54 protein-coding genes and 4 pseudogenes (1 of these 58 only partly in view) are annotated in these 54,341 nt (G+C 37.9%); 26 read left to right on the forward strand and 32 right to left on the reverse strand.

Features of this window, described 5'->3' with window-relative positions; genetic code table 11:
• From ACIY14_RS01425 to ACIY14_RS01435, 3 genes are all read right to left on the reverse strand, one after another.
• Positions 1 to 270: the 5' portion of a thrombospondin type 3 repeat-containing protein gene (locus ACIY14_RS01425; RefSeq protein WP_000387509.1), read on the reverse strand. Its footprint begins 141 nt before the window's first position; only the first 270 of its 411 coding nucleotides appear in the window; the start codon lies at positions 268 to 270; the stop codon falls past the left edge of the window.
• A gap of 430 nt (positions 271 to 700) precedes the next feature.
• The gene (locus ACIY14_RS01430) at positions 701 to 2,017 is read right to left on the reverse strand and encodes a beta-carotene 15,15'-monooxygenase (RefSeq protein ID WP_409001271.1); all 1,317 of its coding nucleotides are present in this window, start codon (positions 2,015 to 2,017) and stop codon (positions 701 to 703) included.
• A 17-nt stretch (positions 2,018 to 2,034) separates the two neighbouring features.
• Entirely contained in the window at positions 2,035 to 2,766 is a 732-nt protein-coding gene (locus tag ACIY14_RS01435) for an ABC transporter ATP-binding protein (protein ID WP_050215980.1), read from the reverse strand.
• A 438-nt stretch (positions 2,767 to 3,204) separates the two neighbouring features.
• Here ACIY14_RS01435 and ACIY14_RS01440 point away from each other — a divergent pair, with 438 nt between their 5' ends.
• The 18 genes and pseudogenes from ACIY14_RS01440 (at position 3,205) to ACIY14_RS01525 (ending at position 18,522) form a co-directional block, all read left to right on the forward strand.
• Positions 3,205 to 3,519 carry a YdcP family protein gene (locus ACIY14_RS01440; protein ID WP_000420682.1) on the forward strand — a complete coding sequence of 105 codons (315 nt, stop codon included), beginning with the start codon at positions 3,205 to 3,207 and terminating at the stop codon, positions 3,517 to 3,519.
• 15 nt (positions 3,520 to 3,534) lie between these two features.
• The gene (locus ACIY14_RS01445; RefSeq protein WP_000985015.1) at positions 3,535 to 3,921 is read left to right on the forward strand and encodes a YdcP family protein; all 387 of its coding nucleotides are present in this window, start codon (positions 3,535 to 3,537) and stop codon (positions 3,919 to 3,921) included.
• Positions 3,922 to 3,949: 28 nt separating this feature from the next.
• Positions 3,950 to 5,335 carry an FtsK/SpoIIIE domain-containing protein gene (locus ACIY14_RS01450; RefSeq protein WP_049551382.1) on the forward strand — a complete coding sequence of 462 codons (1,386 nt, stop codon included), beginning with the start codon at positions 3,950 to 3,952 and terminating at the stop codon, positions 5,333 to 5,335.
• A 2-nt stretch (positions 5,336 to 5,337) separates the two neighbouring features.
• Positions 5,338 to 5,490 carry a hypothetical protein gene (locus ACIY14_RS01455; RefSeq protein ID WP_000879507.1) on the forward strand — a complete coding sequence of 51 codons (153 nt, stop codon included), beginning with the start codon at positions 5,338 to 5,340 and terminating at the stop codon, positions 5,488 to 5,490.
• A 22-nt stretch (positions 5,491 to 5,512) separates the two neighbouring features.
• Positions 5,513 to 6,718 carry a MobT family relaxase gene (gene mobT, locus ACIY14_RS01460; RefSeq protein WP_409001272.1) on the forward strand — a complete coding sequence of 402 codons (1,206 nt, stop codon included), beginning with the start codon at positions 5,513 to 5,515 and terminating at the stop codon, positions 6,716 to 6,718.
• 42 nt (positions 6,719 to 6,760) lie between these two features.
• Positions 6,761 to 6,982, forward strand: coding sequence for a hypothetical protein (locus tag ACIY14_RS01465; RefSeq protein WP_001009056.1), 222 nt, complete (start codon positions 6,761 to 6,763; stop codon positions 6,980 to 6,982).
• Between the two features lie 116 nt (positions 6,983 to 7,098).
• Complete coding sequence (locus ACIY14_RS01470) at positions 7,099 to 7,596, forward strand: antirestriction protein ArdA (protein ID WP_000342539.1); 498 nt, start codon at positions 7,099 to 7,101, stop codon at positions 7,594 to 7,596.
• A gap of 88 nt (positions 7,597 to 7,684) precedes the next feature.
• On the forward strand, positions 7,685 to 8,077 hold the full coding sequence (locus ACIY14_RS01475) for a conjugal transfer protein (protein WP_000723888.1): 393 nt from the start codon (positions 7,685 to 7,687) through the stop codon (positions 8,075 to 8,077).
• Entirely contained in the window at positions 8,061 to 10,508 is a 2,448-nt protein-coding gene (locus tag ACIY14_RS01480) for an ATP-binding protein (protein WP_000331160.1), read from the forward strand. Before ACIY14_RS01475 ends, ACIY14_RS01480 begins: the two co-directional genes overlap by 17 nt.
• Positions 10,509 to 10,510: 2 nt before the next feature.
• Positions 10,511 to 12,688, forward strand: a pseudogene (locus ACIY14_RS01485) (CD3337/EF1877 family mobilome membrane protein).
• Positions 12,685 to 13,686, forward strand: coding sequence for a lysozyme family protein (locus ACIY14_RS01490; RefSeq protein ID WP_000769868.1), 1,002 nt, complete (start codon positions 12,685 to 12,687; stop codon positions 13,684 to 13,686). Before ACIY14_RS01485 ends, ACIY14_RS01490 begins: the two are co-directional and overlap by 4 nt.
• Entirely contained in the window at positions 13,683 to 14,618 is a 936-nt protein-coding gene (locus tag ACIY14_RS01495) for a conjugal transfer protein (protein ID WP_409001273.1), read from the forward strand. Before ACIY14_RS01490 ends, ACIY14_RS01495 begins: the two co-directional genes overlap by 4 nt.
• A gap of 313 nt (positions 14,619 to 14,931) precedes the next feature.
• Positions 14,932 to 14,979, forward strand: a pseudogene (locus tag ACIY14_RS01500) (hypothetical protein); the annotation flags it as partial.
• A 15-nt stretch (positions 14,980 to 14,994) separates the two neighbouring features.
• Positions 14,995 to 16,914 (forward strand): tetracycline resistance ribosomal protection protein Tet(M), encoded by a 1,920-nt coding sequence (gene tet(M), locus ACIY14_RS01505; RefSeq protein WP_409001274.1) that lies wholly within the window; start codon positions 14,995 to 14,997, stop codon positions 16,912 to 16,914.
• 363 nt (positions 16,915 to 17,277) lie between these two features.
• Positions 17,278 to 17,523: a hypothetical protein gene (locus ACIY14_RS01510; RefSeq protein WP_001813542.1), complete on the forward strand. Its 246-nt coding sequence runs from the start codon at positions 17,278 to 17,280 to the stop codon at positions 17,521 to 17,523.
• The gene (locus ACIY14_RS01515; RefSeq protein WP_000806926.1) at positions 17,520 to 17,855 is read left to right on the forward strand and encodes a hypothetical protein; all 336 of its coding nucleotides are present in this window, start codon (positions 17,520 to 17,522) and stop codon (positions 17,853 to 17,855) included. Before ACIY14_RS01510 ends, ACIY14_RS01515 begins: the two co-directional genes overlap by 4 nt.
• 12 nt (positions 17,856 to 17,867) lie before the next feature.
• The gene (locus ACIY14_RS01520; protein WP_000567222.1) at positions 17,868 to 18,236 is read left to right on the forward strand and encodes a hypothetical protein; all 369 of its coding nucleotides are present in this window, start codon (positions 17,868 to 17,870) and stop codon (positions 18,234 to 18,236) included.
• On the forward strand, positions 18,223 to 18,522 hold the full coding sequence (locus ACIY14_RS01525; protein WP_001072467.1) for a DUF5960 family protein: 300 nt from the start codon (positions 18,223 to 18,225) through the stop codon (positions 18,520 to 18,522). The genes ACIY14_RS01520 and ACIY14_RS01525 overlap by 14 nt, the downstream gene beginning before the upstream one ends.
• Positions 18,523 to 18,639: 117 nt before the next feature.
• Here the strand turns inward: ACIY14_RS01525 and msr(D) are convergent, their stop codons facing one another.
• The 3 genes from msr(D) to ACIY14_RS01540 form a co-directional block, all read right to left on the reverse strand.
• A complete protein-coding gene (msr(D), locus tag ACIY14_RS01530) occupies positions 18,640 to 20,103 on the reverse strand; it encodes an ABC-F type ribosomal protection protein Msr(D) (RefSeq protein ID WP_000420313.1) in 1,464 nt (487 codons plus the stop codon).
• A gap of 119 nt (positions 20,104 to 20,222) precedes the next feature.
• Positions 20,223 to 21,440 (reverse strand): macrolide efflux MFS transporter Mef(A), encoded by a 1,218-nt coding sequence (gene mef(A) / locus ACIY14_RS01535; protein ID WP_000417519.1) that lies wholly within the window; start codon positions 21,438 to 21,440, stop codon positions 20,223 to 20,225.
• 385 nt (positions 21,441 to 21,825) lie between these two features.
• Positions 21,826 to 21,996 carry a hypothetical protein gene (locus ACIY14_RS01540; protein WP_000873143.1) on the reverse strand — a complete coding sequence of 57 codons (171 nt, stop codon included), beginning with the start codon at positions 21,994 to 21,996 and terminating at the stop codon, positions 21,826 to 21,828.
• 521 nt (positions 21,997 to 22,517) lie between these two features.
• Between ACIY14_RS01540 and ACIY14_RS01545 the strand changes: the two genes are divergently transcribed.
• On the forward strand, positions 22,518 to 22,709 hold the full coding sequence (locus ACIY14_RS01545; RefSeq protein WP_001860868.1) for a cysteine-rich KTR domain-containing protein: 192 nt from the start codon (positions 22,518 to 22,520) through the stop codon (positions 22,707 to 22,709).
• A 59-nt stretch (positions 22,710 to 22,768) separates the two neighbouring features.
• Here the strand turns inward: ACIY14_RS01545 and ACIY14_RS01550 are convergent, their stop codons facing one another.
• Positions 22,769 to 23,122, reverse strand: a complete 354-nt coding sequence (locus ACIY14_RS01550; RefSeq protein ID WP_001227347.1) for a helix-turn-helix transcriptional regulator — start codon at positions 23,120 to 23,122, stop codon at positions 22,769 to 22,771.
• A 504-nt stretch (positions 23,123 to 23,626) separates the two neighbouring features.
• Here ACIY14_RS01550 and ACIY14_RS01555 point away from each other — a divergent pair.
• Positions 23,627 to 24,049 (forward strand): sigma-70 family RNA polymerase sigma factor, encoded by a 423-nt coding sequence (locus tag ACIY14_RS01555; protein ID WP_000804885.1) that lies wholly within the window; start codon positions 23,627 to 23,629, stop codon positions 24,047 to 24,049.
• Positions 24,046 to 24,276 carry a helix-turn-helix domain-containing protein gene (locus ACIY14_RS01560; protein ID WP_000857133.1) on the forward strand — a complete coding sequence of 77 codons (231 nt, stop codon included), beginning with the start codon at positions 24,046 to 24,048 and terminating at the stop codon, positions 24,274 to 24,276. The genes ACIY14_RS01555 and ACIY14_RS01560 overlap by 4 nt, the downstream gene beginning before the upstream one ends.
• A 225-nt stretch (positions 24,277 to 24,501) precedes the next feature.
• Here ACIY14_RS01560 and ACIY14_RS01565 read toward each other — a convergent pair whose 3' ends face one another.
• Positions 24,502 to 24,753 carry a hypothetical protein gene (locus tag ACIY14_RS01565; protein WP_001845478.1) on the reverse strand — a complete coding sequence of 84 codons (252 nt, stop codon included), beginning with the start codon at positions 24,751 to 24,753 and terminating at the stop codon, positions 24,502 to 24,504.
• On the opposite strand from ACIY14_RS01565, the gene ACIY14_RS01570 reads away from it, so the two are divergent.
• Positions 24,737 to 24,940 carry an excisionase gene (locus ACIY14_RS01570; RefSeq protein WP_000814511.1) on the forward strand — a complete coding sequence of 68 codons (204 nt, stop codon included), beginning with the start codon at positions 24,737 to 24,739 and terminating at the stop codon, positions 24,938 to 24,940. The genes ACIY14_RS01565 and ACIY14_RS01570 overlap by 17 nt on opposite strands.
• Before the next feature lie 81 nt (positions 24,941 to 25,021).
• Positions 25,022 to 26,239: a tyrosine-type recombinase/integrase gene (locus tag ACIY14_RS01575; RefSeq protein WP_001291561.1), complete on the forward strand. Its 1,218-nt coding sequence runs from the start codon at positions 25,022 to 25,024 to the stop codon at positions 26,237 to 26,239.
• Positions 26,240 to 27,075: 836 nt separating this feature from the next.
• Here ACIY14_RS01575 and ACIY14_RS01580 read toward each other — a convergent pair.
• The 18 genes from ACIY14_RS01580 to ACIY14_RS01665 form a co-directional block, all read right to left on the reverse strand.
• A complete protein-coding gene (locus ACIY14_RS01580) occupies positions 27,076 to 27,204 on the reverse strand; it encodes a hypothetical protein (RefSeq protein ID WP_256363417.1) in 129 nt (42 codons plus the stop codon).
• Positions 27,205 to 27,255: 51 nt separating this feature from the next.
• Complete coding sequence (locus tag ACIY14_RS01585; protein ID WP_000653457.1) at positions 27,256 to 30,069, reverse strand: phage tail tip lysozyme; 2,814 nt, start codon at positions 30,067 to 30,069, stop codon at positions 27,256 to 27,258.
• Positions 30,070 to 30,080: 11 nt separating this feature from the next.
• Positions 30,081 to 32,393 (reverse strand): VirB4-like conjugal transfer ATPase, CD1110 family, encoded by a 2,313-nt coding sequence (locus tag ACIY14_RS01590; RefSeq protein WP_409001275.1) that lies wholly within the window; start codon positions 32,391 to 32,393, stop codon positions 30,081 to 30,083.
• Positions 32,386 to 32,745 (reverse strand): PrgI family protein, encoded by a 360-nt coding sequence (locus tag ACIY14_RS01595; protein WP_001097591.1) that lies wholly within the window; start codon positions 32,743 to 32,745, stop codon positions 32,386 to 32,388. The genes ACIY14_RS01590 and ACIY14_RS01595 overlap by 8 nt, the downstream gene beginning before the upstream one ends.
• Positions 32,746 to 32,798: 53 nt before the next feature.
• Positions 32,799 to 33,653, reverse strand: a complete 855-nt coding sequence (locus ACIY14_RS01600) for a conjugal transfer protein TrbL (protein WP_001054257.1) — start codon at positions 33,651 to 33,653, stop codon at positions 32,799 to 32,801.
• A gap of 16 nt (positions 33,654 to 33,669) precedes the next feature.
• On the reverse strand, positions 33,670 to 33,912 hold the full coding sequence (locus ACIY14_RS01605; RefSeq protein WP_000627865.1) for a hypothetical protein: 243 nt from the start codon (positions 33,910 to 33,912) through the stop codon (positions 33,670 to 33,672).
• A gap of 20 nt (positions 33,913 to 33,932) precedes the next feature.
• On the reverse strand, positions 33,933 to 35,810 hold the full coding sequence (locus ACIY14_RS01610) for a VirD4-like conjugal transfer protein, CD1115 family (RefSeq protein WP_009014197.1): 1,878 nt from the start codon (positions 35,808 to 35,810) through the stop codon (positions 33,933 to 33,935).
• Complete coding sequence (locus ACIY14_RS01615) at positions 35,810 to 36,298, reverse strand: hypothetical protein (RefSeq protein ID WP_000093677.1); 489 nt, start codon at positions 36,296 to 36,298, stop codon at positions 35,810 to 35,812. The genes ACIY14_RS01610 and ACIY14_RS01615 overlap by 1 nt, the downstream gene beginning before the upstream one ends.
• Positions 36,288 to 36,587 carry a hypothetical protein gene (locus ACIY14_RS01620; protein WP_000869757.1) on the reverse strand — a complete coding sequence of 100 codons (300 nt, stop codon included), beginning with the start codon at positions 36,585 to 36,587 and terminating at the stop codon, positions 36,288 to 36,290. The genes ACIY14_RS01615 and ACIY14_RS01620 overlap by 11 nt, the downstream gene beginning before the upstream one ends.
• A 282-nt stretch (positions 36,588 to 36,869) precedes the next feature.
• Positions 36,870 to 37,706: a nucleotidyl transferase AbiEii/AbiGii toxin family protein gene (locus ACIY14_RS01625; RefSeq protein ID WP_016398732.1), complete on the reverse strand. Its 837-nt coding sequence runs from the start codon at positions 37,704 to 37,706 to the stop codon at positions 36,870 to 36,872.
• A complete protein-coding gene (locus tag ACIY14_RS01630) occupies positions 37,706 to 38,296 on the reverse strand; it encodes a type IV toxin-antitoxin system AbiEi family antitoxin domain-containing protein (RefSeq protein ID WP_000227923.1) in 591 nt (196 codons plus the stop codon). Before ACIY14_RS01630 ends, ACIY14_RS01625 begins: the two co-directional genes overlap by 1 nt.
• 127 nt (positions 38,297 to 38,423) lie before the next feature.
• Positions 38,424 to 39,011 (reverse strand): CPBP family intramembrane glutamic endopeptidase, encoded by a 588-nt coding sequence (locus ACIY14_RS01635; RefSeq protein WP_409001276.1) that lies wholly within the window; start codon positions 39,009 to 39,011, stop codon positions 38,424 to 38,426.
• 2 nt (positions 39,012 to 39,013) lie between these two features.
• Complete coding sequence (locus tag ACIY14_RS01640) at positions 39,014 to 39,247, reverse strand: hypothetical protein (RefSeq protein WP_000840776.1); 234 nt, start codon at positions 39,245 to 39,247, stop codon at positions 39,014 to 39,016.
• Positions 39,248 to 39,259: 12 nt separating this feature from the next.
• The gene (locus ACIY14_RS01645; RefSeq protein ID WP_000566541.1) at positions 39,260 to 39,640 is read right to left on the reverse strand and encodes a hypothetical protein; all 381 of its coding nucleotides are present in this window, start codon (positions 39,638 to 39,640) and stop codon (positions 39,260 to 39,262) included.
• Positions 39,633 to 40,082, reverse strand: coding sequence for a hypothetical protein (locus ACIY14_RS01650; protein WP_000645881.1), 450 nt, complete (start codon positions 40,080 to 40,082; stop codon positions 39,633 to 39,635). Before ACIY14_RS01650 ends, ACIY14_RS01645 begins: the two co-directional genes overlap by 8 nt.
• Positions 40,066 to 41,424, reverse strand: coding sequence for a DNA (cytosine-5-)-methyltransferase (gene dcm, locus ACIY14_RS01655; protein WP_409001277.1), 1,359 nt, complete (start codon positions 41,422 to 41,424; stop codon positions 40,066 to 40,068). Before dcm ends, ACIY14_RS01650 begins: the two co-directional genes overlap by 17 nt.
• A 98-nt stretch (positions 41,425 to 41,522) precedes the next feature.
• Positions 41,523 to 42,302 carry a replication initiator protein A gene (locus ACIY14_RS01660; RefSeq protein ID WP_000822769.1) on the reverse strand — a complete coding sequence of 260 codons (780 nt, stop codon included), beginning with the start codon at positions 42,300 to 42,302 and terminating at the stop codon, positions 41,523 to 41,525.
• Positions 42,299 to 42,472, reverse strand: coding sequence for a hypothetical protein (locus ACIY14_RS01665; protein ID WP_000159603.1), 174 nt, complete (start codon positions 42,470 to 42,472; stop codon positions 42,299 to 42,301). Before ACIY14_RS01665 ends, ACIY14_RS01660 begins: the two co-directional genes overlap by 4 nt.
• A gap of 469 nt (positions 42,473 to 42,941) precedes the next feature.
• On the opposite strand from ACIY14_RS01665, the gene mazE reads away from it, so the two are divergent.
• Both mazE and ACIY14_RS01675 read left to right on the forward strand, forming a co-directional pair.
• Entirely contained in the window at positions 42,942 to 43,157 is a 216-nt protein-coding gene (gene mazE / locus ACIY14_RS01670) for a type II toxin-antitoxin system PemI/MazE family antitoxin (protein ID WP_084932522.1), read from the forward strand.
• Positions 43,141 to 43,497, forward strand: a complete 357-nt coding sequence (locus ACIY14_RS01675) for a type II toxin-antitoxin system PemK/MazF family toxin (protein WP_125399490.1) — start codon at positions 43,141 to 43,143, stop codon at positions 43,495 to 43,497. Before mazE ends, ACIY14_RS01675 begins: the two co-directional genes overlap by 17 nt.
• A gap of 33 nt (positions 43,498 to 43,530) precedes the next feature.
• Here ACIY14_RS01675 and ACIY14_RS01680 read toward each other — a convergent pair.
• The 5 genes and pseudogenes from ACIY14_RS01680 to ACIY14_RS01700 all read right to left on the reverse strand — a co-directional run bounded on the left by ACIY14_RS01680 (position 43,531) and on the right by ACIY14_RS01700 (position 52,728).
• Positions 43,531 to 44,709, reverse strand: a pseudogene (locus tag ACIY14_RS01680) (hypothetical protein).
• Positions 44,710 to 44,726: 17 nt separating this feature from the next.
• Positions 44,727 to 48,380 (reverse strand): helicase-exonuclease AddAB subunit AddA, encoded by a 3,654-nt coding sequence (addA, locus tag ACIY14_RS01685; RefSeq protein WP_409001278.1) that lies wholly within the window; start codon positions 48,378 to 48,380, stop codon positions 44,727 to 44,729.
• The gene (gene rexB, locus ACIY14_RS01690) at positions 48,377 to 51,652 is read right to left on the reverse strand and encodes an ATP-dependent nuclease subunit B (RefSeq protein ID WP_409001279.1); all 3,276 of its coding nucleotides are present in this window, start codon (positions 51,650 to 51,652) and stop codon (positions 48,377 to 48,379) included. Before rexB ends, addA begins: the two co-directional genes overlap by 4 nt.
• A 129-nt stretch (positions 51,653 to 51,781) precedes the next feature.
• Positions 51,782 to 52,453: a lysostaphin resistance A-like protein gene (locus ACIY14_RS01695; RefSeq protein WP_409001280.1), complete on the reverse strand. Its 672-nt coding sequence runs from the start codon at positions 52,451 to 52,453 to the stop codon at positions 51,782 to 51,784.
• Between the two features lie 95 nt (positions 52,454 to 52,548).
• A pseudogene (locus tag ACIY14_RS01700) lies at positions 52,549 to 52,728 on the reverse strand (hypothetical protein).
• Between the two features lie 276 nt (positions 52,729 to 53,004).
• Between ACIY14_RS01700 and ACIY14_RS01705 the strand changes: the two are divergent.
• The gene (locus ACIY14_RS01705) at positions 53,005 to 53,814 is read left to right on the forward strand and encodes a Cof-type HAD-IIB family hydrolase (protein ID WP_409001281.1); all 810 of its coding nucleotides are present in this window, start codon (positions 53,005 to 53,007) and stop codon (positions 53,812 to 53,814) included.
• Between the two features lie 50 nt (positions 53,815 to 53,864).
• Here the strand turns inward: ACIY14_RS01705 and ACIY14_RS01710 are convergent.
• Positions 53,865 to 54,341: IS3 family transposase (locus ACIY14_RS01710; RefSeq protein ID WP_409001073.1), on the reverse strand; the 477-nt coding region annotated here is incomplete at its 5' end.

Here is a 54,341-nt window from a genome sequence, read left to right on the forward strand (position 1 = left end):
CAGAGCCTGTATAAATTCCTTGTAGTGACTCTCCATCATATCTGAAATCTTTTGTTTCATTTCCATAAATACTGATGACGATTCAGTTATACTTGTTTGGTCTATGTCTTGTAAATCCTTTTCTAAGGGATTGGTTCCTTCTTCTATTTCCACTAAATCTGAACGTCCATCACCATCAGAATCTGCGCTAAGAGGATTGGTTCCTAGCGCCAATTCTTGAGCATCAGTTAATCCATCTTGATCCGAATCACGTTGATAAATGGCTTCCATATACTTCCTTCTTTCCTAGTTAATCTTTTTTCACTCCAATCCTACCAAATATTCCTTGAAATAAGTATCACAACAAAAAAGAGAACGAGTCAAAACTACGTTCTCCTGAAAATGATAAAACATTACTATTAAAATAGATTACATGTAAAACTCTAATCAGGCAGAGCCTGCTAACTCATGACAGAAAAAGATGTTTAGCCTATAATGAAGGTGAACAATACCAATCCGTGATCTTTAATAGGGTTTTTCCTAGCCTGTATGTAAAACTGCATGAACAAGAGTCATGAGATAACTCGAATATGCCTTGAGCATGAAAATATCTTACTAGTAGCCCCTTGTTCTATTGTTCAAATAGTTAACAGGAGGTTTTTATAATGGAAGTCATGATTGAAACGTGTCTGTATTCTTTTGAATCAGTAACTATTCCAATTTATCTATCTCGAAATATATAAAATTCCTTTGTAATACTATAAAAAATAACTAACAAAGAAATAACTATAAGACTCGGTTGCCAAAAACCCGATATATCTACTACACTTTGGCCTAAAAGTTGGCCAATAAAGCTAACTAAAATTAAAATAATTAAATTGAAAATTACTGATACTAATAAAATTAACACCGAATGTATTATTGCCTCGCCTATACGTATTTTAAAAAGTTGTGATCTTGACACTCCCAGTGTCTTTAACTGTTTAATGTCTTCAATATCTTTATTAGAAGATAAAATTGTAAGAGAAATAGAACTAGTAATAATCAGAATAATTGGAGCAGACAGATAAGCAATAAAGGAAGCTCTTGCTTCGAGTACACCGTTTGCTTTATTCATGAATGAATACATATTTTGGGTGTAAAGAATAAACCCAGAAATGAGAGTTACTCCCATGCTCATTGAAGTTTGTATACTTTTTAAATAACTAGGATTGGATAGTAGATTCCAAAAGCCTGTATTGATTACATAATTTTCAGTTGGAAATATCCTCATTAAAAATTTTATTAGAAACACTTGAATTGATGGAGATAGTGATTGAATAATAAGGATTTGAATAATTAATAAAAATAATATTATGCTTGACTGTGTTGAAATTATTTCTTTATTTCTGCTAAAACTTGCTGAAACAATCAAACCTATACATAGTAACCATAGGATTAAACGAACAGAGATGTTAACAAAACCAGTTACTGTAACTTTTCTTTTTTTCTTTTTTGGTTTTAATATTGATGATATTTTAAGTATACGGCTTGAATAAAAGTAAGCCCCTATCCCGACAATTGTTGGGACTATGAAAACACTCAATAAAATTGATTGAATGTTGGCTGTAATAACTAAATCAGGTAACTCATCTCTTCCTAATAAATTTTGTAAAAATTTGTAGTAACTATCTGTCACAAAAAATGAAAGTATTGTACCAATACTACTAACAATCACTGCCATTAAATAAAACTGTCCAGATACTAGTAAAGATAGTTGAGTTCTGCTTGCGCCTAGGGTAGCCCATAATTGGTAATCCTTTTTAAAGATATCTATTAGCAGCCTTATATTATTTGAAATAAGGAAAAATAAAGTAGTCCCTCCAAAAATTATTAGCATTTGAAAAAGTTGTGAAGCGTTAATATTAGCAGTATTTATTGAACTAGCAATACCAAATAAAGATGTTCCAACAATCAGGCTAGATACAAATAGTAATGGTATTGTTCCTAACCATTGTCTTTTTGAGTACTGAAATTGGTAAATGATTAATTTTAGCATAATAAAACCTCCTCAAATTAATCTTTACTACTTTCAAGTGCTTGGTAGAGCTCATCAGCTGAAGGTTTAATAATTTGTTGAGATATTTTTCCGTCTTTTAAAATGAGTGCTCTGTCAGTTTTTGAAGCCAACTCAATATCATGAGTGACCATAAACACACATTTTCCTTGACTCGCTAAATTACGAAGTGTTTCAAAAATAAGTTTTCTTGAGACGCTGTCCAGAGCTCCTGTTGGCTCATCAGCAAAAATAATTTTACTATCAGCTATTATTGCACGAGTAATAGCCACTTTTTGCTGTTCTCCACCTGATAAGGTAGCAACTAATGATGATAGTTCTGCTTTAAAATTCAAACTATCCAACATTTTTTTTACTTTATTGCTATCAACACTCTTTCCTGAGAGTCTCAGAGGAAGTGTAACATTTTCTAGTACAGGTAGAGCGGGTACCAGATTATAGTTTTGAAAAATAATTGCAATATCTTGCCTTCTAAATTTAGCAAGCTTCCCTTCTTTTAAGGTATATGGATTTATACCATTGATAACAACTTCGCCACTTGTTGGTTCAGATAAACTTGATAAGCAACTTAGCAAAGTAGACTTTCCAGAACCACTGACACCAAGTATTGATATAAATTCCCCATAATTGACAGATAAAGAAACATCTTTCAAAATAGAGACAGTTTTGTCTTGCCCTAACAAAAATTCTTTTGAAAGGTTTGAGACTTTAACAGCTACATTATTAACCATAATAAATCCTCCTGATTCCAGTGTCATCTTTAATTTAATTATACAATATTGGATTTCTATTAATATTAAGTAAGTAACTTATGAAACGTATTTTTTATGGATAAAAATAGCATAAAAATCTAGTTATCCGCATAAAAACTGGACTTATCACACTTTATCAAGGTCAAAACCACTCAATTTACTACTAATTTACTACTTATGAATGAGCTTTGATACGACGATTTATCCTTGAAAAGTGAAGATATAAAGATACTTCCAATAAAATTTGAATATTTAATAGGTAGACACTTCAAAAAATGAGGTGTCTATTTTTTTACCCGATTTTGAAAGGAAGTGAACTTATGAAAACAAAAAATCAAGAATCAAAAGGTCGTTCCCCACTCTTTAAGACCATCAAACATTCATTCAGCCAATAAAAAAGAAAGGATAGGTAAAAATATGGAACTTAAATTTGTGATTCCCAACATGGAAAAAACATTCGGCAATTTAGAATTTGCTGGCGAGGATAAAGTCGTTCAGCGAAGAATCAACGGACGGCTAACTGTCTTATCAAGAAGCTATAATCTCTATTCTGATGTTCAAAGAGCAGATGATATTGTGGTGGTGCTTCCTGCTGAAGCTGGCGAAAAACATTTCGGCTTTGAGGAACGTGTGAAGTTAGTCAATCCACGTATTACCGCAGAGGGCTACAAAATCGGCACTCGTGGTTTTACAAATTACCTTTTACATGCTGACGACATGATAAAAGAATAAAGAAAGAGAGGAAAAATGATGAGATTAGCAAATGGCATTGTATTAGATAAAGACACGACTTTTGGAGAATTGAAATTCTCTGCTCTACGTCGTGAAGTGAGAATCCAAAATGAAGACGGGTCGGTTTCAGATGAAATCAAGGAACGTACCTATGACTTAAAATCCAAAGGACAAGGACGCATGATTCAAGTAAGTATTCCTGCCAGCGTGCCTTTGAAAGAGTTTGATTATAACGCACGGGTGGAACTTATCAATCCCATTGCGGACACCGTTGCTACTGCCACCTATCAAGGAGCAGATGTTGACTGGTATATCAAGGCAGACGATATTGTGCTGACAAAGGATTCTAGTTCATTCAAAGCTCAACCACAAGCAAAGAAAGAACCGACACAAGACAAATAGTCGCTAGGTAGAAAGGAGACTTTTTCGCATGAAACAGCGTGGTAAAAGGATTCGCCCATCTGGTAAAGATTTAGTCTTTCATTTTACGATAGCGTCACTCCTGCCTGTTTTCCTGCTGGTTGTCGGACTGTTTCATGTGAAGACAATCCAGCAGATCAACTGGCAGGATTTTAACCTATCACAAGCAGATAAGATTGACATTCCCTATTTAATTATCAGTTTCAGTGTCGCAATTCTTATCTGCTTGCTGGTAGCGTTTGTATTCAAACGGGTTCGCTATGATACGGTTAAACAACTTTACCACCGTCAAAAACTGGCAAAGATGATACTTGAAAACAAGTGGTATGAATCTGAACAGGTCAAAACAGAGGGTTTCTTTAAAGATAGTGCTGGTCGTACAAAGGAAAAGATAACCTACTTCCCTAAAATGTATTATCGACTTAAAAATGGCTTGATACAGATACGGGTGGAAATCACGCTGGGAAAATATCAAGACCAACTCTTACACTTGGAAAAGAAATTAGAGAGTGGCTTGTACTGTGAGCTGACGGATAAAGAGTTAAAGGATTCCTATGTGGAATATACTTTGCTCTATGACACCATAGCCAGTCGTATTTCTATTGATGAAGTAGAAGCTAAAGATGGTAAACTTCGCTTAATGAAAAACGTATGGTGGGAATATGATAAGCTCCCTCATATGTTGATTGCTGGTGGTACAGGTGGCGGTAAAACTTACTTTATACTGACACTGATTGAAGCCTTGCTTCATACAGATTCAAAACTGTATATTCTTGACCCGAAAAATGCTGACCTTGCGGACTTAGGTTCTGTGATGGCAAATGTCTACTATAGAAAAGAAGACTTGCTTTCTTGCATTGAAACATTCTATGAAGAAATGATGAAACGTAGTGAGGAAATGAAGCAGATGAAGAACTATAAGACTGGCAAAAATTATGCTTACTTAGGTCTCCCGGCACACTTCTTAATCTTTGATGAATACGTCGCTTTCATGGAAATGCTGGGAACAAAAGAAAACACCGCAGTTATGAATAAGCTGAAACAGATTGTCATGTTAGGTCGTCAAGCTGGCTTCTTTCTAATACTGGCTTGTCAACGTCCAGACGCAAAATATTTAGGCGACGGAATCCGTGATCAGTTTAATTTCAGAGTGGCTTTAGGTCGTATGTCTGAAATGGGCTATGGCATGATGTTTGGCAGTGACGTACAAAAGGATTTCTTCTTAAAGCGAATCAAAGGTCGTGGCTATGTTGATGTAGGAACAAGTGTCATATCAGAGTTTTATACTCCCCTTATACCAAAAGGATATGATTTCTTGGAGGAAATTAAAAAGTTATCCAACAGCAGACAGTCCACGCAGGCGACGTGCGAAGCGGAAGTCGCAGGTGTGGACTGATCTTGCTGGCTGGTGTGGCAATAGCCACGCCAGCACTTAACCCCCCGTATCTAACAGGGGGGTACAAATCGACAGGAAACAGTCAAAAAAACATTAGAAAATCCTTTGGTTACAAGGGATTTACAAAATTTCAGCGTATGTCAAATGGGCTTTAAAAGTTGACATACGCCTTTTTGATTGGAGGGATTTTTACTGAATGAACAAACTTGGTTACAGCATTTAAAAGAAAAACGCTTGGCTTATGGACTATCTCAAAACCGTTTAGCTGTTGCGACTGGTATTACAAGGCAGTATCTAAGCGATATTGAAACAGGAAAAGTCAAGCCATCAGAGGATTTACAGCAGTCCCTTTGGGAAGCTCTGGAACGCTTCAATCCCGACGCTCCCCTTGAAATGCTGTTTGATTATGTAAGGATTCGCTTTCCGACAACAGACGTACAGCAGGTGGTCGAAAACATCTTACAACTGAAACTGTCCTATTTTCTTCATGAGGACTATGGTTTCTATTCTTATTCAGAGCATTATGCTTTAGGCGACATATTCGTCCTTTGCTCCCATGAACTGGACAAAGGAGTTCTGGTGGAATTGAAAGGTCGTGGGTGCAGACAATTTGAAAGCTATCTTCTGGCACAACAAAGAAGCTGGTATGAGTTCTTTATGGACGTTTTGGTGGCTGGCGGTGTGATGAAACGCCTTGACCTTGCCATTAACGATAAGACAGGGATTTTGAATATCCCTGTACTCACTGAAAAGTGCCAACAGGAAGAATGTATCTCCGTCTTCCGCAGTTTTAAAAGCTATCGCAGTGGCGAACTGGTACGCAAAGAGGAAAAGGAATGTATGGGAAACACCCTCTATATCGGTTCATTACAAAGTGAAGTTTATTTCTGTATCTATGAAAAGGACTACGAGCAGTACAAGAAAAATGATATTCCCATTGAAGACGCAGAAGTAAAAAACCGTTTTGAGATTCGATTGAAAAATGAGCGTGCCTATTATGCAGTCCGTGATTTACTCGTCTATGACAATCCAGAGCATACCGCCTTTAAAATTATCAATCGGTATATCCGTTTTGTAGATAAAGACGATTCCAAACCTCGTTCTGATTGGAAACTGAATGAAGAATGGGCTTGGTTTATTGGGAACAATCGTGAACGATTAAAACTAACCACAAAACCAGAGCCTTACTCCTTCCAAAGGACGCTGAACCGGCTATCTCATCAAGTTGCCCCGACCTTAAAGGTTGCGATTAAACTTGATGAAATCAACCAGACGCAGGTTGTAAAAGACATTCTCGACCATGCGAAACTGACAGACCGACACAAGCAGATTTTGAAGCAACAGTCAGTAAAAGAACAGGACGTGATAACAACAAAAAAATAACTCAAATACAAATTCATTGAATATAGAGAGGAGAACATTTTTATGAATTTTGGACAAAACCTTTATAACTGGTTTCTATCAAACGCTCAATCACTGGTGCTTTTAGCAATCGTTGTGATTGGCTTGTATCTTGGCTTCAAGCGTGAGTTTAGCAAACTGATTGGCTTTTTAATTATTGCGATTATTGCGGTTGGCTTAGTCTTCAACGCTGCTGGAGTAAAAGACATTTTACTAGAGCTATTCAATCGCATTATTGGTGCTTAAATAAAACCGTTCTTTTGTGGAATATAAGTGGTTTTCTTATGTTCCGCAAAGGAATGGTACACCAAACGAAGTGCGGTAGGGATTTTTGAATCTCTACAAAGAAAGGACGTGAATATATGGACGATATGCAAGTCTATATTGCGAATTTAGGCAAATACAATGAGGGCGAATTGGTCGGTGCGTGGTTTACCTTTCCCATTGACTTTGAGGAAGTCAAAGAGAAAATCGGCTTGAATGATGAATATGAGGAATACGCCATTCATGACTACGAGTTACCCTTTACGGTTGACGAATACACTTCCATTGGCGAACTCAATCGACTATGGGAAATGGTATCGGAATTACCCGAAGAATTACAATCGGAGCTATCTGCTCTGCTCACTCATTTTTCAAGCATTGAAGAACTAAGCGAACATCAAGAGGATATTATCATTCATTCCGATTGTGATGATATGTATGACGTGGCACGCTACTACATTGAAGAAACGGGTGCTTTAGGCGAAGTACCAGCTAGTCTTCAAAACTATATTGATTATCAAGCCTATGGTCGGGATTTAGACCTTTCAGGAACGTTTATCTCAACCAATCATGGGATTTTTGAAATCGTCTATTAAATCTGTCGGTACATTACTACTGGCAGATTTTCTATTTTACGGGGTGGCTCAATCAGCTACCCCTATTTTTTATGAAAGGATTGATTACATGAAGAAAATACGAAGCTATACCAGTATCTGGTCTGTGGAAAAGGTACTGTATTCTATCAATGATTTTAGACTTCCGTTTCCCATAACCTTTACGCAAATGACATGGTTTGTCGTGTCACTCTTTGCAGTGATGATACTTGGCAACTTGCCCCCTCTTTCCATGATAGAGGGAGCATTTCTCAAATACTTTGGGATTCCTGTGGCTTTCACATGGTTTATGTCTACAAAAACTTTTGATGGTAAAAAGCCTTATGGATTTTTGAAGTCTGTCATTGCTTATGCACTGCGACCAAAGCTGACCTATGCAGGAAAAAAAGTAACGCTTGGCAGAAACCAGCCACAAGAAGCCATTACAGCAGTTAGGAGTGAATTTTATGGCATATCCAATTAAATACATTGAAAACAATCTCGTCTGGAATAAAGACGGGGAATGTTATGCTTACTATGAGCTTGTTCCTTACAATTACTCATTTCTAAGTCCAGAACAGAAAATACAAGTGCATGATTCTTTCAGACAGCTTATCGCACAAAATCGTGATGGCAAAATTCATGCTTTACAAATCAGTACAGAATCCAGCATACGTTCTGCACAAGAGCGTTCCAAAAATGAAGTCACTGGCAAGCTCAAAGCGGTTGCCTATGACAAAATCGACCAACAGACAGACGCTTTAATATCCATGATTGGCGAAAATCAAGTGAACTACCGTTTCTTTATCGGCTTTAAGTTGCTTCTCAACGATCAGGAGTTTTCTATGAAAAGTCTTACCGTTGAAGCAAAAAATGCTTTGTCTGATTTTGTCTATGATGTGAACCATAAGCTGATGGGCGATTTTGTTAGTATGAGTAATGATGAAATCCTGCGTTTTCAGAAGATGGAAAAGCTCTTAGAAAATAAAATCTCTCGTCGTTTCAAAATCCGCAGGTTAGATAAGGACGACTTCGGCTATCTGATTGAACACCTTTACGGACAGACAGGCACTGCCTATGAAGAGTATGAGTACCATCTATCAAAGAAAAAGCTGGATAATGAAACGCTGATTAAATACTATGACTTGATTAAGCCTACTCGCTGTTTGGTGGAAGAAAAACAGCGATATTTGAAAATCCAGCAGGAAGATGAAACCGTCTATGTAGCTTACTTTACCATTAACAGCATTGTCGGAGAACTGGACTTCCCGTCCTCTGAAATCTTCTACTACCAGCAACAGCAATTTACATTCCCGATTGATACGTCAATGAATGTGGAAATTGTAGCGAATCGTAAAGCCCTATCTACTGTCCGCAATAAAAAGAAAGAACTGAAAGACTTGGATAACCACGCTTGGCAAAGTGATAATGAAACCAGCTCCAATGTGGCGGAAGCTCTGGAAAGTGTGAATGAGCTGGAAACCAATTTAGACCAAAGCAAGGAATCTATGTACAAGCTGTCTTATGTGGTAAGGGTATCAGCAAATGATCTTGACGAACTCAAACGTCGTTGTAATGAAGTGAAAGATTTTTATGACGATTTAAGCGTAAAACTGGTACGACCATTTGGGGATATGCTCGGCTTACATGAAGAATTTTTACCTGCCAGCAAGCGTTATATGAATGATTATATTCAATACGTGACCTCTGATTTCCTCGCTGGTTTAGGTTTTGGTGCTACTCAAATGCTGGGGGAAAATGAGGGGATTTATGTTGGCTACAGCTTAGATACTGGACGCAATGTCTATCTGAAACCTGCTCTTGCCAGTCAAGGGGTTAAGGGTTCAGTAACCAATGCGTTAGCGTCGGCTTTTGTTGGTTCGCTGGGTGGTGGTAAATCCTTTGCGAATAACCTTATCGTCTATTATGCGGTGCTTTATGGGGCACAAGCAGTGATTGTAGACCCAAAAGCAGAACGTGGCAGATGGAAAGAAACCTTGCCAGAGATTTCCCATGAAATCAATATCGTCACTCTGACTTCTGATGAGAAAAACAAAGGCTTACTTGACCCTTATGTGATTATGAAAAATCCCAAAGATTCTGAATCACTGGCTATTGATATTCTGACATTCCTTACGGGGATTTCCTCTCGTGATGGGGAACGCTTCCCAATCCTTAGAAAAGCCATTCGTGCAGTAACCAATAGTGAAGTACGAGGGTTGATGAAAGTGATTGAGGAATTACGGGTTGAGAATACGCCACTAAGTACCAGTATAGCCGACCATATCGAAAGTTTTACAGACTATGACTTTGCACATTTATTATTCAGTAATGGTTATGTGGAGCAGTCTATCAGCTTAGAAAAACAACTGAACATTATACAGGTTGCGGACTTGGTACTTCCCGACAAGGAAACTTCCTTTGAGGAATATACCACTATGGAGCTTTTATCCGTTGCTATGCTGATTGTCATTAGTACCTTTGCTTTAGACTTTATCCATACAGACCGAAGCATTTTCAAGATTGTAGATTTAGACGAAGCATGGAGCTTTTTACAGGTAGCACAAGGAAAAACACTATCTATGAAGCTGGTTCGGGCTGGTCGTGCTATGAACGCTGGGGTATATTTCGTGACCCAAAATACAGACGACCTCTTAGATGAAAAACTGAAAAATAACCTCGGCTTAAAATTTGCATTTCGTTCCACTGACCTTAACGAGATTAAAAAGACCTTAGCCTTTTTTGGTGTAGACCCAGAGGACGAAAACAATCAGAAGCGATTGCGTGATTTGGAAAACGGGCAATGCCTTATCAGTGATTTATATGGTCGTGTCGGTGTGATACAGTTCCACCCTGTATTTGAAGAACTGCTCCATGCCTTTGATACCAGACCACCTGTGCGAAAAGAGGTGTAAATGTGAAACCATCAATAGTAAACAGAATAAAATCAAACTGGACGCTGAAACGTCTAGGTAAAGTGGCAATGACAGTGGCTTTCACACTTGTGATTGCCATTTTTCTTTTAGCCATGCTGGGAACGGTGGTTCAAGCTGCGGGCTTGGTAGATGATACGGTCAATGTGGCAAATGAATACAGCCGATACCCACTTGAAAACTATCAACTGGATTTTTATGTGGATAATAGCTGGGGCTGGCTTCCGTGGAACTGGTCGGACGGGATTGGAAAACAGGTCATGTATGGACTATATGCCATTACCAATTTTATTTGGACAATCAGTTTGTATGTTTCCAATGCGACAGGTTACTTAGTACAGGAAGCCTATTCCTTAGACTTCATTTCCGCTACAGCAGATTCCATTGGTAAGAATATGCAGACCTTAGCTGGTGTGAGTGCAAACGGATTTTCAACAGAGGGTTTCTATGTTGGATTCCTCTTACTCTTGATTTTGGTTCTTGGGGTTTATGTTGCCTATACGGGACTGATAAAGAGAGAAACCACAAAGGCAATTCATGCCATTATGAATTTTGTGCTGGTGTTTATCCTATCGGCTTCCTTTATTGCCTACGCTCCCGACTACATTAAAAAAATCAATGACTTTTCATCAGACATCAGTAATGCCAGTTTATCACTTGGCACGAAGATTGTCATGCCCCATTCCGATAGTCAAGGCAAGGACAGCGTGGACTTAATCAGAGATAGCCTGTTTTCCATACAGGTTCAGCAACCGTGGCTACTGCTTCAATACAACAGTTCAGACATTGAAAGTATCGGTATTGACCGTGTGGAAAGCCTGCTCTCCACCAGCCCAGATTCCAACAATGGCGAAGACAGAGAAAAAATTGTTGCGGAAGAAATTGAAGACAGAAGCAATACCAATCTAACCATTACAAAGACCATTAACCGTTTAGGTACAGTCTTCTTCCTATTTGTCTTCAATATTGGGATTTCCATATTTGTATTCCTATTAACAGGAATCATGATTTTCTCGTAGGTACTTTTTATCATCTATGCTATGTTTCTGCCTGTGAGCTTTATTTTAAGCATGATTCCATCATTTGATGGTATGTCAAAACGAGCCATAACAAAGCTCTTTAATACCATTTTGACACGAGCTGGAATCACATTGATTATTACGACAGCATTTAGTATTTCAACCATGCTCTATACCTTATCGGCTGGTTATCCGTTCTTTTTGATTGCTTTTCTACAGATTGTGACCTTTGCAGGAATCTACTTCAAGCTGGGCGATTTAATGAGTATGTTTTCTCTACAGAGTAACGATTCTCAAAGTGTGGGAAGTCGTGTGATGAGAAAACCTCGTATGCTTATGCACGCTCACATGCACCGTCTACAGCGGAAACTTGGACGTTCCATGACTACTCTAGGGGCTGGGTCTGCCATTGTTACAGGTAAAAAAGGACAGTCGGGTTCGGGGAGTTCTGCAAGGACACAAGCAGATCACTCCCGACCAGACGGAAAGGAAAAATCAACACTTGGAAAACGTATCGGTCAAACCATCGGTACAGTAGCTGATACCAAAGACAGAATGGTAGACACTGCTAGTGGTTTGAAAGAACAGGTTAAAGATTTGCCGACCAATGCAAGATATGCAGTATATCAAGGAAAATCCAAAGTAAAAGAGAATGTCCGTGATTTAACCAGTAGTATTTCTCAAACCAAAGCGGACAGAGCCAGTGGACGCAAGGAACAGCAGGAACAAAGGCGAAAAACCATTGCGAAGCGTCGCTCTGAAATGGAACAGGTCAAACAGAAAAAACAGCCTGCTTCTTCTGTTCATGAAAGACCGACTACAAGACAAGAACAATATCATGATGAACAGACCTCAAAACAGTCTAATATTCAGACTTCATATAAGGAATCTCAACAAGCCAAACAAGAGCGTCCAGCAGTTAAGTCCGATTTTTCAAGTCCAAAAGTGGAACGCCAAGGCAATACCGTTCAAGAAAAAACCGTTCAAAAGCCAGCAACTTCAACCACTACAGCAGATAGAACTTCACAACGTCCAATCACAAAAGAACGTCCGTCTACTGTTCAAAGAGTACCACTACAAAATACAAGAAGTAGACCACCAATCAAAACCGCCACCATTAAGAAAGTCGGTAAGAAACCATGAAGTTGAAAACTTTAGTGATTGGTGGTTCTGGATTATTCTTGATGGTCTTCTCACTGCTTCTGTTTGTTGCCATTTTATTTTCAGATGAACAGGACAGCGGAATTTCCAATATTCATTATGGAGGTGTGAATGTTTCCGCAGAAGTGCTGGCTCATAAGCCTATGGTAGAAAAATATGCCAAAGAATATGGCGTTGAAGAATATGTCAACATACTTCTTGCGATTATACAGGTGGAATCGGGCGGTACTGCGGAAGATGTTATGCAGTCCTCGGAATCCCTCGGTCTTCCACCTAATTCATTGAGTACAGAAGAATCCATTAAGCAAGGTGTGAAGTATTTCAGTGAATTATTAGCCAGTAGCGAAAGGCTCAGTGTAGATTTAGAATCGGTTATCCAGTCCTACAATTATGGTGGTGGTTTCTTAGGGTATGTGGCTAATCGTGGAAATAAATATACCTTTGAACTGGCTCAAAGTTTCTCAAAAGAGTATTCAGGTGGCGAAAAAGTGTCTTACCCCAATCCCATAGCCATACCTATCAATGGGGGCTGGCGATACAACTATGGCAATATGTTTTATGTGCAACTGGTAACGCAGTATCTTGTCACAACAGAGTTTGATGATGATACGGTACAAGCCATCATGGACGAAGCACTGAAATATGAGGGCTGGCGATACGTTTACGGTGGAGCTTCCCCGACTACTTCTTTTGATTGTAGCGGACTGACACAATGGACGTATGGAAAAGCTGGAATTAACTTACCACGAACCGCACAACAGCAATATGATGTGACCCAGCATATCCCACTATCGGAAGCACAAGCTGGCGATTTGGTTTTCTTTCATTCTACCTATAACGCTGGCTCTTATATTACTCATGTTGGGATATATCTTGGCAATAACCGTATGTTTCATGCAGGCGACCCAATCGGTTATGCCGACTTAACAAGCCCCTACTGGCAACAGCATTTAGTGGGAGCAGGACGAATCAAACAATGAGAAAGGAAGATTTAATGATGAAATTTAGAAAAAATCAGAATAAAGAAAAACAGATACCAAAGGAAAAGAAACCTCGTGTCTACTATAAGGTCAATCCTCATAAAAAGGTTGTGATTGCCTTGTGGGTACTTTTAGGGCTTAGTTTCAGCTTTGCGATATTCAAGCACTTTACAGCTATAGATACTCATACTATTCACGAAACAACTATCATAGAAAAGGAATACGTTGATACTCATCATGTAGAAAATTTTGTAGAGAACTTTGCGAAAGTCTACTATTCATGGGAGCAATCCGATAAGTCCATTGATAATCGCATAGAAAACCTGAAAGCATATCTGACAGAGGAACTTCAAGCTCTGAATGTCGATACAGTTCGTAAAGATATTCCTGTATCGTCTTCTGTAAAAGGATTTCAGATATGGACGGTAGAGCCAACTGGCGACAATGAGTTTAATGTAACCTACAGTGTAGACCAACTCATTACAGAGGGGGAAAATACAAAGACCGTCCACTCTGCTTATATAGTGAGTGTCTATGTAGACAGTACTGGAAATATGGTCCTCATTAAGAATCCGACCATTACTAGCATACCAAAGAAATCAGACTATAAACCAAAAGCTATTGAAAGTGAGGGGACGGTTGATTCCATTACAACCAATGAAATCAATGAGTTTTTAACGACGTTCTTCAAGCTCTATCCTACAGCGACAGCCAGTGAACTTTCCTACTATGTGAATGACGGGATATTAAAACCAATCGGAAAAGAGTACATCTTTCAAGAACTGGTAAATCCTATTTACAATCGTAAGGATAATCAAGTCACGGTATCGCTGACAGTGGAGTATATCGACCAGCAGACCAAAGCAACGCAGGTATCTCAATTTGATTTGGTACTTGAAAAGAACGGGAGTAATTGGAAGATTATAGAATAACAAATATTGGTACATTATTACAGCTATTTTGTAATCACGTACTCTCTTTGATAAAAAATTGGAGATTCCTTTACAAATATGCTCTTACGTGCTATAATTTAAGTATCTATTTAAAAGGAGTTAATAAATATGCGGCAAGGTATTCTTAAATAAACTGTCAATTTGATAGTGGGAACAAATAATTGGATGTCCTTTTTTAGGAGGGCTTAGTTTTTTGTACCCAGTTTAAGAATACCTTTATCATGTGATTCTAAAGTATCCGGAGAATATCTGTATGCTTTGTATGCCTATGGTTATGCATAAAAATCCCAGTGATAAAAGTATTTATCACTGGGATTTTTATGCCCTTTTGGGTTTTTGAATGGAGGAAAATCACATGAAAATTATTAATATTGGAGTTTTAGCTCATGTTGATGCAGGAAAAACTACCTTAACAGAAAGCTTATTATATAACAGTGGAGCGATTACAGAATTAGGAAGCGTGGACAAAGGTACAACGAGGACGGATAATACGCTTTTAGAACGTCAGAGAGGAATTACAATTCAGACAGGAATAACCTCTTTTCAGTGGGAAAATACGAAGGTGAACATCATAGACACGCCAGGACATATGGATTTCTTAGCAGAAGTATATCGTTCATTATCAGTTTTAGATGGGGCAATTCTACTGATTTCTGCAAAAGATGGCGTACAAGCACAAACTCGTATATTATTTCATGCACTTAGGAAAATGGGGATTCCCACAATCTTTTTTATCAATAAGATTGACCAAAATGGAATTGATTTATCAACGGTTTATCAGGATATTAAAGAGAAACTTTCTGCCGAAATTGTAATCAAACAGAAGGTAGAACTGTATCCTAATATGTGTGTGACGAACTTTACCGAATCTGAACAATGGGATACGGTAATAGAAGGAAATGATGACCTTTTAGAGAAATATATGTCCGGTAAATCATTAGAAGCATTGGAACTCGAACAAGAGGAAAGCATAAGATTTCAGAATTGTTCTCTGTTCCCTGTTTATCACGGAAGTGCAAAAAACAATATAGGGATTGATAACCTTATAGAAGTGATTACGAATAAATTTTATTCATCAACACATCGAGGTCAGTCTGAACTTTGCGGAAAAGTTTTCAAAATTGAGTATTCGGAAAAAAGACAGCGTCTTGCATATATACGTCTTTATAGTGGCGTACTGCATTTGCGAGATTCGGTTAGAATATCGGAAAAGGAAAAAATAAAAATTACAGAAATGTATACTTCAATAAATGGTGAATTATGTAAAATTGATAAGGCTTATTCCGGGGAAATTGTTATTTTGCAGAATGAGTTTTTGAAGTTAAATAGTGTTCTTGGAGATACAAAGCTATTGCCACAGAGAAAAAAGATTGAAAATCCGCACCCTCTACTACAAACAACTGTTGAACCGAGTAAACCTGAACAGAGAGAAATGTTGCTTGATGCCCTTTTGGAAATCTCCGACAGTGATCCGCTTCTACGATATTATGTGGATTCTGCGACACATGAAATTATACTTTCTTTCTTAGGGAAAGTACAAATGGAAGTGATTAGTGCACTGTTGCAAGAAAAGTATCATGTGGAGATAGAACTAAAAGAGCCTACAGTCATTTATATGGAGAGACCGTTAAAAAATGCAGAATATACCATTCACATCGAAGTGCCGCCAAATCCTTTCTGGGCTTCCATTGGTTTATCTGTATCACCGCTTCCGTTGGGAAGTGGAATGCAGTATGAGAGCTCGGTTTCTCTTGGATACTTAAATCAATCATTTCAAAATGCAGTTATGGAAGGGATACGCTATGGCTGTGAACAAGGATTGTATGGTTGGAATGTGACGGACTGTAAAATCTGTTTTAAGTATGGCTTATACTATAGCCCTGTTAGTACCCCAGCAGATTTTCGGATGCTTGCTCCTATTGTATTGGAACAAGTCTTAAAAAAAGCTGGAACAGAATTGTTAGAGCCATATCTTAGTTTTAAAATTTATGCGCCACAGGAATATCTTTCACGAGCATACACCGATGCTCCTAAATATTGTGCGAACATCGTAGACACTCAATTGAAAAATAATGAGGTCATTCTTAGTGGAGAAATCCCTGCTCGGTGTATTCAAGAATATCGTAGTGATTTAACTTTCTTTACAAATGGACGTAGTGTTTGTTTAACAGAGTTAAAAGGGTACCATGTTACTACCGGTGAACCTGTTTGCCAGCCCCGTCGTCCAAATAGTCGGATAGATAAAGTACGATATATGTTCAATAAAATAACTTAGTGTATTTTATGTTGTTATATAAATATGGTTTCTTGTTAAATAAGATGAAATATTTTTTAATAAAGATTTGAATTAAAGTGTAAAGGAGGAGATAGTTATTATAAACTACAAGTGGATATTGTGTGCTGAGAGCTTTCTTCTATACTAATAGACGAAAGGGTGTGAAAATGATTTTTAAATGATACTGTGGAACGGAACAGTAGCCCTAGTATTGACTACTGTCGTTTCTATTCATATTGGCTATTCTAGGACTGAGATGAAAAAATCTATAAATGCTCAGAATAAAATTGAACCCGCAAATCTCCCCAAAACAATGGTGAGTCATGTACTTGTATTATTCCGAAAAAATACACCTCTGGTGCAGTGAGACAAATTGGTGTATCTTATAGTGGCTTCGTAGATGAAAGCTATACTCTACTATCACTCTTTGATGATGTAGAACAAATTGAAAAAGATAATAGACTTCAGACAGCTATTGATGTTGTCAGAGAACAGTTTGGTTTTTTAGCCATACAAAAAGGAACCGTCCTAACTGAAGGTTCCAGAAATATTGAACGCAGTAAACTTATCGGTGGTCATTCCGCGGGTGGATTGGAGGGATTAAAATGAAACAAGAAAAAAATACAGTACAATTTTCAGAAATCCGTAGCAAAGGATGTAATGATATTGAAATGCTTGAAAGATTTTTACATGGAATCGTTGAAACAGCAACTTCAAAACTTCGTCAGAGAAAACTCAAAACAACTGAAATATCGATACGACTAGTACATGCTAAATCTGAAAACCGATTACCATTGGAATTTACATTTAGCATTAAGCCAACAAGCTCATCTGTGATAATCTATACTGAGGTAATCAATCGCTTTAAAGAATGTTACACAGGTGGGGGAATTCAAGGTTTTACGATTCAATTTGATAAAAATACCCTTGCCTCTGCATAGAAAGGATTTGATATGATTGACCGTTCATATTTACCATTTCAATCAGCAAGAGAGTACCAGGATACAAAGATGCAAAAATGGATGGGCTTTTTCCTATCTGAACATGCATCAGCACTCTCTGATGATACAAACAAAGTAACGTACATGTCTGACTTATCACTAGAGAAGAAATTATTACTCCTCAGTCAAGTATACGCCGGGCAGCTACGCACACGCATTCAAGTGATTGAAAAAAACAAGCGTGTTTCCTACACTGGAACAATACCAAGTCTGACCAAAGATTTCATTTTGATAAAAACTACAACAGGTCACATCAATTTGAAATTAAAAGACATTATTAGTATTGAACTTGTCGAGGAGGTGCTCTATGAATCAGCTTGAGTTTCAGCGTAATCACCTACAAATGGACTATTATAGCGAGAGCTACCAAGATTTTGAACGTGACTTCTACCGCTACTCTAACATGAATATTCCATTGACCTTCCTAACTGATGATATCCTAAAAACAATGGCGACTTCACGTAAGAATTACTTTGTCCTCAATAAGGAAAAGTCCAGAGATAACCGCGATCACTTCTTCATATTTGAAGTAAGTACCGTAGATGAGAATCCGCTAATCTATCATTATACATATAAGAAAACTACAATATATTTAGCAGAAAAATAGGAGCAGTTCAATTGACTGTTCCTATTTTTAATATTCATAAAATCTAAAGTCTTTATACTCTTTAACAATGGAGTCGCCAACCAGAACAGACTATACTGACCAGCGACTACCTTAAATTTAATGTTTCAGATTTATTTTCTTATCTCTAATTTCATAAACTACATCTGCTACATTTTCGAGTAATCGTTTATCGTGGGTGATAAACACGATAGTTCCGGTGTACTCCTTCATTAGTATTTCCAAAGCCTCTAAACTTGGTATGTCAAGGAAGTTACTGGGTTCATCCATTATTAGGATGTTATATCTACCCATGAGCATTTTAGCAAGCAACAATTTTATAATTTCTCCACCGCTTAAAACAGATAAACTTTTTCCAATATCGTTCTGTTTGAACCCCATAGATGCTAGCACTGAACGAATTTCTGATATATTGTAGTCACAATCCTTCTGCATAAACTCCATAACATTCTGATTACTGTTGTACTTGTAACCATTCTGTGCAAAGTAACCTATTTTTGCCTTAGGCGAAATAGAAATTCCTTCTTCATGGTTTAAGATCATTTGGATTAAAGTTGTTTTTCCGATTCCATTACCACCAGTTAACGCCACTTTTGCTCCTAACGGAATTTGAAAAGATGCATTTTCAAACAGAGCCTTATCCCCAAATACTTTATTAATTTCTGCACCGACTATAGGGTATGGATTATGGAGCTCCAATGCTTTACTTTGCCTGAAACGAATTCTGCGAATGCCTTCCGGAGCTTCTACTTTTCCTAAGGCCGCAATCCTGTGCTCTAGGGTTTTAGCAGCATTATACATCTTTTTTTCCTTACTTCCTATTGATTTTTGATGAGCTAAACGCCCTCCGTCTTCAGTACTTTTTTTCTTTGAAGAACCTTTTGCCTTCTGTTCTATTTTACGAGCCTGTTTTCGCTTTTCCTCCGCAGCCCTTTCCAATCGGGCACGTTCCGCAATAAATTGTTCGTATTCTGCAGCTTGGCTCTTACGTTCTTCCTCTTTCTGACGAAGATAATCAGAATAGTTTCCCCAATACTCAGTGATTTTGCCATCTTTCAGTTCCCATATTTTATCTACTATTTCATCAAGAAAATAGCGGTCATGGCTAATAACTAACAGTGCACCTGTAAAATATTTTAGCTGTCCTATTAGAAAATCAATTCCTTCACGGTCTAAATGGCTCGTAGGTTCATCCGCTAAAATACCATGAACCTGTGCCGATAAGGCCTGTGCTATTTTAAGCCTTGTTTCTTCACCACCGCTCATAGTCTGTATATTTAATTGCTCAACACCTAGCTTGCCTACAAGTGCAAAATCTTTTTCCTCCTGCAGAGTTACTTCGTCCAACTGGGGAATATAGGCAAGTTCACCCAGACGATTCATTTTACATCCTGGGGGAGTTAATTCTCCTAAAAGTACCCTGAGTAAAGTGCTTTTTCCAGCACCATTTGCTCCTACTAAACCAATACGGTCATAATCATATACTTCTAATTCATTTATATCTAAAACATCGCGTCCTTTGAATTCCACACGAATGTCTTTTGCTTTTAATATTAATTCCATAACATTTCCTCCTGTCTATAATCGCATGCTTTCATTTGCTTGTATGCAGGGAAAACCCTGCGATTTTAGCAGGAAGAGTTACATGAAAATAAGATACATAAATATTCCTCCAATATTGTTTATTTTAAATCTAATTTTCTAACCTCAGTTATCATTTGGCAAACTATAGCAATGCCAATAATTAAAATACCTGATAGTAAAAACCAATGATTTACACCGATTTTATCAGCAAAGAATCCAGAAAGAATTAACCCAATTGGCATAGCAAGTGACATGATACTTCCGATCAAAGAAAATACACGTCCTAAATATTCAGGCTTAATTTTCTCCTGAAAAAGAGCTGTTTGCACACCGCTATAAAATGGCACCGAAAGCCCCATTATTGCACAGCAAACTACGAATATTACAAATCCATTTGGAGGAAGTATTCCCGAAACGGCTAAACTGGTCCCCATTATAAAAAATGAACTTGTTATTAGTAATACATGCTTTTCGAAGCCCCCTAATCTTCCTAATAATAAGCCTCCTGCTAGCATCCCAAATGCAAAGGAAATTTCCGTAATAGAAATATGCACAGGCGTTCCATTAAAGTGTTCCATGCTTATTAAAGGAAATAGTGCATTGATTGGCATATAAACAAAAGTATATAGTGTTCCTAAGAGTAATAAGGCAAACAATCCTTTGTTTTGTCTCAGAACCACAACTCCTTCTTTCATCTCCCTTATGAAATTTGGTTCTAAACTTTGCACTTGATTACCCAGCTTAGGTATACGTACAATTGCTACCGTAATAGATGCAATCACAGCACCCAATACGTCGATGGCAATAATAGCATTTAAATCCCAAACGGAGTATAAGAGTGCTGCAACTGCCGGACTAACAATATAGCTTATAGACTGCAAAGACTGACTATAGCCTGCGCATTTCGTTAGCTGTTCTTCTGGTACTAAAAGTGGTGTAACCGCATTGAGTGCTGGGGTATGAAAAGCTGTTCCAATGCTACGGATAAACAATACTATCATAATCATCCAGACAGGTAGCTCCATACAGAATGCAACAATAGCAAGCACTGCACCAGCTGCTGCGATAATTAAATCGGCACCAATCATTATCTTCTTCCTATCATGACGATCCACTAGCACACCAATGGCAGGTCCCAAAATCGCATAGGGTAAAAAACCTACTAATGAAGCCATAGACAAGACCATCGCAGATCCTGTTTTTTCTGTAAGGTAAAAAATAATCGCCATTTGCAGGATGGCACTAGTGATTAATGATACTGCTTGCCCTGCCCATATTGCATAAAATTTTCGTTTCCAATTGTTGTATTTTTCCATTTATATTATCTCCTGCATATTATTTTGCTTGAATTTCTATTTTGAATAGCATTCTAGGCAATAAAAAATGCAGGCCAAACCCCACAATGTGGCTTTTGGTCTGCATACATACAATTTGGAAACATTCATATTAAAGACATAGTTAAATAAAGGTATAGTTAAATAACCAATATCCTCACCGTAACTAATGAATGCTCAATATCGTATAAATAAGCACAACAAAAAAGCCTATCATCGGGTATAGATTCTGCTTTTTTTATTGCCAGCTTATCTTAAACGCATTGAGGCTGTCATAGTTTCGGTTCCTCCTACATCTTTGTTTATATCAATTTATAGTATAACACAACAAGATGATATGTTCAATATAAAAGTTATGGAATGAGACTCATACTTCCAATTCGATGCCAGATTTAAAGGATATGACGAAGTTTTCTTCATAGACTGTAACGCTCTGGATTATCTTCCTTAGTAGCAAGCGATTAGCTTTCACAAAATCTTCTGTTTGTAGTTTTAAAAATTCATCAGGATTTTCTAACTCAACCTCAAAATATTTCATTTTACATTCCCTCATTTCATTTATTGATAAATTGAGTTTGCAAAAAAGAGTGGACAATTTTTGTCTACTCTTAACCTTTAAAATAGTTTTTTTTAATCGATTTGAAGTTGCCTAAATTATTACTTATTCGGTAAAATGAAGTATTGCTTTCAACAGATTTCCTTCAACTACACTTCACTTGATTCAAACAAGGTGGGTACATTTCTATTCCCACAAACTCCTTGTCAATGGAAACAAACACGTACCCACAGGGTAAATGGAAATAGAAACTGATAATTTCTAGCTATCACTTCTACTCATTCCAAAAATTTTCTCACTCTGATACTTACCCACCATAAAGCAAAAAGCCTTGCAATCAAGGCTTTCATTATCCCTTTCGTTCAAAGGTTTCTAAGCTTTTACGAGCAGAGCGACACACTCAGCGGTTCGCTATCTCCGTTCTGTCTGCGTGCTAGCACTTGTCAATCACGGACAGCTATCGCATGGGCGGAAGTAAATGCTAATCTTCGTCGTTTTACTCCTTGACTAGCAAACTTACCGCCTCAACATGTCCTGTATGTGGAAATAAAACACGATTAAAGATAAGGGAAGATACTGAATTAAAAAAATTCCCCCTCTATTGTCCGAAATGCAGACAAGAAAATTTAATTGAAATAAAGCAGTTCAAAGTAACTGTGATTACAGAGCCAGACGCAAAGACGCAGAGCCGATAAAATGAGATTAATACAATCTCATTTTATCGGCTCTTTCCGTTATGTATGGATTCTTTTAATTAGTCTTCGATGTTTCTTGCTTCGTTGATACCGCTGGCTAAAGATTCCATTAAGGATAGTTCTTTGTCTGTAAAGCTATCCATGTATTTCTCTATCTGTAATCGTCGGGTGCTTTTTACCAAGTTATTAGCAGGTAAGAAAAATTCATCAACGGAAACATGAAGTAACGATACAAGGTCATAAAGAACTTGTATGCTGGGGTGTTGCCCTTTATTTTCAATATTAGTTAAGTACCGTGGGTCAATTTCAATCAATGCTCCCACTTGTTCACGAGTTAAACCTCGTTTCAATCGAGCTTCTTTAATGGCTAAACCAAAGGCTCTAAAATCATATTTATCTTCTTTTTTACGCATAGTAGACCACCTCTATACATTTTATTGTTCCTACTGAATTAAAAACAGGTATAGAAAAACGTGTTATATGGTTTATAGGTTTATATTTAATAAAAAGCACTACTAAACGCCAATAAAAAAAACCGTTATATGGTAGTGCTATTTACGCTGTTAAAATATTGTATATTACTTCCAAATGGCGGTTTGTTGGAGGTCAACGTCGCCATGAAGTACATCATATACAATAAATTTCCTTACATTGGGTTCTTGTCAAAAAAAGTCGTCTATCTGCAATAGATAAGTACGTCCACCAATGTGGTTTTATAAATCATATAGATAGAATAACAGAAGCATGTAAACAGAGAAATAAATCTGTTTATATGCTTTTTTGGCTATTCAGAACTTTTTTACAAAGTTTATTTATCAGTAATGCAACAAATCCCCCTTTCACATTGGGACTAAGAGTGAAAGGAGATAAACGAGCAAGGCTCACTTCCTTTCCTAGACAGAAAGGGGGTGAGAAACATGAAACCATCTTCTTTTCAGACCACAATAGAAAATCAGTTTGACTATATCTGTAAACGTGCTATGGAAGACGAGCGAAAGAATTATATGCTTTATCTTTCAAGGATTGCAAAGCGTGAGGTGTCCTTTTCGGATGTTGGCGATTATCTTGTTAGCCAGTTTGCGACAACAGATAACTATTCAACTGACTTTCAGATTTTTACACTCAATGGGTTATCAGTAGGCGTTGAAAATGATTTGTTGAGTGAAGCATTACGTGAGTTGCCAGACAAGAAACGTGAAATTCTACTGCTGTTTTACTTTATGGACATGAGCGATTCAGAAATTGCAGACCTGTTGAAATTGAACCGTTCTACTGTCTATCGGCATAGAACCAGTGGACTAGCCTTAATTAAAAAGTTTATGGAGGAATTTGAAGAATGAAAACACAATATCCTATGATTCCCTTTCCTCTCATTGTAAAGGCAACAGATGGCGATACCGAAGCGATTAACCAGATTCTACATCATTACAGAGGGTACATAACGAAGCGTTCCCTACGACTTATGAAAGATGAATATGGCAATCAAAGTATGGTCGTTGATGAAGTCTTACGTGGAAGAATGGAAACCAGACTGATTACAAAGATTTTGTCATTTGAAATTAAGTAATATCCTCTCTCCTTTCGTGGAAGCGTGCTAAACCATTCCACGCTTCCCGAACAGGGAGGTTTGTTATTCCACCAAAGCATATTGAGCTTTCAATGTGTTTTGATAGGCTAACGAGCCATTGTTCTTTGAAAACTGAATAAAAGTAATCGAATACGTTTCGATAAGAAAAGAGCCAACGGAACTAACCGCCATGACCTATCTTATAAAGATAGCGAGCGATTCATGTTAGTGATCCGAGAAGCAATCTTTAGCAGGATTGCCTGCAACGACATTCTTATCGTGATAATGATACTCCCATACAGTCAATAGTCCGAGCGTGATAAAACCGTCGCAGGCAATGAGTATGGCTACATGAGAACCATGCAGGGGTGGAACTCCCGTGAGCTTTGCTAAAGCTGTTCGATTGCTGGTAAAACAACTTTTATGAAATCCAAATAAGTGATTTGGAAAGGAGGATTTTATGAAGCAGACTGACATTCCTATTTGGGAACGTTATACCCTAACCATTGAAGAAGCGTCAAAATATTTTCGTATTGGCGAAAACAAGCTACGACGCTTGGCAGAGGAAAATAAAAATGCAAATTGGCTGATTATGAATGGCAATCGTATTCAGATTAAACGAAAACAATTTGAAAAAATTATAGATACATTGGACGCAATCTAGCGTCGCCAAAGGGTCTTGTATATGATAAAATAGTATTAAGTCGTATCAAGGCTCTTTCCATAAAGGAAAGGAGCAAATGCCATGTCAGAAAAAAGACGTGACAATAAAGGTCGAATCTTAAAGACTGGAGAGAGCCAACGAAAAGACGGAAGATACTTATACAAATATATAGATTCATTTGGAGAACCGCAATTTGTTTACTCGTGGAAACTTGTGGCTACAGACCGAGTACCAGCAGGAAAGCGTGATTGTATCTCACTTAGAGAGAAAATCGCAGAGTTACAGAAAGACATTCATGATGGTATTGATGTTGTAGGAAAGAAAATGACACTCTGCCAGCTTTACGCAAAACAGAACGCTCAAAGACCAAAGGTTAGAAAAAACACTGAAACTGGACGCAAATATCTTATGGATATTTTGAAGAAAGACAAGTTAGGTGTAAGAAGTATTGACAGTATTAAGCCATCAGACGCTAAAGAATGGGCTATTAGAATGAGTGAAAATGGTTATGCTTATCAAACCATCAATAACTACAAACGTTCTTTAAAGGCTTCATTCTATATTGCTATACAAGATGATTGTGTTCGGAAGAATCCATTTGACTTTCAACTGAAAGCAGTTCTTGATGATGATACTGTCCCTAAGACCGTACTAACAGAAGAACAGGAAGAAAAACTGTTAGCCTTTGCAAAAGCTGATAAAACCTACAGCAAAAATTATGATGAAATTCTGATACTCTTAAAAACAGGTCTTCGTATTTCAGAGTTTGGTGGTTTGACACTTCCAGATTTAGATTTTGAGAATCGTCTTGTCAATATAGACCATCAGCTATTGAGAGATACTGAAATTGGGTACTACATTGAAACACCAAAGACCAAAAGTGGCGAACGTCAAGTTCCTATGGTTGAAGAAGCCTATCAAGCATTTAAGCGAGTGTTAGCGAATCGAAAGAATGATAAGCGTGTTGAGATTGATGGATATAGTGATTTCCTCTTTCTTAATAGAAAGAACTATCCAAAAGTGGCAAGTGATTACAACGGCATGATGAAAGGTCTTGTTAAGAAATACAATAAGTATAACGAGGATAAATTGCCACACATCACTCCACATAGTTTGCGACATACATTCTGTACCAACTATGCAAATGCAGGAATGAATCCAAAGGCATTACAGTACATTATGGGACATGCTAATATAGCCATGACGCTGAACTATTACGCACATGCAACATTCGATTCTGCAATGGCAGAAATGAAACGCTTGAATAAAGAGAAGCAACAGGAGCGTCTTGTTGCTTAGTAGTACAAATGAATTTACTACTTATTTACCACTTCTGACAGCTAAGACATGAGGAAATATGCAAAGAAACGTGAAGTATCTTCCTACAGTAAAAATACTCGAAAGCACATAGAATAAGGCTTTACGAGCATTTAAGAAAATATAAAAAGATAATTAGAAATTTATACTTTGTTTACTGTTAAAATTTCTATTTCCTCTGAATCTCGAATAAAGGTCTTCAGCGAACTAAGAATTTTTTTCTATTACCTTAATAGTATCATAAATGAGGCTTGATTGAAAGCGTAAACATAGCTTTGATAAGTGATACAACTATTCTATACAAAATTTAAACATAAAACTTAGGTATACTTAATAAATGAGAATTTAAGTTAGCTATAACGAAGATAGTAGCATATGTAAAACTCTAAGCAGGCAGAGCCTGCTAACTCATGACAGAAAAAGATGTTTAGCCTATAGTGCTGTCATTAAAAAATCCTCACACATCACGCAAGGAAATCGCTAAATAAAACAGGCTTTGACCATGTCGGGATTAATTGCAGCACATTCCAAGGATCCAGCTTTTTCTTTTTTTTATAATCGAATTTCCCAAAGAGTAAGCAAGATGAAGGCCGTCATTGCTTATGCTCATAAGATTCTCAGAATCATTTACAAACTACTTTCCGCCAAGCATACTTATCAAAAAGAGAAGGGGCTAGGACTGAGGAAACAGTTCTAACGCCAAAACTAAAAAATTTCAATTACACGCTAGTACAGGAATTGATTTTTTACGCTTTCTTACTGTTTTTCCAAATAAAAAAGATGACTTACTGAACCTGTAAGCCACCTAATCAGTCGGTTTATTCTGGTGTCTGCCACCGCTTGGCCCGTACGTCCAAGATTGCTATCGGATTTTGTTCTGGTGTCCGCCACCGCTTGGCCCTTATGTCCAAGATTACTATCAGATTGACCATGAGCCGACCACTCATTTATAGACATATTGTATCTTTAAATAGCTACAATTTCAAGTGTAAACTCTTCTATTTGGTCGTATAAGCAAAACTGATGGCACTATCTGCTTGAGAGATTTTTCTAAAGGTATAGTTAGGGTTGCCCCCATAGTTGGTTTCAGACACAAGGAAAGAACCATCATCATAGACCTTCTCTACAAAAGCCACATGACCATAGCTGGCTGGTGTACCATGTGTACCTCCTACAAAAGAAACAATAGCACCTGCTCTTGGTGTAGAGCCCGTTTCCCCACCAAGACTTGAAGCTGTCGCAACCCAGTCTTGACCATTTCCCATGGTATTAATGATTGAAATCTTTTCTCCATTTCTACCTTTTAATTTTAAGCCTAACTGGTTCATACGAGCCGCAACACCCCATGTACATTGTCCATAAGCATAGGCCATACCATCTCCACCACCAGGAACAGAATGATCATACAAGTCCCCACGAACCCCTTCAAGGGATTGTGGATCACTTTTTGCCTGTCCTCCATTTGTTTGACTAAAGCCTTTTTCAATTTGGTAATACCATTCCGTTGCTCTGGTTTGTCTTTCCAGTAGTTTGTCACCAGAATTTCCCTCCCAATAGGTCAGAAAGAGTTGGGCCAGATTGGCTGCACTGCCTGTATTTTTAAAGAAATCCTTTAACCAACTTTGATAGTAAGGACTATCCCCATGAAGCATAAAATCAAGTTGTAGGTCTAAATCATACCATTTCTTATTTTGGGTGCGTGCATAATTTAACAAGGCTGTATGCCGTGTTGACCCATCTGCGGTATCTGTCCATTGCCCTAAACCTAGACCTCTATGAAGAATATTAGGATAAGCACCACTATAAATGGCTGGACCTCCAATCGCTAACCAGCTTTCATCATCCCATGAGGAATCGGTAGCGCCAACAGGAGGAGTTAAATAATCTCCTTCAGCTCGTTTAGGATTAATAGAAGACTCTACCGACCAATTTCCTAAAATTGCCGCAATGGCTTGGGGACTTGCCCCTTGAGATTTCAAAAACTCATAAATATGTTTTGCTCGTTCAAACTCATCCCCACCAAACTGACCAATGGCTGGTAAGATAGTGGTCTGAAGTTGAATGACTTTTGGAAAATAAAATTGCGGATTGACATACACAAATTTTTCTTTCTTGTTTTTATACTTTTGATAGGAAACTTTCAAACCTGTATCGTCTGGTGTTTCACCAATAATATCACCCGTTAGGACTCTTGTCCCCTCAATCGCACGGCCATTATGAATAGAATACAAGGTCAATCGACTCTCATTCTCTCCTTTTCCGTTAGTGAGAATAACATCATCTCCGTCTAGAGATACAACACCATCCATTGGTGCGACAATTGTTTGGTGAGCCTTCGCTTCTAGTAGAATATACTCCTGAAGAGTAGGTTTTCCGTCTAAATCATAGTATCCATAACGATAAGTCATGGTTAGACTATCTTCGTTGCTTTTCCCCTCAAATGGATTGTCCAATTCCTGCATGGAAGCATAGACACCCTCTTCTTTTAGTTCCTTTATTTCCTCTTGATCGTCTTTCGATAGTTTATACTTAGGAGTTTCATAGAGGTCTTGCATGGATTTCAAATCATCCCCATCGTTTAAATCATGCCACAAAGTAGACAGATAATCCTTGTAAGATTCTGAACTAAATAAGTGAACTGGTTTGTGTAACTCATAGTCATGGAATTTAAAGTTCATATAGCCCATCACATCATCAACTTTTGTGTAATAAGTAATTCCTTTGTCATTTGTGCGAGTATGTTCTGCATCTTCCCAAGTTAGGTGGGTATAAGCTTTTGTTAATTCAAATTCATCTTGTTGAATCAAACTAGCAGATGAAAATCCTAAAAAGAAGCTCATTATAAGTAAAAGAAGAAAGACTATTCCTCCAACTATCCAGGTTACAAGATTTCCAGCCGCAAATGTAAAGAAGGAAAAGGCTGCTTTTAGTTTTTGATAGATATTTCGGACACTTGTAAGACCTTGTTTCTTTAATTTTCGAAACCGATTTTTAAAAGAACTTGGGTTATCTTTCGCTAGTTTCCATCCTTTTCCATCCTTAAAATGATGGTATCGCTCTTTTGTGTTGGTCAGTCTTTTCTTGGTAAAACGACCTGTTGCTTGTCCTGTTTTGACACTAGCTTTTCCAAGGTTATAAGAAAGGCGACTGTAGCGTTTTCCTTTTCTAATTGTCTCTTGAAGTGTGTGATAACCTTCTAAATCTTCATTTTCTGAAGCTAACTCTCCACCTTCACGTCCAAGGACATAAAGAAAAGTTTTGGCTTTCCTACTGACTTTTTTGGACTTATAGACTTGTTTAGTAGATTTTAGATTCTCTTTTGCGGCCTTGACTTCTTTCTTAGCTTTTAATTCTTCTAAACTCTTCCCTTGAAAGAAAAAATTAGATTTATGTTTCGATTCCTGACCGTAGAAAAATTTTTGATTGGTTTTTCTTTCTTTACGACTCTCTTTTCTTTCTTCTTTTGCTTCTACCTTTGCTTCCTTAAATTGCTTCTTGGCTATTTTCAATCGTTTCCTAGCATGAGGCAACCGTCTGTCTCTTAATTCTTTGCGATTTAAAAGAGATGGAGGACTATTTTGAAGAATATGATTGTAGTCTTCATTTGCTTGTTTTACTCTAGCCTTTGAAGCTTCTCTCATCTCCTCTAGCTTTTCTTTTATCTCTTTTTTCCATGCTTTTTCATCCAGTCCAGCGGAATCTTTTTTCTGTTTCCTCACCTCCTTCTTTCCTTGTTTCAAGAATTTCTTCTCATCTTTTAGACTTCTTCTAAATGCCTTTCGGGCACGTATGATTTCTCTTTTATCCTTCATTTACCTTCCCCTTAATTAGAAGCCATTTTATCAGGATCTGTACTCATGATATCAAACAATTGAGTACCTTGAGGAATCTTATTTTTAAAGGGAACAACAACTGAACCAGCTTTTATCAGTCCTGCCCCTTTTTCTGGATTGACAAGGTATTTTTCAAGTTCTTTTGACAAGCCTAAGAGTTGAACCAGTTCTTCTCTATCATTTTTTGCTTGCTTGAGGAGAATCATAAATTCACTATTTGCAATAATCCGTCTACCATTTGGATCTAACAATAAGGTTTCGACGTTTTGAGTTATTCCAGTCGGACTGGCTCCATATTTTCTGACACGACTCCACAATTTAAAGAAGAAATCACTGGCATATTTATCTAATAAGAGAAGCTGCATTTCATCAAAATAAATCCAGGTCTTCTTCCCTAATTTTTGGTTCCGAACGACACGATTCCATATCTGATCAAAAACAACCATAAGGGCGATTTGTTTCAGCTCATCTCCTAACTTCTTAACGTTATAAATCAAGAAATTAGATCCTGTCTGAATATTGGTCTTATGAGAAAAAATATCAAGAGAACCTTCGACATACAGTTCCATATCAAGTGCCAAATTCTGCGCTTCTTCTTCTGGTTGTTGACTCAATACAAAGACCCATTCTTCCAAAGAAGGCTCTTTAAATGACTGATAGGTGAGCCTCGTAACTCGGTCGATAATCGATTTTTCTCTTCCATCCATTTTTCTATCCAATAACTTGCCGATAAAGGATAAAAGAAATTCTGATTTTACCTTTACAGGATCTTCATCCATATTTTCCTCAGACAAGTCAAGGACATTGAGATAGGTTTGGGAATCAGGCGCAATATCAATCATTTCTCCCCCAAAAGTCCGTCCAATGACACTGTACTCTGCTTCTGGATCCACGATGATAATTTCAGTATTTTCACCAGATTCCTTGATTTTGGTCGTGATAATTTCATGCTTGGTTGCCATCCCTTTCCCTGCTCCAGATGTTCCTAAAATCAGACCAGACGGTGTATTTAATAGGCTGCGATCAATGGTAATAATATTACTTGATATTTGATTGATACCGTAATATTTCCCACTACGGTCTTGTAGGTCTACTGAAGTCCAAGGTGAGTTCACTGCTATATTGGACGTTAATAAACTCCGTGATACTCCCTCTAAAAAATCACAACCAAATGGCAGCAAACTATTAAAGGCTGCTTCTTGCATATATGGTAGTTTATCAATCATTAGGTCATTTGAACCGGCCACTTGTTGGATAGTGTCTAGGGCTTGTTTAAGTTCTTCTTCATCCTGACCAAAAACACCAATCAAGAAGACTGTTTGAAACAGTTTATCTCCTGTCTCGGTCATGGTTTTTAAGAGTTCCTCAGCTTCATCGATATTGCTTTCTAATACATGACCTACTTTTTCCAAATAGATACCTGTACGAGCTAGTTTTTGTTGTTCCCCAATCTTTTGGGATTCCATCAAGGTCTTCTTTGTTCGTAGTTTCTTCATGGCATCCGCCTTAGTCGAACTTTGAGCATGAAGGCTCACAATCAATTCCAAATCTCCTTGCATGAGGTCTCGGATAAACTGATCCCCTAATTCCATGCCGTAGTCTCTCACATAGACAATCTGTAATAAGCGGTCATTGATTTGTAGGTAATTCTTGTTTTTAAAATCCAAGAGATTAGGTGCTATGAAGTGACGAGTTGTCTGACCCGATCTCGTTAAATCACGGTAAGAAAAAGGAAGATGGTGTTCTCCTCTAAGCATATCTGCCAACAAGTTGACACGGTCTTCTCCAGCCAAGGATTCAAATCGAGCATCAATTTCTGAGAAACCACTCTTGAAATATTCTCCAATTTGAGACAAGGAACGATAAGCTTGTTTGGGATTAGAATCCTTTCTACCAAAGCTAATCAGTTTCACAGCTGAAAAGTTATTTTCACCACTGTCTAAATTTTGATTCATCATTCGATTCAATTCTTTACGATAGGTATCATACCCATCTTCTTTCTCCTCATACAGAACACTCTGTCTAAACTTTTCTAAATTCAATCTTTTATTAAAGATGGTCAATTGGAAGTTGGCTTGGTCATCTAAAGAGTTAATCAAATCAGAATACTTCTCAATGATTGCGCCCTTATCTTCTAAACCAACGGTCTGGTAATTGACATCACCAAGTAAATAGCTTTGTGAGAAATAATCTTCTTTTACCTGCATCAGACCATTTTGATACAGGGCTTGATAGGAAAGAGTATTAGCCGTTGAGGGTAACACTTCCTCTTTTTTCCCTTTAACTTCTTTCTGATTAGTCATTGAAGTTTTTTGTTTCTTTAATGTATTTGATTTTCTTTTCATGTTCAGATCCTTTCTTTCCTGTAATTGTGCGTAGGGGAACCGTTAATTCAAAATGAAGACGGTATTTCAAATAATGTTCAAAATATAAATCATTGGGTTTATAGACTCCAAAAAGCATGAGGGGGATGGTAAAGGCAAACACAAAACCGTAAACAAACCAATCTCCAAATTGCCAGAAAAAGAGATTCAAGCCCAAAACAATAATTGTGACAATAAAGGCTGGTAAAACAAAGATGATTTGTCTTGTGGTGAAACCTAACCAAGCCCTGTGTTGGTATTTTGAGATGTCTTTAAAGACACGTGTATTCATGACTTTCCTTTCTAAAAAGGCTAAGAAGCAATCACTTCCTAGCCTTTATCTAATTACATACCTAAAATTGAGCGAGCCGTACGTTGAGAACCAACGAGGGCAATAATTAGTAAGATAGCTTGTACCAAACTACCAAACATAATCGCAAGTGATTGCAGGACTCCTGCACCATTTGAAACAGCTATTTTTCCAGCAGATTCAAACAAAGGAACAAGAGAAACAATCAGAAAAATAAGAACCCCTTGTACCGCATAGACCATAATATTTTTTAAATAGCCAATACCAATAGACTTCCATTCATCACTTAAAAATGTTGGAATCGTAAGAGGGGCAAATGGGATCATAAGGTAGAGTTGAATAAATCGAATAGATACTAAAAGATTAACCATGGCTGCACTTACTATCCGAACAAGCCAAATGAGGAGGGCAAAAAAGCCCACAATCATCCGGCCAATAAATCCTGAACCTTTTAATCCAGAGATGGTATCATACTTTGCCCCACCGTGAGCCACAATCGAGGCCACTTGTTCAATGGCGTGACTCGCAATCCCGATGATGGCTTCTACAATAACGGTAGTGTTGGTAATTACAACTGCGACCATAATATAACTAATCAACATCGGCGCTAAGGCTTCAAAGGTCATCGCTCCACCAGAGTTAGCAATTTTCTTTGCCATCTTCGAAAATTCTAGGATGAGAACAACTGATAAAATCGCAACTCCAAGAGGCTGCATGACACTTTTAGTAATACTAGACATATAAGTCCAAACAGTTGGATTGTAGCTAGATAGAGATTTAATCAGATCTACCGTAGATTGTAAATCCACATTAAATCCTTCAAATAAATTTTCAGCTGATATTTTTTCAGATGCAAGGTAAACAAAGGGTGAGACTAAACTAAGATTCATGTCATTGTTTATCCTCCTAAATTGAAATTTGAGTTACAAAGGCTCCAGCAGCTCCGACCATAACACCACCGACAATTTCAAGAATGGCATTTCGAACACCTGGTCCACCATCTTTAATGTTGGTTGCAAGATTGACAATCCCCACAACAACGAGAAAGGCACCAACCGCAATCAATCCCTTCTGCAATAAAGACATAGCTTGTGCAAACATAGCACTTGCGTCAACTCCATAAACAAAACCTTTAAAATGCGTAATCATCTATTTCCTCTTTTCTATTTTTATTTTAAACTAGATTCAAAAGTTAAATCACGAATTTTAAGGCCTTCAAGATGATTTTCTTGTCTTTGATTCAAAGGATTGATTTGATAGTTCCACCACCGTTCATCGGTTTCTTGATTGGCTAGGTACTTCCAGTTTGGATGCTTAGTAGAATTGTATTTTTTGCTTTTAAAGACAGGCATATTGGCAATTCGAACCAAGCATTCATGCCGTTTCATATTTCCGACTTCATCAGGTGTCATTAAATCACGAGCAATCTTTTGATGAGAAAGGGATCCTGAACCTGTCTGGCCAAAGGAACGACTAGTATTTCGAACATCAATGGTTTGTTTACCGAGTAAGCCACTCATAAATTTAAAGGTATCTTCATCATTCCCACCTAAGTAGACTAAGCTATCACAGTTCCCCAAAATGGTTTTCCAAGCTTCTTTTTCTTTATAGAGCCCTTGAAGTTGGGCAATATTTTGTAGAATAGGAACGAGACTCATGTTCCGAGAGCGGACTGTTGAGGTTTGTTCAGCAAAATCTGGGATTTCTCCGATATTTGCGAACTCATCTAAGTAAACTCTCACATGAAGAGGCAATTGACCCTTAAAATCAATATCTGCTTGTCTTGTTAGGGTTTGAAATGCGGTTGAAAAAAAGAGGGCTGAAAGAAAGCGAAAGGTACTATCGTTATCTGGGATAACTAAGTAAACCATTGATTTTTCCTGGCCCCATGTCTTCATATCGAGGGTATCTCTTTTGGTCAAATCCATGACACTTTGAATATTGAAGAGGGCAAATTTAGCAGTGGTTACAGCTATAACAGAATCCAGAGTCTTATCCTTATAATTTTGGAAATCTGCCCAATTTCGCATGGTAAAATTTTCAGTCCCATACTTTTTAGCATAATTTTCAAATAGAATTTCTAAGACACTTTTTTCTTGGTTTTCACCTTTGGATAAGTGTTTAATGAGTTTTGAGATTTCAGCAAAACTTGGATAACGCCCTCGTTTTTTTCGCTCTTCCACTTCTTTTTTTTGACGTTTCAACAAGTTTTGGTATTCTGTTTGACTCAAACGACTTTCTTCTATGAGCTGTTCTCTTGTTTTAGGTGGGTTATAGAAATCGACCAAGTAAGAGGCTAAAGCTCGTACCAAAGTCATAGAAGCTTCATCCCAAAATGGATCACTACGGGAGCCAGAGCCTTTGGTGTTATTGAAATAAACCGTCAGCATGCGATTCAAATCATTTTCTGTCTCTATATAGCGAAAAGGATTGAAGCCATCTGAGTTCTTCATATTAACTAAATCTAACACCTTTACTTGGTAGCCATGTTCTAAAAAGAGTTTGCCTGTTTTTTCGGCCAAGTGATCTTTAGGATCCACTACAATATTAGAACTATTCATCTGAATCAGATTGGGTTTCACAAAGCGAAATGTCTTCCCACTTCCTGAACCTCCGATCACCGCAATATTCTTATTTCTATCATATTGGGGTGGTTTTTTATCTAATAATGTCAAACGAACATCTTGAGCTAAGATCGTATCATGAGAAAATTCCTTACCGTAAAAGAGATTCTTTTCTTTTAGAGTTCCAAAACGGGCGCTCCCGTATTCTACTCCTTCTCGATATTGTTTCTTACCGGTCTCTAGATAGAGATAAACCAGCAACATCATCACAAAGCCTAGTAGAAAAAAAGCACTTGATTTTCCAGTGAAAGAAATATTCCATGGCGACTGAAGAACTTCCTCTTGACCTTCCATCAGGAGACGAGTCCATTTATCTAAAGTATTTCCAGTATAGGAATCATACAAAAGCGTCAAACGATGAAAAAGATAGCCTAGTAAGATGCCTAACAGTGAGAATAGTAGGAATTTCTTTCCACTGTACATCATCTCACCATCTCTTTCTGTTTGACGGCCCCTTCTTGTCTAAAGGTAATTTGGGATTTAGCCTCATCAATTGCATCGTCTAATGACTTATCCATGGTAAAATCAGCTAATTTCTCCGGATCATTAACCATTTTTTCTAACAGATGGTCTAAATGATTGTCTAGAATCGAACGGTCTTTCGTGTAGAAATGCAGAGAATCTCCTTGCCAAGCGATGGCTAAAGGAATCTCTTCTTTTTCTAAAAAAGCTTTAAATTTCTCTATATCAATTGGTTTGTCTAAGAAATCTTTTTTCAGATTAATCGTATCAATCGAATAAGGAGATTGTAGCAATTCTTCTAATTTCTGCACCCCTATCTTATAGGCGGAATCCTGTGCTAAAGCCTGACGTCTAGACCATTCTAGAATCTTTAAAAGACTTTTGACAGTGAATAAAAGACTACGCTCAGCATATTGAACTGCCATTCGTTCCTGTTGTTCAGAGGACATCTGATGCCTCCTTCTTCACAAATAGCAGCTTTTCTTCCTTATAACGATAAGCTATCAATTTCTGACGTTGCTTAATCGACTTGACAACCTTCAGTAGATCTCTCGAATAAGGTTCTCGAAGAGTAACTTCTACTGCTTTCCCATTAAAGATACCAACACGTTTAAATTCAATGTAGTCTTTTTTGAGATGTCCTAAGCCCATACCAAAAGGAAAGTGATGAATCAATTGGATGGTACAACCACCTTTATTTCCCATTTGTTTCAAATCATACAAGTTTACTACCTTCATGATTAACTCCTTTATCTAGTTTGTCGCATCGTTTAAGTCTGGTAACGATAAACTCCGTGTCTGTTAGAAAATTCTCACACACGTCTTGTGCCAGTTGCCCTTCACAGGGAAATACTCTCAGTCCCTACTTACACAGGCACGCTAATCAAGACGGAGTGGATTCAATTTTCAAAGAACAGGTAGCTTTATTATAGATAAGAGTAGTTGAAATTTTTATCACATTTTTAAGATTGTTGGAATAAAAAAAGCAACTCACTGCTTTACGAATGAGTTACTTTTGCACTAAAATATTTGTTGCATAATTTCCCTAATAACCTGAACAGAGTTATCAAATGAGATATCTTTAGCATACTTAAATTGGCGTTGATAACGAATCCATAGCTCTTTCTGATAATCAGAAATTTCAATTCCTCTCACTTGTTCTTCCCAATTATAAATAGTATCTTTACTTTTACGTTTTTCTGCCGTATTCTCAAGTGCATTTTTTAATACTTCAAGATTAATCTCTTCTTTTCTAAGTTTATACAAGGTGAAAAGATCATATCGATCACGTGGGCGTGTCGAAGCTAATCCCCTACTAATGATCGTTTCTAACTTTTCAGCAAGTACAGTCTCTAGATTATATGTCCATATCTTGATGCTTTCATTAGTAAAGATAGAAGTCATTGAATAAGTAATTTCTCTTGGTGTGATCTTATCACCAGTAGTAATGTCAATAAAAACAACCTCCTTTAATGTATCAAAAGTTGCATTTAATTTTAATGAAAATCCACCATATTCATCATCTTGGCGAATAGGTTCTAGCTTATCTACTGAAAATGAAAATCCATCAGTATTAGAACAAAGAATCTCTTCAAAGATATGAATCAAATTTTCTCTGCTCATTTCGGTTCCCTTCAGAGTGACATCTAAATCCATTGTGGTTCGCTTATCTAGTCCAATCATTTGACCTATTAGATACCCTCCTTTTACAATGAAGGAATCTCTATAAGAACTAGTAGAAATCAGCTTTAACACTTGCTCAATTAAATAATGTTGTTGTACTTGTTGAGCTGGAATTCCCTTATCTTTTGAAATGTTTTTGATTTTTGCTTTAAAGCTATTCGCATTTGAAAACATTAAGATAGTACCTCCGTATAAGATTGTAACTTATCAGTTACTTTAAATAGTTGGGCATAATAAAATAATTTGTGTAAATGAATTTGATTCTGTTGAAAATATTTCTTAAACGCTGGTGCAATAATTTGAAGATCCACCTGATGAACTGGTCTTAGACATTCAACCAAAACACGTTCAACTTCATAAACTTTAATAAATTGACCAGGAAGACGCTCTATTTCAATAATTCCTTCACTATAGTGAGAGCGTAAAATAATAGGACATATATCTGCTTCCTTAATGTTTTTGGTATTCGTACCATAAGGAAAACTCATCGTCATGTTAAAAGGGATAGTCAAAGATAAACCATGTAACCAAAGTGCTGTCTCCAAAGAATAGATTCCCTTTGGAAATCGATACTGAAGGACAAACCACTCATCTAAATAAATATCAGGTAAGCGATATAGCCCTTTTTCTTCAGCATCGATTTTTCCTTCTGTAATCATTTTCAATAAGGTTTTGTAGTGTAAATTTTCATCTATTACTTGTTTAAAAGTTAAAAAACCATACTGATTGAAATAGTTCATCAGTTTTTCTCTTTTATCAACCATATCATTCTCCTTTATTAGAAACAAAATACTAACATCTTCTATATATGTTAGCATTTTATTTCTTTAAAATCAATTCATTTAGTTTTTTATTTCAAACTGAATCTATAAGTAAGACAGACCACCTATTTTAAACAAGCATCAAACTATAAACTAGTAGGTTCCACACCAAATGTAGCCCCATACTGCCCCATAAATCCGATTTATAGCGCACCATCCCTAAAAACATTCCCAATGAAACATACAAACACCAAGCTAGAATGGTTCCTGGATGATGTACTAAGGCAAATAAAACACTTGTCAAAGCAACTTGAATATCTAATTTTCTAACCAAGTTCCATAAAATTTCTCGATACAGAAATTCTTCAACCATACTCGCATTGATTAAAAACAATAAAAATGAAAACCAAGGAACTTGATGTTGAAGCCCAATTAAGTTTGCTTGATTCGTGGTTCCTTGAGCATGGATTAGGCTAAAACATAGACTTATAATCAGTAGGCTAACAAATCCAACACCAAGCCATTTCATCCTAGTTTTCATATTGATCTTATGAGCTTGTTTGCGTTGATCATACATCCATAAAAAAGAAATGAGCGACGCTCCATAGAGAATCTCTAGTATAGTTAACTCACCGATACAAAGAAATTTCAGTAAGTATAGAGATACCAATAGGACATTTACTTGTTGGAATATATAAACTGGAATTATTCTTTTCATAGTTACCTCCGAAATAAATCTTCATAATCTAAATCTAATACCTGCACAATCCTTTCTACCCATGGACTTTGAGGCATTCGTTGTTCCATCTTATAGTGACGAATCTTTTGATACAAACGATTCAATTCACTTGGATAGTGAAACTCTCCCGCAAACATTTTTCTGGTTAACTCAATCCAGCTGATATTTCTTTCAGCCAAAATAATGGACAAGTTCTCCCAAAATCGTTCTGCCATATTGATTCTCCTTTAGTTAGATAAATAATGTGTTTGTGCCATGTAAATCAATTGTTTCGTATCTCTTGGCAATAAAGCTCTAGCCTCCTCCAGATTCAGATTTGGATAAACTCGCTTATTTGAAACCGCAAGAGGAAGTCTGATGGTTAGTTCAGGATTTTTTAATATCATTTCGATGAAATCTGTTAATTTTAGGTTATCTCGATTCTTAAAACGTAATAAATTTGGAGATAAAAACTCGAAACAATCTGAAGAATAGCTCATCATCTCAATTAATTTGTCCTTTGTCATTTCAGAAACTGAATGACAAGATACATCGATGCCATAGTTTTGGAAGAAGTCTAAAAGAAGTTGATTTCTTTGGCTATTTTTACTTAGATAGAGATCAATCATGGGAGACCTCCCAAAGATTCGGTTCCATTTGATATTCTGAGACGATTAAGGAATCTAATAAATTTGCGAAGTTAATCGGTTTCTTGTCTTCATCAAAAGCTTTTACAGTTACTTGGGTTGTAAGTATTCCCTCTTTTCCCTCAGCTCTATAGCCTTGTCCATATAAAACAAAAACAAGATTCTGATGATCATCTACAAAGGCATCAGCTCCGTTCTTTATATCCTGACTTTCAAGGAATTCCATAATGTTTTGAAGATAGGATTCGTAAAATAGGGGGTAGTTGTGTTTTTTATGGTAATCATCTAAAAATGTCACCTCAAACTCACATGGATAATTGGGCATCAAAAATATTTGTTCATCCAGCTGTTTGATTTCTGCGTCATGTAATTCTGTTTCTAATTCATCACAATCTAGTATTGATTCTTTATTTAATGCTTTCATCTTTTTCCTCTACTTCTTTTAATTTCTTTGCGATTGCGGCAATCACAGGAACGGTTACACTATTACCAGCTTGTTTATAGAGCTGACTATTACTAGAGACTTTTCTAGCAGCTTCAAAAGCCCAATCAGGAAAGCCCTGCAATCGAAAACACTCTTTAGGAGTGATTCGTCGTATTCTCAAACGGTAAAATTGTCCATCTATTAAAACACCAGCTACTTGGTAAACTTGTTTATCTTCTCCTTCATAGCTAGCCACTACTACTCCCATTTGCCCACTAGTTGTTAACGTATTAGCTATACCTTTTCCAACTCTACCACGACGATGCTGAGAACTTGGTCTTTCTAAATTGATTGAATCCCCAATCTCTGCTTGAGCATATCCTTTTTTCGTTGCCTCTCGGACTTTTAGAAATTGGATTGGTTCTGGAATCAGTATTTTGGGGATTTTATCTCCTCCTTGCATCGTAGTCAGTGTTGGAGATAAGCCCTCACTTCCATAGACTCTACCAGTTTCCTTAAAGCTAGTTGGTAAATCTCCAACAACGACAATACCATGGCGATCCTGAGTATTTAAAGTAAACATTGGCTCTTGATTATCCTTGAAACGTCTACCATTTTGTCTCTTGTCTAATCTGTCTGGTGTCATACAAGGAATCGCAATTTTAAATCCTTCTCCTTTTCCACGAACTAAGGTTGGCGCAAGACCTTCTGAATAATAGACTTTACCACTCATTCCACTTTTTGATGGATTCAAATTCCCTAATATTTTTAAAGTCTCAGGGTTAGTTGCTTGACCTTCTCGTCTGAAAGGAAATAAGAGTCTGGTACCTCTCTTTCTAGAATGTCCGATAATAAACACCCTCTCTCTGTTTTGGGGAACGCCAAAATCCTTACTGTTAAGCATCTGCCACTCAACATCAAACCCCAATTCATCAAGCGTGGTAAGGATTGTGGTGAACGTCCGTCCCTTATCGTGATTGAGTAGGCCTTTAACATTTTCAAGAAAAAGAAAACGTGGTTGGATTTGTTTGGCCGCTCGAGCAATTTCAAAGAATAAAGTTCCTCTAGTATCTTCAAATCCCAATCGTCTTCCTGCGATTGAAAATGCTTGACAAGGGAATCCTCCACAGATGACATCGACTTTCCCTCTAAGTTTTTTAAATTCGTCATCTGAAATATCTCGTATGTCATGAAATTCAATTTCTCCTTCCGTTTGAAAAATGGACTTATAAGATTCTCTAGCAAATTTATCAATCTCACAAAATCCAATACACTCGTGTCCGACACTTTCCATTCCTAGTCGAAAGCCACCGATACCTGAAAATAAATCAATAAATCTCATTTCTTTATCACCCCTTTCTTATCGACTATCATTGTCAGAACTGTCACTCCACTTGAAATGACAATGAGCATAACTAATATCCACTCGATTGGCGACATTTAACCACCTCCTTTTCTAACACGGTTGTTCCAAACGGAATACAAGCCATTAAACACAAATTCAGCAAGTACTTCCGCTCGTCTAACAAAGCGAACATTGTCAAGAGCATACTGATAGATTCTCTCAAAATCAGTCATAGCAATTTCACTGGCTGTTTCAGAAAACCCCTCTCGTCTAAATTGATCTTGCACCAATCCCCAAATATAATCTCGATCATATTTTGTGACCTTTTCTACTTTTCTTTTCAAGATAGGTTGAGTATCCCTCTCCTCCTCATCCTCAATAAATAAAGAATCAGTCTCACTATATTTAGTCTCACTAACTTCAGTCTCACTAGGGGCTGAATGTGAGACGGGGGCCGTTTCATTTTCACCCTGCCCTAGTCTTTTTTTAACACTAGGCCTGTTTGAATTAGCTACTGGGGTAGAAGATAATTCCCCTAAATAAATCTTATTAGCTAGTCTTCCTTTCTCACTTGAAGACTGTTGAACTTCATCAATTAAGTCATATTCTTTAAGAGTTTTTTTGATGGACAGTAATTTTGACTTCGAACAACCTAATAGCTTCATCAGTTTAGAATTAGAAAATACTAAATAGACCGCTCCCTCTTCATCTATCCAACCACGACTGAGAGATAATTCTAAACGATCTTTTAAAATAGAATAAGCCACCTTTACTTCTAGTTTCATATCCATATATTTCTCATCCTCAAAAAGAATTTTAGGTAATTTGTAATACCGTTCTGAAGTTTGGTATTGATTTGCGGTAATTCGTTTCATAGCGTTCCTCCAAGTTCTTTGAGTATTAAATCTCCACTTGATTCGAAGCGAACCAAGCCACTTTTTTCTAATTCAGCCATAAGAGATATGGCCTCAACAATATCAATTCCCATTTCACGTACTAAAAATGAAATGACAATATAGCGTGATGATTGTAATTCTTTTGTCATTTTTCCTCCAGAAAATAAAAAAACGGAAAGATTGTGAAATTCCTTTCCGTAACATAATAAATATTTGAACACCAAACTCAACACCAAAAAAATGTTTTTATTGATGATTATTGCTCAATCAAGCACATATAACTATGTGAATAATTAAAATCTAAACCAATAAAAACCCTTGAATTTCAAGGGTTTTAAGTATTTATTCTACTTCACAATGTTTTATTATTTTAAATCTTCTAGACCAACCATTGAATTGTAGCCATAAATTTCCCTTTCCGACTAAAAAAACGTAGTAAAAACGTTTTCTCTCTTACCATCTATTCTATCATAAATTAGGAACTTTTGCACAGGCTTTGGCCACAACAAATGATAAATAGTAATCGTGCGAAATATCCTTGATACCAGTAAGGATTGACTTGACTTTTTTTGCTAATAGGTATATACTTGGTGTATACAATTTTGTGGAGGTAGAGCGATGAATACAGTAAAGACTCGGAAGGTGGGGAATTCTCTCACTGTGACTATTCCTAAAAATTTGGGTATGACAGAAGGTCAAGAAATGGTCGTCTACAAAGGGATTGACGGAGTCATTGTCTTAGCTCCAAAACTAAAAGATCCTTTTGATGGGATTACTGATTTAAGAATGACAAATGATTTTGAAGGGGTAAGGTTACTTGATAGCGAAATCTGATTATATTCCTGAAAAGCAGGATATCATTTGGCTGGACTTTGATCCATCAGTTGGTCGAGAAATTCAGAAAAGACGACCTGCCTTGGTTGTTTCTAGGAGAGAATATGCCTTGCAAACTGGTTTTGTGGCTGTCTGTCCCATCACTCATGGCCAACAACGTTTGGCAGAAAAAGGTTTGCTCGTTCCTGTCTCGTCGGACAAGGTAGATGGCGCTGTCAATCCATTTCAACTCTATACCTTTGATTTTCGGATGCGTAATGCTCAAAAAATAACAAGAATGGACACGCAGTGTTTTCAGAAAGTCGTCCAACTTTACCAATACATTTTTGAAGATACATAAATCCTACCATGCATAGACAAGGTAGGATTTTTTCTATATGAGTAACCTATTTAAGAACGGGTGAAGGCAATTTGTCAAAATCCCTCTAATCCAGCTTTCTTGTGCTGATGATAGATGCTCTGCCTGAAGGCATTCTTTTAGAAAATCGCGGACTTGTTCTGGTGCAATCTCAAATTCAAAGGCTTTCATCTTGTAGAAAAAGTCGATGAGATGCTCAGATAAGTAATCATCTGAAAAGGGTACTTCTCTACTTTTTCGATATTCTAATAAGAGTCGAGAAAATCTGGCTTTTTCATCAGGCAAACCACGAAAATAAGAATTGAGAAGCCAAGTCTGCTTCTGCTTTCGTTCAATAGGATCTTGATTTGCAATACGCTGATTCTTTTCCAGCTCCTTTTGATTTTATTTAGCCTTGATAGCCCGTTCGTCTCTATTTTTACCAAAGAGGATTTTCTCCCATTTTCGTTCTTCTTGGGTCAAGGTTTCTGTAAAGCCAAAGTAATCTTGATAGGCGCGTTCTGCAGGTCCCATGGCAAGAATAAGATTGTCAGCGTATTGCTTGGCAATTTTATCTCTTTTCTTGCGTTCTTTCTCCGCTTGAATCCGTAAATGCTGCTCGTAGTCAATTTTCTCCTTACCTAGTTTGACAAGGTAGAGTTGGTCATCGGTCTTACCAAGTAGAAAAGGTTTGATACACTTTTCAAGGACTTCTTCCAGACGCGCCTTCTTTTTGGGGTCTGCCTTGGTCCAACTTCCACCTTGAAAGACTTCTAGGAAAAGCTGGTAATCTTTCTCAGGTGCAAATTGATTGCCACGATTGGCTTTGAAAACACCTTTTTCCCAAAACCATTTTAGAAGTCGTTCGTCAAAATCGACTTTATTGACCTTGATTTTTTCCTTTTTCTGAGCTTTTCTAGTTAGGTTTTCAACTTTTCTGAGTAGTTTTTCTTCCTCTTCTAACTGCTGGTCAAGGCTTAATCGATGAAAATGGCAAACACAGTCACTGCCGATAGGAAAGAGACGTTGTCCTGTGACATTGTTAAAGAGTTCGTAACCGTATTTAATCGCATTTCCGCAGATACAATTGCTACGACCAATACCATTAAAAATCAAGGAAACTTCATTCCATTCCTTGGTAGCTTGATCCCAAGTATTTGCTTGCGAAGCTTGTAAAACTGCGTCATGCAGGGATTTTCTAACTGGAATTGGCATGAGGTCTCCTTTCTAGATTATACTTTTACAACTTGAACCTCGTCTTTACCGAGTAAAATCAAGTATTTTTCAATTTTTTCAATCAAATAAGCTCGTGACAAGGCCTCACCATATAAGGCTAACTGACCACGATAGCGGTCTATAAGTTGACTTGGTTCATCATAACGGTCTGTTTTGTAGTCGAAAAGAACGATACGATCTTTATAAAGAAGATAGCCATCCAAGATTCCACGAACAACAAAGTCTTCCTGACTCTTTTGGTCGCGTTTGAGCATGGAGAAAGGTTGCTCGCGATAAAGATGGCTGGCATTAGCAATAATCTCCTGACCAAGTGGTGTGTCAAAGAATGCTAGAATTTTAGAAAGATTGATCTTGTCTCTAACAGCTGGACTAGTTTGAACTTGTTTGAGTGTTTCTGTCAGGCTAGCAAGTGTTGGTTGCTGACTAAGGTCAATTCTCTGCATCAGTTCGTGGGTTGCACTACCAATCTCAGCTCCTGTCACCCTTTCTTTAGTTGAAAAATCTGGTAAATCAAAGCTGATTTGCTTCTCAGTTGATTGAGTTTGGTTAGTAATTTCTACCCCTTCCATATCCATAACAGGTTCGTAGAATTTCTTGATTTGGCTTGGGGTTTGAACACTAGGAAGCTCAATGGCTGCGCGGTGAAGAGTATTATAAACTTCCACCTCTTTCAGCATTTCAAGGGCTTCTTTAATCGTTTCAGACTGACGGTTACTTGCCTGGGAACTATCTTGTAGTGGGCTCTTGTTTTCCAATACACCAATAGCTTCTCTGGTCAGCTGGTCTTCACCAACAAAACGATAGCTAAAGTTGAGATTTTCCTTAGCAAATACTTTACTGATAGCCCAGATCCAATCTTGGAAATTCTTGGCTTGCAGTCTGGTATTGCTATCTAGTTTTCCGTTATTTGCTGCCGGGTATTCCTTTGCTTCCAGCTTTTCACGAGAACCCTTACCGACAAGATATAGCTTTTTCTCAGCTCTCGTCATGGCAACATACAGCAGACGCATTTGCTCTGAATAGCTAGCCAATTGCAGTTCTTTCTCATTCTGCGTATAAGTGAGGCTGGGAATGGAGAGTTTAATAGTTTTAGGATAGTGAGCTTCTACTGCTCCTGTTTTCACCTTGGCAATGTATTTGACACCAAGCCCATTCTGCCGACTGAGAATGACGTCTGACATTGAGTCTTGCCTATTGAAGTCCTGATCCATGTTGAGGATAAAGACATAAGGAAACTCCAGCCCTTTACTCTTGTGGATGGTCATGAGTTCCACGGCATCTTTAGGCGGTGCTACTGCCACACTTGCGAGATCATGCTGGGCTTCTAGGACTTGGTCAATCATACGTATAAAACGAGACAAGCCCTTGAAATTACTCTTTTCAAACTGGTCAGCTCTCAAAGCTAAGGCATAGAGATTAGCTTGTCTAGCAGGACCATTAGGCAAGGCTCCAACATAATCATAGTAAAAACGATCGTTGTATATCTTCCAAATCAAGTCATAGAGAGAGTGGGTTTTGGCATATAAGCGCCAAGAATCTAAAATATCCATGAATTGGTTTAGTTTTTCTGCTAAAGCTGTGTGAATTAACTCTTTCCTCTCAGTTGCTTGTTTTTGAGTATTGACCAGTTTCTCATAAAGGTTCTCTTGGACTTTATCAGCTGCTTTCTGAAGAGACAAACGTGACAATTCGTCCTCATCAAAGCTAAACATTGGAGACTTCATAAGCGCAACCAAGGCATAGTCTTGTAGGGGATTGTGGATGACACGAAGAGTATCCAGCATGACTTGTACTTCTAGGGATTGGAGATAATTGTTCTGCTCGCCGTCGGTTTTAACAGGAATCCCGTACTCAGACAGGGCGAGGAGAATTTGGTCATTTCGACTGCGACTGGAGGTCAAAAGTGCGATTTCTTTAAAAGCAACACCTTTTTCCTGATGAAGTTTCAAGATTTCCTTGATGACTAGGCGCATTTCTCCTGTGAGTTTTGTTTCTGTTTGACTCTCTTCCTCCTCTTGTCCGCTGTCGTCCTTATCGTAGAGGAGAAATTCTGCCTTATTTTCTGGATTGGGAGTTAGTTTGCTATTAGCAAAAACAAGCTGGTGCATGCTATCATAGTTGATTTCGCCGACCTCTTGGTCCATAAGGCGTCCAAAAATATCATTGGTTGCTGACAGCACTTCTGAACTACTTCGGAAATTTTCCTTTAGGAGGATCAGCTTGCCCTCTTTTGGATTTTGCGCATAGCGTTGGAATTTTTCATTGAAAATCTGTGGATCTGCTTGGCGAAAACGGTAGATGGACTGCTTGATATCTCCTACCATAAAGCGATTATGACCATTCGACAGCAATTCCAGCATTCGTTCTTGAATATGGTTGGTATCCTGATACTCATCGACCATGACTTCGTGGAATCGTTCCTGATAAGCCTCGCGGACTTGTGGGAAATTTTCTAAAATTTCAATGGTATAATGGCTGATATCAGCGAATTCAAAGGCGTTTTCCTGGCGTTTACGTTCACGATAAGCCTCCACAAAATCACTCATAAAGTTTTGGAAGGTTTTAGCTAGATCCCATGTGCCTTCATGATAACGTTCTTGATAGTCGAGAATTGTTATCTGGTCTGCTAGTTGTCCAAGTTTAGCAAACTGGGCCTTTCTCTCGTCGTTATAGGCATCAGCCAGTGGCTTCAAATTGGCTTTACGACTAGAATTAGCTAGAGCTCTACCATTTTTTTCTTTCGAGATGGCGACAACACGCGCAAGCACTGCTTGATAAGCCTGACTATCGGATTCTTGATTTAAGGAGCCAATTTCATCCAGAACCTGTTGAACAGCTTCTAAATAGGCAGCTTTTGGAAACTCCTTTGCATCGTTATCCCGATGATAACGGAGGAAACTTTCCAAATCCCAGAGCGCCTGTTTGATTTGCTCGGTTTGTTTGTCTTTCTCATTTGCAAAGTCAGCTTCTTCAAACCCTTTGAGGAAAGAGTTACTCAACCATTTTTGTGGACTGCTGGTGGATTGAAGAAAGTCATAGATTTTGTAGACTTGCTGGCGCAGACCTCGTTCATCCTTGCCTCTCCCAGCAAAATTCTTCACCAAACGACTAAATTTCTCTTTATTTTCGTCTTGATAATGCTCTTCAAACACCTGATGAAAAACTTCGTTTTTTAAGATTAACTGTTCACTTTCATTTTGTAGAATACGGAAATTTGGTGCAATATCAATCAGATAGCCATGTTTGCCAAGAAATTTTTGTGTGAAGGAGTCCATGGTTCCGATTGCCGCGTTTGGCAGATCCGCCAACTGTCGTCCCAAGTGTTGTTTGAGATCAACATCATCGGTTTCTTGGATTTGCTGGCTGATTTTCTTCTCCAAGCGTTCTTTAAGTTCAGTCGCAGCCTTGACGGTAAAGGTTGATATAAAGAGTTGACTGATTTCCACACCGCGCGCCAATTGGTCCAGAATGCGCTCTGCCATGACAAAGGTTTTCCCAGAACCAGCAGACGCTGAGACTAGGATATTTTGCCCTGCCGTATAAATGGCTTCGATTTGCTCGGCTGTTTTCTTCTGTTCCTTGCTCGAACTCGCTTCTGCTACTTGCAGTTTTTGAATCTCTTCCTCTCTTAAAAAGGAAATAGGCTTCATTGATTCAACTCCTCTCTCATTTTTTCAAACCAAGCTTGCTTGAGTTTTTCTCCAACCAGACGCTTGCCGTCAGCCAAGTCCAACTTTTCTAGGAAACGGGCTTGACCCAAATGGTAATTGGCTTCAAATCCTGTAATGGCTTGATGTTGCTGGACATATGGGGCAATACTTTTGCCGTTTTCGGTATAGGGATTAATGGCAAACTGGCCTTGTAAAATCTTTTCAGCAGCCTTCTTGTAAAGATGGGCATTGTAGTCCAATAAGAGCTGGAACTCCTCGTCTGTCAGCTGATTGGTCTTGTTTTTGTTATATAATTCGCCCAAATGACTACTTTCTTTTTCTAAAAAGAGTCCCTGGTATTTCATTGACTTGCTGGCTTCTACTACTGCTCCTGCAAGATTTTTAACTGCTAATAAGGATTGGACAGGTTCAGCCATCTCCAAATACATGGCGCCGAAAAAGTTCTGCTCTCCTTCTCCCTTAAGGGCAGCAAGATAGGTTGGTAGTTGGGAATTAAGCCCATTAAAGAAATTTGGAAACTGGAACTGAGTCAAACTAGACTTGTAGTCCACTACTCCTAGTGCTCCATCAGCTTTCAAGCGGTCAATTCGATCCACCTTGCCTCGCACAAAGACACTGCGACCATTATCCAATTGAATAAAGGCCTGGTCTTTCCCGCCAAATGTTGCTTCCTCTTGGATGGTTTCGATGGCTGGATTATGGCGAAGGATGTGACCAGTGGTCCGCGCGACATCGAGCAGAATTTCCTTGGTAAACTGGGCTTCTAAACTTTCTTGATAAATGGCTTCAAATTCGCGTTCTTGACTGGTTTCTTGAATAGCTTGCTCCAGACGTTGGTCAAAGGAATCTTCATCAGGCAGTTTCAAGGCACGTTCAAAAATACGGTGCAAGAAATTCCCGTGACTGCGAGCATCTGGACGCAGGCGCAATTCTTCCTGCAAACCAAGTACATAACGGAGGAAATAACTGTATTCATTGCGGTAAAACTCCGTCAAACCAGAGGTAGACAGGTAAAACTCCTTGTCAGCTGGATAGAGAGCCTGCAAGGTATCCTTTGCTAATGGCTTGCTGCTTGGACTGGTTGGGAGGGCGGGATTCGCAAGGCCTTTTTGGTCAAGTTTTTTGCCCATGACACGTGCCAAGACTGTGACAAAGGTCACATCTTGTTCACTTTCACTAGAATCAGCTTGCTGATGATAGGCAACGAGACTAGACAAGAGACTGTGATAAGAACCTATATCTTCTTTACTAAGATTTTTATGGTTCATCCTCTTTTCTCTTCGACTAAATCCAAAACTCACCAGTTCATGAAGATAGGCAGATTCCTTGCTTTCGTTTTCATTGAGAAGACTGGGTGCTGATAAAATCAACTGCTTACGAGCAGCATTGACTAAAGAAAGCATGGTATAGCGATTTTTCTTGAGGTTTTCACTGCTTGCAATCAGTAATTGCGCTCCCTCTTCTGTCGCTTGGTTTAGGCTTTGTCTTTCTTCGTCTGTCAAAAGGCTGGTATTTTGCGCGATTTTCGGTAAATGATCCTGAGTCAGCCCAATAGCGTAGACAAAGTCAGCTGTCAGCGGTGCAATCAAATCGTAACTCTGCACCAGAACAGTGTCCACTGTCGCTGGAATAGTGCGATACTGAGATAAAGTCATCCCTGAGTGGAGCAAGGCTAGAAAGTCCTCCAGAACAACTTGTGAACCTTCAAAAACAGTCGCAAATTGTTCTAAAACATGACAAAAGGCTTTCCAAACTTCAGCTTGTCTTTCCTGTTCTAGAGCTTCCATAGTAGCTGTCAAACATTGCATCTGCTTGCTTAAGGCAGCGTTTTTTAGAAAAGCATTCCACTTTTTCAAGAGATTTTCAGTCTTTTGCTTACGACTGGCAAATAAGGTTTCAAGAGGAGCCAAAACACGTAATCGAATGGCATTCAAACGCTCCAAATCAAATTTTCCATGATGGGATTTTGTGAAGGCCTGCTGAAAAGCTGGCAAGCCATTGATACCAAGATAGCGGAGGTACTGCTCAAAAGAATCAATATCCGCTTGGCTAAGGTCAGTATACAAACCAGTTCTGAGGAGATTAATCAAATCTTCTTGACGAAAACGGTAGCGTTTCAATCGTAAAATAGACTCGACATACTGTGTCAAAGGATGATGGGCCATGGATTCGCTTCTACCAAGATAGAAAGGAATCTGGTACTGGTCAAAAATAGTTTTCAGTGATAACTGATAAGAAGCTACATCTCCCAAGAGAATACGAAAATGCTTGTAACTCAGGTCTGGATTGGCATGTAATTTCTGACGGATGCTACGCGCTACCAACTCCAACTCTTCCTTTTGCGTCAAACAAGACCAGATTTGCAGATTTTCACAGTCCTTCTCATCGACCTCCAAAGTAAGCTCTGAAAAGTCATAAGAAGACTCCAGCAATCGAGAGGCCTTGTCAAAACTATCGATCTTCTCATGAGTCTGAGAACGATCCTGAGCAGGTGTTTGGTATTTTGCCCCCAAATGATGAAGAAATTCCACACTAGCTTGATAGAGATTCCCTTCAGCGAAAGGACTGGTATAGGATTTCTTACTAGCATAAGCACCAATGACAATCTCAACACCTTTACGGTGGAGCAGATCCACCACATGTTCTTCCTCAGCAGAAAAACGGGTAAATCCGTCAATGACTAAGGAAATCTGACTAAAATCACTACTTACCTTATCATTCTCAATAGCCTCAATCAAATGGGACAACTGACTTCCCTGAGCCAACTGACCCTGATTGAGATAGCCAGTCACTTTCTCAAAAATCAAGAGTAAATCTTCTCGCTTGTCCTCATCCGTCAAACTTTCCAAGTCTAAAAAGTTCATCTGAGCAGTCGTTATCTCATGATAAAGTTCAATCAACTGCTGGATAAATTGAGGGTCTTGTTTAATAGCTCCAAAAACTCGTAACCCTTTGGGATCAAGTTCAGCAAGACATTTATAAAAAGCCATCCCAAGACCAATATCATCAAGACTGGTCTTGACAGGCAAGTCATTTAAAACCAGATAACGAGCCATTTGAGCAAAACGCGTGACGGTAATAGCAAAAGAAGCCTGCTGAGACAAGCATTCCAGCACGGCACGTTCTTTTTCAAATGAAAAAGAGTTGGGGGCGATGTAGAAAACTCGCTTGCCTGCAGCAACCAGCTCTTCCGCCTCTCTGGTCAAGATTTCTGTCAAAGAAGTCCGAATATCAGTATAAAGTAATTTCATCTCTGCCTCGTTGGAATTTTTCATTACCCTATATTATACCATGATTAGCCGCCCAAGTCTGTAAATAATCAGTTCTTGTTCATCTGTTGAAAAGAGAATGCCGGAAAGTTCCGACATTATTTTAGTAAGTTAACTTCCTGAAAATAGGAGTAACCACACGTCCCAGAAGGCAGTGATATTAATGAGAATATGAACTAGTATTGGATAGTAGAGATTTTTAGTCATGCGATACAATAGAGCTAAAATAAGACCTCCACTAGCATAAATGAAAAAGGCAAGAGAAGTTAAAGCAAAATTGATATGAATATAACCAAAAATAATAGCAGAAAGCAAAACATCTCCGTACCAAGGTGAGTTTCTGAAAAAGGTTGTCATAAGCACACCTCGATAAATCAATTCCTCAGCAATAGGGGCGATGAAGCAAACGATGAGCAAGAAATAAGGGAACTCCTGTCTCCCCACCATTTCTAACGTTTCATTCAAAGAAATCTGATTTGAAGACAGGGATATGAAATACGAAAAGAGGAAGTCAGACATATATAAAATGACGTAGCCCAGTAAAAGGTAGATGAAGTACCTCAGCTGCCACTTGAAATGAAAAATTTTCTTTCCTGTAAAAACTAGTAGATAGATGACCGCTAAGAAAAGAACTCCGCTCTCCATCAAAAGCAGAATCTGAAAAAATTCACGACTTGCTGGTAGATAAGGCTTGATGAGGTGATTGAAAATCCCCCAAAACCACGTTGATTTGTAAAAAATTAAGGACAATGCTAGTAAAATTTGAATAGCCCGTTTTTTCATATTAAATTCTCTGCTTTCTCCACCTGCTTCTTCATATTACTAATAAATTTTACTTAAAATCTCGCAGCACTTCCTTTGCAAAGATGATTGCCTCCTCAAATATATCCTAAATCATAAGTGCCTCTGGGACAAAATCCATGAACCGGCATAGTTAATACCGGCTATATTTGCCAAGAATAATAACCATTAGGCTCTTTACCATACGGATCTGCTCCACCTTGTATCAGCTCTAATTCTTCATTTGTTAGATTTATATTTTTTGTCATTAAAATCATGATATATTTCCTCCATTATTCTTCAGATTAGTTGAGTAATCTGCTACTCATACCTACTTACAAAAAACTATTATATTTTAAGTTAGTTTTTTATGTTTGTCTAGTTGCAACGTTGACAAGTTTAGTATAGCATATCTTTGCCAAATATCCTCTTCAAATCTTGAATTGTCATCGAAACGTCCTAAACTGCAAAATCAATTAGCTCCTGTCCCTTTGACCATCATCTTCTCCAAAATATGCTATAATAAAAGCAAAACACCTAGAAAAGGAAGTCTTATGATTAAACTACTAGCCTTGGATATGGACGGAACCCTCCTTAATGAAGCCAAGGAAATCCCACAAGCCCACATCACTGCCATTCATCAGGCCATTGAAAAAGGTGTCAAACTGGTTCTCTGTACAGGTCGCCCGCTTTTCGGTGTTCTTCCTTATTACAAAAAACTGGATCTTGATCTCCAGAATGAGTATGTCATTGTCAATAACGGTTGCTCAACCCACCAGACCAGTGACTGGAGTCTAGTTGATTGGCAAGAACTCAGTCCAGCTGACATTGAATACCTCTATGACTTAGCAGAAAAAAGCGACGTCCAGTTGACCCTTTTTGATGAGGAACATTATTTTGTCCTCGGTGGTAAGCCTAATGAAATTGTTCAAAATGATGCTAAACTAGTCTTTTCAGACCTGACTGAAATTTCCCTTGAGGAAGCGACTAGTGGCAAGTATCGCATGTTCCAAGGCATGTTTTTAGGCACTAAAGAACAAACAGACGATTTTGAAGAGCGCTTTGCTGAGGAGCTCTGCCAACGATTTAGCGGTGTTCGTTCGCAGCCTGTCATTTATGAAGCCATGCCACTTGGAACTACCAAGGCTACTGCTCTTTCTCGACTAGCAGCGATTTTGAAGATTGAGCCCTCAGAGATTATGGCCATGGGTGATGCTAATAACGATATCGAAATGCTCCAGTTTGCAGGCCTTGGTATTGCTATGGGAAATGCTAGTGAGCATGTCAAGTCCCTTGCCAATGATGTTACAGCCAGCAACGAAGAAGACGGCGTCGCGCGTGCCATTGAGAAGTATATTTTATAGAGAAAAAACCCAGTTAAATTGTACTGACCCCAAAAAGTTAGACAAATAATTTAAGTGAAGGATTTAGTTCTGTATTGCACAGGACTAAGTCCTTTTAGTTTTATCTTAATTCGTTTATTGTTGTAGTAATCAATATAGTCTACAATAGCTTGTTCCAATTGGTTAAGCGACTGAAACGTCTTCTCATAACCATAAAACATCTCCGATTTCAGAATGCCAAAGAAGGACTCCATCATGCCGTTATCTGGGCTGTTGCCCTTGCGTGACATGGATGCTTGAATTCCCTTGCTCTCTAGGAACCGATGATAAGAATCGTGTTGGTATTGCCAGCCCTGGTCGCTGTGTAAAATGGTATTTTCATAGTGTTTCTCTGTAAATGCCTGTTCCAACATCGTTTTTACTTGCTCTAAGTTGGGCGAAGTAGAAAGATGATAAGCAATAATTTCACTGTTAAAGCCATCTAAAACAGGCGATAAATAGAGTTTCTGTGTGCTATTTGGAATGGCAAATTCTGTCACATCCGTATA

Source organism: Streptococcus sp. ST16 (genome assembly GCF_046098135.1).
In the GTDB taxonomy this organism is placed as follows: Bacteria; Bacillota; Bacilli; order Lactobacillales; family Streptococcaceae; genus Streptococcus.

Excerpts from the sequence above, each read along its gene's own strand:
- ACIY14_RS01430 (WP_409001271.1), bottom strand. The coding sequence starts at position 2,017 with ATGCTAAAATTAATCATTTACCAATTTCAGTACTCAAAAAGACAATGG.
- ACIY14_RS01435 (WP_050215980.1), bottom strand. The coding sequence starts at position 2,766 with ATGGTTAATAATGTAGCTGTTAAAGTCTCAAACCTTTCAAAAGAATTT.
- ACIY14_RS01440 (WP_000420682.1), top strand. The coding sequence starts at position 3,205 with ATGGAACTTAAATTTGTGATTCCCAACATGGAAAAAACATTCGGCAAT.
- ACIY14_RS01445 (WP_000985015.1), top strand. The coding sequence starts at position 3,535 with ATGATGAGATTAGCAAATGGCATTGTATTAGATAAAGACACGACTTTT.
- ACIY14_RS01450 (WP_049551382.1), top strand. The coding sequence starts at position 3,950 with ATGAAACAGCGTGGTAAAAGGATTCGCCCATCTGGTAAAGATTTAGTC.
- ACIY14_RS01465 (WP_001009056.1), top strand. The coding sequence starts at position 6,761 with ATGAATTTTGGACAAAACCTTTATAACTGGTTTCTATCAAACGCTCAA.
- ACIY14_RS01470 (WP_000342539.1), top strand. The coding sequence starts at position 7,099 with ATGGACGATATGCAAGTCTATATTGCGAATTTAGGCAAATACAATGAG.
- ACIY14_RS01475 (WP_000723888.1), top strand. The coding sequence starts at position 7,685 with ATGAAGAAAATACGAAGCTATACCAGTATCTGGTCTGTGGAAAAGGTA.
- ACIY14_RS01480 (WP_000331160.1), top strand. The coding sequence starts at position 8,061 with ATGGCATATCCAATTAAATACATTGAAAACAATCTCGTCTGGAATAAA.
- ACIY14_RS01490 (WP_000769868.1), top strand. The coding sequence starts at position 12,685 with ATGAAGTTGAAAACTTTAGTGATTGGTGGTTCTGGATTATTCTTGATG.
- ACIY14_RS01495 (WP_409001273.1), top strand. The coding sequence starts at position 13,683 with ATGAGAAAGGAAGATTTAATGATGAAATTTAGAAAAAATCAGAATAAA.
- ACIY14_RS01515 (WP_000806926.1), top strand. The coding sequence starts at position 17,520 with ATGAAACAAGAAAAAAATACAGTACAATTTTCAGAAATCCGTAGCAAA.
- ACIY14_RS01520 (WP_000567222.1), top strand. The coding sequence starts at position 17,868 with ATGATTGACCGTTCATATTTACCATTTCAATCAGCAAGAGAGTACCAG.
- ACIY14_RS01525 (WP_001072467.1), top strand. The coding sequence starts at position 18,223 with ATGAATCAGCTTGAGTTTCAGCGTAATCACCTACAAATGGACTATTAT.
- ACIY14_RS01540 (WP_000873143.1), bottom strand. The coding sequence starts at position 21,996 with ATGAAATATTTTGAGGTTGAGTTAGAAAATCCTGATGAATTTTTAAAA.
- ACIY14_RS01550 (WP_001227347.1), bottom strand. The coding sequence starts at position 23,122 with ATGCGTAAAAAAGAAGATAAATATGATTTTAGAGCCTTTGGTTTAGCC.
- ACIY14_RS01555 (WP_000804885.1), top strand. The coding sequence starts at position 23,627 with ATGAAACCATCTTCTTTTCAGACCACAATAGAAAATCAGTTTGACTAT.
- ACIY14_RS01560 (WP_000857133.1), top strand. The coding sequence starts at position 24,046 with ATGAAAACACAATATCCTATGATTCCCTTTCCTCTCATTGTAAAGGCA.
- ACIY14_RS01570 (WP_000814511.1), top strand. The coding sequence starts at position 24,737 with ATGAAGCAGACTGACATTCCTATTTGGGAACGTTATACCCTAACCATT.
- ACIY14_RS01565 (WP_001845478.1), bottom strand. The coding sequence starts at position 24,753 with ATGTCAGTCTGCTTCATAAAATCCTCCTTTCCAAATCACTTATTTGGA.
- ACIY14_RS01575 (WP_001291561.1), top strand. The coding sequence starts at position 25,022 with ATGTCAGAAAAAAGACGTGACAATAAAGGTCGAATCTTAAAGACTGGA.
- ACIY14_RS01580 (WP_256363417.1), bottom strand. The coding sequence starts at position 27,204 with ATGAGTGGTCGGCTCATGGTCAATCTGATAGTAATCTTGGACATAAGG.
- ACIY14_RS01585 (WP_000653457.1), bottom strand. The coding sequence starts at position 30,069 with ATGAAGGATAAAAGAGAAATCATACGTGCCCGAAAGGCATTTAGAAGA.
- ACIY14_RS01590 (WP_409001275.1), bottom strand. The coding sequence starts at position 32,393 with ATGACTAATCAGAAAGAAGTTAAAGGGAAAAAAGAGGAAGTGTTACCC.
- ACIY14_RS01595 (WP_001097591.1), bottom strand. The coding sequence starts at position 32,745 with ATGAATACACGTGTCTTTAAAGACATCTCAAAATACCAACACAGGGCT.
- ACIY14_RS01600 (WP_001054257.1), bottom strand. The coding sequence starts at position 33,653 with ATGAATCTTAGTTTAGTCTCACCCTTTGTTTACCTTGCATCTGAAAAA.
- ACIY14_RS01605 (WP_000627865.1), bottom strand. The coding sequence starts at position 33,912 with ATGATTACGCATTTTAAAGGTTTTGTTTATGGAGTTGACGCAAGTGCT.
- ACIY14_RS01610 (WP_009014197.1), bottom strand. The coding sequence starts at position 35,810 with ATGTACAGTGGAAAGAAATTCCTACTATTCTCACTGTTAGGCATCTTA.
- ACIY14_RS01615 (WP_000093677.1), bottom strand. The coding sequence starts at position 36,298 with ATGTCCTCTGAACAACAGGAACGAATGGCAGTTCAATATGCTGAGCGT.
- ACIY14_RS01620 (WP_000869757.1), bottom strand. The coding sequence starts at position 36,587 with ATGAAGGTAGTAAACTTGTATGATTTGAAACAAATGGGAAATAAAGGT.
- ACIY14_RS01625 (WP_016398732.1), bottom strand. The coding sequence starts at position 37,706 with ATGTTTTCAAATGCGAATAGCTTTAAAGCAAAAATCAAAAACATTTCA.
- ACIY14_RS01630 (WP_000227923.1), bottom strand. The coding sequence starts at position 38,296 with ATGGTTGATAAAAGAGAAAAACTGATGAACTATTTCAATCAGTATGGT.
- ACIY14_RS01635 (WP_409001276.1), bottom strand. The coding sequence starts at position 39,011 with ATGAAAAGAATAATTCCAGTTTATATATTCCAACAAGTAAATGTCCTA.
- ACIY14_RS01640 (WP_000840776.1), bottom strand. The coding sequence starts at position 39,247 with ATGGCAGAACGATTTTGGGAGAACTTGTCCATTATTTTGGCTGAAAGA.
- ACIY14_RS01645 (WP_000566541.1), bottom strand. The coding sequence starts at position 39,640 with ATGATTGATCTCTATCTAAGTAAAAATAGCCAAAGAAATCAACTTCTT.
- ACIY14_RS01650 (WP_000645881.1), bottom strand. The coding sequence starts at position 40,082 with ATGAAAGCATTAAATAAAGAATCAATACTAGATTGTGATGAATTAGAA.
- dcm (WP_409001277.1), bottom strand. The coding sequence starts at position 41,424 with ATGAGATTTATTGATTTATTTTCAGGTATCGGTGGCTTTCGACTAGGA.
- ACIY14_RS01660 (WP_000822769.1), bottom strand. The coding sequence starts at position 42,302 with ATGAAACGAATTACCGCAAATCAATACCAAACTTCAGAACGGTATTAC.
- ACIY14_RS01665 (WP_000159603.1), bottom strand. The coding sequence starts at position 42,472 with ATGACAAAAGAATTACAATCATCACGCTATATTGTCATTTCATTTTTA.
- mazE (WP_084932522.1), top strand. The coding sequence starts at position 42,942 with ATGAATACAGTAAAGACTCGGAAGGTGGGGAATTCTCTCACTGTGACT.
- addA (WP_409001278.1), bottom strand. The coding sequence starts at position 48,380 with ATGAAGCCTATTTCCTTTTTAAGAGAGGAAGAGATTCAAAAACTGCAA.
- rexB (WP_409001279.1), bottom strand. The coding sequence starts at position 51,652 with ATGAAATTACTTTATACTGATATTCGGACTTCTTTGACAGAAATCTTG.
- ACIY14_RS01695 (WP_409001280.1), bottom strand. The coding sequence starts at position 52,453 with ATGAAAAAACGGGCTATTCAAATTTTACTAGCATTGTCCTTAATTTTT.
- ACIY14_RS01705 (WP_409001281.1), top strand. The coding sequence starts at position 53,005 with ATGATTAAACTACTAGCCTTGGATATGGACGGAACCCTCCTTAATGAA.